This is a genomic window from Paenibacillus sp. FSL H7-0714 (assembly GCF_038003765.1).
GTDB lineage: Bacteria > Bacillota > Bacilli > Paenibacillales > Paenibacillaceae > Paenibacillus_AQ.
In genome coordinates this window covers 576713-634037 of record NZ_JBBOPT010000001.1, presented here as the reverse complement: position 1 = coordinate 634037, position 57325 = coordinate 576713, and the positions used below count along the sequence as shown (strand labels likewise).

General features: G+C 45.3%; 63 protein-coding genes and 2 riboswitches (2 of these 65 cut by a window edge). Of the genes, 12 read left to right on the top strand and 51 right to left on the bottom strand.

From position 1 onward, the window contains the following. The 10 genes from NST34_RS02865 to NST34_RS02820 form a co-directional block, all read right to left on the bottom strand. On the bottom strand, positions 1-765 hold the 5' portion of the coding sequence (locus tag NST34_RS02865; protein WP_341127090.1) for a glycosyltransferase family 2 protein. Its footprint begins 216 nt before the window's first position; only the first 765 of its 981 coding nucleotides appear in the window; the start codon lies at positions 763-765; its stop codon lies beyond the left edge, outside the window. Positions 766-843: 78 nt separating this feature from the next. Then, positions 844-2997: a glycosyltransferase family 39 protein gene (locus NST34_RS02860; protein WP_341127089.1), complete on the bottom strand. Its 2154-nt coding sequence runs from the start codon at positions 2995-2997 to the stop codon at positions 844-846. A gap of 218 nt (positions 2998-3215) precedes the next feature. Then, positions 3216-3761 carry a DUF1697 domain-containing protein gene (locus NST34_RS02855; protein ID WP_076285894.1) on the bottom strand — a complete coding sequence of 182 codons (546 nt, stop codon included), beginning with the start codon at positions 3759-3761 and terminating at the stop codon, positions 3216-3218. A gap of 28 nt (positions 3762-3789) precedes the next feature. Continuing rightward, positions 3790-4608, bottom strand: a complete 819-nt coding sequence (locus NST34_RS02850; protein ID WP_341058899.1) for a phosphotransferase family protein — start codon at positions 4606-4608, stop codon at positions 3790-3792. Positions 4609-4622: 14 nt separating this feature from the next. Beyond that, on the bottom strand, positions 4623-4919 hold the full coding sequence (locus NST34_RS02845) for an antibiotic biosynthesis monooxygenase family protein (protein WP_042184604.1): 297 nt from the start codon (positions 4917-4919) through the stop codon (positions 4623-4625). Between the two features lie 19 nt (positions 4920-4938). Next, a complete protein-coding gene (locus NST34_RS02840) occupies positions 4939-5565 on the bottom strand; it encodes a hypothetical protein (RefSeq protein WP_076285896.1) in 627 nt (208 codons plus the stop codon). A gap of 126 nt (positions 5566-5691) precedes the next feature. After that, a complete protein-coding gene (locus tag NST34_RS02835; protein WP_081382979.1) occupies positions 5692-6801 on the bottom strand; it encodes an endospore germination permease in 1110 nt (369 codons plus the stop codon). 23 nt (positions 6802-6824) lie between these two features. Next, a complete protein-coding gene (locus tag NST34_RS02830) occupies positions 6825-7037 on the bottom strand; it encodes a hypothetical protein (protein ID WP_143759527.1) in 213 nt (70 codons plus the stop codon). Continuing rightward, complete coding sequence (locus NST34_RS02825; protein ID WP_076285899.1) at positions 7030-8193, bottom strand: Ger(x)C family spore germination protein; 1164 nt, start codon at positions 8191-8193, stop codon at positions 7030-7032. Before NST34_RS02825 ends, NST34_RS02830 begins: the two co-directional genes overlap by 8 nt. Next, on the bottom strand, positions 8190-9740 hold the full coding sequence (locus NST34_RS02820) for a spore germination protein (protein WP_143759526.1): 1551 nt from the start codon (positions 9738-9740) through the stop codon (positions 8190-8192). Before NST34_RS02820 ends, NST34_RS02825 begins: the two co-directional genes overlap by 4 nt. A gap of 222 nt (positions 9741-9962) precedes the next feature. Between NST34_RS02820 and NST34_RS02815 the strand changes: the two genes are divergently transcribed. Further along, positions 9963-10280 (top strand): MGMT family protein, encoded by a 318-nt coding sequence (locus NST34_RS02815; protein ID WP_042184593.1) that lies wholly within the window; start codon positions 9963-9965, stop codon positions 10278-10280. Here NST34_RS02815 and NST34_RS02810 read toward each other — a convergent pair. From NST34_RS02810 to NST34_RS02775, 8 genes are all read right to left on the bottom strand, one after another. Continuing rightward, the gene (locus NST34_RS02810) at positions 10277-10978 is read right to left on the bottom strand and encodes a DUF1361 domain-containing protein (RefSeq protein WP_076285900.1); all 702 of its coding nucleotides are present in this window, start codon (positions 10976-10978) and stop codon (positions 10277-10279) included. The genes NST34_RS02815 and NST34_RS02810 overlap by 4 nt on opposite strands. A 231-nt stretch (positions 10979-11209) precedes the next feature. Further along, positions 11210-12988, bottom strand: a complete 1779-nt coding sequence (locus tag NST34_RS02805; protein ID WP_076300154.1) for a SulP family inorganic anion transporter — start codon at positions 12986-12988, stop codon at positions 11210-11212. A 99-nt stretch (positions 12989-13087) separates the two neighbouring features. After that, complete coding sequence (locus NST34_RS02800; RefSeq protein WP_042123860.1) at positions 13088-13414, bottom strand: ArsR/SmtB family transcription factor; 327 nt, start codon at positions 13412-13414, stop codon at positions 13088-13090. Between the two features lie 73 nt (positions 13415-13487). Beyond that, entirely contained in the window at positions 13488-13865 is a 378-nt protein-coding gene (locus NST34_RS02795) for a hypothetical protein (protein ID WP_076285902.1), read from the bottom strand. Between the two features lie 61 nt (positions 13866-13926). Beyond that, positions 13927-15495 (bottom strand): phospholipase D-like domain-containing protein, encoded by a 1569-nt coding sequence (locus tag NST34_RS02790; protein ID WP_341127088.1) that lies wholly within the window; start codon positions 15493-15495, stop codon positions 13927-13929. 172 nt (positions 15496-15667) lie between these two features. Continuing rightward, positions 15668-15961 (bottom strand): putative quinol monooxygenase, encoded by a 294-nt coding sequence (locus NST34_RS02785; RefSeq protein WP_042184585.1) that lies wholly within the window; start codon positions 15959-15961, stop codon positions 15668-15670. 27 nt (positions 15962-15988) lie between these two features. After that, positions 15989-16630, bottom strand: coding sequence for a nitroreductase family protein (locus NST34_RS02780; RefSeq protein WP_341127087.1), 642 nt, complete (start codon positions 16628-16630; stop codon positions 15989-15991). 36 nt (positions 16631-16666) lie between these two features. Continuing rightward, positions 16667-17095, bottom strand: a complete 429-nt coding sequence (locus tag NST34_RS02775; protein ID WP_042184581.1) for a MarR family winged helix-turn-helix transcriptional regulator — start codon at positions 17093-17095, stop codon at positions 16667-16669. Between the two features lie 163 nt (positions 17096-17258). On the opposite strand from NST34_RS02775, the gene NST34_RS02770 reads away from it, so the two are divergent. Continuing rightward, positions 17259-18038 (top strand): carbon-nitrogen family hydrolase, encoded by a 780-nt coding sequence (locus tag NST34_RS02770; protein ID WP_341127086.1) that lies wholly within the window; start codon positions 17259-17261, stop codon positions 18036-18038. A gap of 71 nt (positions 18039-18109) precedes the next feature. Here the strand turns inward: NST34_RS02770 and NST34_RS02765 are convergent, their stop codons facing one another. Next, positions 18110-19039 (bottom strand): lipoate--protein ligase family protein, encoded by a 930-nt coding sequence (locus tag NST34_RS02765; RefSeq protein WP_341127085.1) that lies wholly within the window; start codon positions 19037-19039, stop codon positions 18110-18112. Between the two features lie 177 nt (positions 19040-19216). Between NST34_RS02765 and NST34_RS02760 the strand changes: the two genes are divergently transcribed. Further along, the gene (locus NST34_RS02760) at positions 19217-20101 is read left to right on the top strand and encodes a CHAD domain-containing protein (protein ID WP_341127084.1); all 885 of its coding nucleotides are present in this window, start codon (positions 19217-19219) and stop codon (positions 20099-20101) included. 20 nt (positions 20102-20121) lie between these two features. Here the strand turns inward: NST34_RS02760 and NST34_RS02755 are convergent, their stop codons facing one another. The 9 genes from NST34_RS02755 to NST34_RS02710 form a co-directional block, all read right to left on the bottom strand. Beyond that, positions 20122-21327, bottom strand: coding sequence for a Ger(x)C family spore germination protein (locus NST34_RS02755; protein ID WP_341127083.1), 1206 nt, complete (start codon positions 21325-21327; stop codon positions 20122-20124). Next, entirely contained in the window at positions 21324-22415 is a 1092-nt protein-coding gene (locus NST34_RS02750; RefSeq protein WP_341127082.1) for a GerAB/ArcD/ProY family transporter, read from the bottom strand. The genes NST34_RS02755 and NST34_RS02750 overlap by 4 nt, the downstream gene beginning before the upstream one ends. Positions 22416-22442: 27 nt before the next feature. After that, positions 22443-24185, bottom strand: coding sequence for a spore germination protein (locus NST34_RS02745; protein ID WP_341127081.1), 1743 nt, complete (start codon positions 24183-24185; stop codon positions 22443-22445). A gap of 181 nt (positions 24186-24366) precedes the next feature. After that, positions 24367-24804 carry a carboxymuconolactone decarboxylase family protein gene (locus NST34_RS02740; protein ID WP_341127080.1) on the bottom strand — a complete coding sequence of 146 codons (438 nt, stop codon included), beginning with the start codon at positions 24802-24804 and terminating at the stop codon, positions 24367-24369. Positions 24805-24889: 85 nt separating this feature from the next. After that, a complete protein-coding gene (gene sigJ, locus NST34_RS02735; RefSeq protein WP_076300146.1) occupies positions 24890-25765 on the bottom strand; it encodes an RNA polymerase sigma factor SigJ in 876 nt (291 codons plus the stop codon). Positions 25766-25980: 215 nt separating this feature from the next. Continuing rightward, entirely contained in the window at positions 25981-26307 is a 327-nt protein-coding gene (locus NST34_RS02725; RefSeq protein ID WP_042184566.1) for a thioredoxin family protein, read from the bottom strand. Between the two features lie 38 nt (positions 26308-26345). Continuing rightward, a complete protein-coding gene (locus tag NST34_RS02720; protein ID WP_076285912.1) occupies positions 26346-26738 on the bottom strand; it encodes a MerR family transcriptional regulator in 393 nt (130 codons plus the stop codon). Positions 26739-26885: 147 nt separating this feature from the next. Then, positions 26886-27521 (bottom strand): ThuA domain-containing protein, encoded by a 636-nt coding sequence (locus NST34_RS02715; RefSeq protein ID WP_076300145.1) that lies wholly within the window; start codon positions 27519-27521, stop codon positions 26886-26888. A 42-nt stretch (positions 27522-27563) separates the two neighbouring features. Then, entirely contained in the window at positions 27564-28286 is a 723-nt protein-coding gene (locus NST34_RS02710; RefSeq protein ID WP_341127079.1) for an SDR family NAD(P)-dependent oxidoreductase, read from the bottom strand. 227 nt (positions 28287-28513) lie between these two features. On the opposite strand from NST34_RS02710, the gene ytxJ reads away from it, so the two are divergent. Both ytxJ and NST34_RS02700 read left to right on the top strand, forming a co-directional pair. Continuing rightward, positions 28514-28840: a bacillithiol system redox-active protein YtxJ gene (ytxJ, locus tag NST34_RS02705; protein WP_341127078.1), complete on the top strand. Its 327-nt coding sequence runs from the start codon at positions 28514-28516 to the stop codon at positions 28838-28840. Continuing rightward, complete coding sequence (locus NST34_RS02700) at positions 28837-29076, top strand: glutaredoxin family protein (RefSeq protein WP_341127077.1); 240 nt, start codon at positions 28837-28839, stop codon at positions 29074-29076. The genes ytxJ and NST34_RS02700 overlap by 4 nt, the downstream gene beginning before the upstream one ends. Positions 29077-29278: 202 nt before the next feature. Here NST34_RS02700 and NST34_RS02695 read toward each other — a convergent pair whose 3' ends face one another. The 6 genes from NST34_RS02695 to NST34_RS02675 all read right to left on the bottom strand — a co-directional run bounded on the left by NST34_RS02695 (position 29279) and on the right by NST34_RS02675 (position 36829). Then, positions 29279-31603: a histidine kinase gene (locus NST34_RS02695; protein ID WP_341127076.1), complete on the bottom strand. Its 2325-nt coding sequence runs from the start codon at positions 31601-31603 to the stop codon at positions 29279-29281. Between the two features lie 202 nt (positions 31604-31805). Further along, complete coding sequence (gene kdpC / locus NST34_RS02690) at positions 31806-32414, bottom strand: potassium-transporting ATPase subunit KdpC (protein WP_076285958.1); 609 nt, start codon at positions 32412-32414, stop codon at positions 31806-31808. 55 nt (positions 32415-32469) lie between these two features. Continuing rightward, entirely contained in the window at positions 32470-34503 is a 2034-nt protein-coding gene (gene kdpB, locus NST34_RS02685; protein WP_341127075.1) for a potassium-transporting ATPase subunit KdpB, read from the bottom strand. A 16-nt stretch (positions 34504-34519) separates the two neighbouring features. Further along, positions 34520-36196, bottom strand: coding sequence for a potassium-transporting ATPase subunit KdpA (gene kdpA, locus NST34_RS02680; protein WP_076300140.1), 1677 nt, complete (start codon positions 36194-36196; stop codon positions 34520-34522). A 12-nt stretch (positions 36197-36208) separates the two neighbouring features. Continuing rightward, positions 36209-36286 carry a K(+)-transporting ATPase subunit F gene (gene kdpF / locus NST34_RS32075; RefSeq protein WP_076285959.1) on the bottom strand — a complete coding sequence of 26 codons (78 nt, stop codon included), beginning with the start codon at positions 36284-36286 and terminating at the stop codon, positions 36209-36211. A 126-nt stretch (positions 36287-36412) separates the two neighbouring features. Continuing rightward, complete coding sequence (locus NST34_RS02675; protein WP_076285918.1) at positions 36413-36829, bottom strand: hypothetical protein; 417 nt, start codon at positions 36827-36829, stop codon at positions 36413-36415. A 190-nt stretch (positions 36830-37019) separates the two neighbouring features. Then, positions 37020-37209, bottom strand: a riboswitch (cyclic di-AMP (ydaO/yuaA leader). A 420-nt stretch (positions 37210-37629) separates the two neighbouring features. Then, positions 37630-37795: riboswitch (cyclic di-AMP (ydaO/yuaA leader) on the top strand. Positions 37796-37928: 133 nt separating this feature from the next. On the opposite strand from NST34_RS02675, the gene NST34_RS02670 reads away from it, so the two are divergent. The 3 genes from NST34_RS02670 to NST34_RS02660 all read left to right on the top strand — a co-directional run bounded on the left by NST34_RS02670 (position 37929) and on the right by NST34_RS02660 (position 39438). After that, positions 37929-38420, top strand: coding sequence for a hypothetical protein (locus tag NST34_RS02670; RefSeq protein ID WP_143812423.1), 492 nt, complete (start codon positions 37929-37931; stop codon positions 38418-38420). Between the two features lie 16 nt (positions 38421-38436). Next, positions 38437-38946, top strand: coding sequence for a hypothetical protein (locus tag NST34_RS02665; RefSeq protein ID WP_341127074.1), 510 nt, complete (start codon positions 38437-38439; stop codon positions 38944-38946). A 132-nt stretch (positions 38947-39078) separates the two neighbouring features. Further along, positions 39079-39438, top strand: a complete 360-nt coding sequence (locus tag NST34_RS02660) for a hypothetical protein (RefSeq protein ID WP_341127073.1) — start codon at positions 39079-39081, stop codon at positions 39436-39438. 152 nt (positions 39439-39590) lie between these two features. Here the strand turns inward: NST34_RS02660 and NST34_RS02655 are convergent, their stop codons facing one another. The 13 genes from NST34_RS02655 to NST34_RS02595 all read right to left on the bottom strand — a co-directional run bounded on the left by NST34_RS02655 (position 39591) and on the right by NST34_RS02595 (position 51118). Further along, positions 39591-39782, bottom strand: a complete 192-nt coding sequence (locus NST34_RS02655) for a hypothetical protein (protein WP_341126344.1) — start codon at positions 39780-39782, stop codon at positions 39591-39593. 34 nt (positions 39783-39816) lie between these two features. Further along, the gene (locus tag NST34_RS02650) at positions 39817-41106 is read right to left on the bottom strand and encodes an ABC transporter permease (protein WP_341127072.1); all 1290 of its coding nucleotides are present in this window, start codon (positions 41104-41106) and stop codon (positions 39817-39819) included. Then, positions 41099-42001, bottom strand: a complete 903-nt coding sequence (locus NST34_RS02645) for an ABC transporter ATP-binding protein (protein ID WP_076285924.1) — start codon at positions 41999-42001, stop codon at positions 41099-41101. Before NST34_RS02645 ends, NST34_RS02650 begins: the two co-directional genes overlap by 8 nt. Positions 42002-42005: 4 nt before the next feature. Further along, a complete protein-coding gene (locus NST34_RS02640; RefSeq protein ID WP_410477456.1) occupies positions 42006-42863 on the bottom strand; it encodes an ATP-binding cassette domain-containing protein in 858 nt (285 codons plus the stop codon). A 91-nt stretch (positions 42864-42954) separates the two neighbouring features. After that, positions 42955-43350, bottom strand: coding sequence for a GntR family transcriptional regulator (locus tag NST34_RS02635; protein WP_341050498.1), 396 nt, complete (start codon positions 43348-43350; stop codon positions 42955-42957). A gap of 60 nt (positions 43351-43410) precedes the next feature. After that, positions 43411-44139, bottom strand: a complete 729-nt coding sequence (locus NST34_RS02630) for a hypothetical protein (RefSeq protein WP_042184538.1) — start codon at positions 44137-44139, stop codon at positions 43411-43413. Between the two features lie 921 nt (positions 44140-45060). After that, complete coding sequence (locus tag NST34_RS02625) at positions 45061-45525, bottom strand: DUF420 domain-containing protein (protein ID WP_042123812.1); 465 nt, start codon at positions 45523-45525, stop codon at positions 45061-45063. Positions 45526-45551: 26 nt separating this feature from the next. After that, on the bottom strand, positions 45552-46472 hold the full coding sequence (gene ctaG / locus NST34_RS02620; protein ID WP_341050502.1) for a cytochrome c oxidase assembly factor CtaG: 921 nt from the start codon (positions 46470-46472) through the stop codon (positions 45552-45554). Between the two features lie 82 nt (positions 46473-46554). Further along, a complete protein-coding gene (locus NST34_RS02615) occupies positions 46555-46881 on the bottom strand; it encodes a cytochrome C oxidase subunit IV family protein (RefSeq protein ID WP_042184535.1) in 327 nt (108 codons plus the stop codon). Between the two features lie 5 nt (positions 46882-46886). Beyond that, positions 46887-47513, bottom strand: a complete 627-nt coding sequence (locus NST34_RS02610; protein WP_042184533.1) for a cytochrome (ubi)quinol oxidase subunit III — start codon at positions 47511-47513, stop codon at positions 46887-46889. Further along, a complete protein-coding gene (gene ctaD, locus NST34_RS02605; RefSeq protein WP_076285960.1) occupies positions 47510-49357 on the bottom strand; it encodes a cytochrome c oxidase subunit I in 1848 nt (615 codons plus the stop codon). Before ctaD ends, NST34_RS02610 begins: the two co-directional genes overlap by 4 nt. A gap of 127 nt (positions 49358-49484) precedes the next feature. Beyond that, positions 49485-50531 carry a cytochrome c oxidase subunit II gene (gene coxB, locus NST34_RS02600; RefSeq protein WP_042123804.1) on the bottom strand — a complete coding sequence of 349 codons (1047 nt, stop codon included), beginning with the start codon at positions 50529-50531 and terminating at the stop codon, positions 49485-49487. A 398-nt stretch (positions 50532-50929) separates the two neighbouring features. Further along, positions 50930-51118 (bottom strand): hypothetical protein, encoded by a 189-nt coding sequence (locus tag NST34_RS02595; RefSeq protein WP_042123803.1) that lies wholly within the window; start codon positions 51116-51118, stop codon positions 50930-50932. A 470-nt stretch (positions 51119-51588) separates the two neighbouring features. Between NST34_RS02595 and NST34_RS02590 the strand changes: the two genes are divergently transcribed. The 3 genes from NST34_RS02590 (at position 51589) to NST34_RS02580 (ending at position 54104) form a co-directional block, all read left to right on the top strand. Then, a complete protein-coding gene (locus NST34_RS02590; protein WP_341127071.1) occupies positions 51589-52605 on the top strand; it encodes a serine hydrolase domain-containing protein in 1017 nt (338 codons plus the stop codon). A gap of 92 nt (positions 52606-52697) precedes the next feature. Further along, complete coding sequence (locus tag NST34_RS02585; protein WP_060626766.1) at positions 52698-53036, top strand: DUF4870 domain-containing protein; 339 nt, start codon at positions 52698-52700, stop codon at positions 53034-53036. A gap of 111 nt (positions 53037-53147) precedes the next feature. Beyond that, positions 53148-54104, top strand: a complete 957-nt coding sequence (locus NST34_RS02580) for a diacylglycerol/lipid kinase family protein (RefSeq protein ID WP_339244546.1) — start codon at positions 53148-53150, stop codon at positions 54102-54104. 99 nt (positions 54105-54203) lie between these two features. Here the strand turns inward: NST34_RS02580 and NST34_RS02575 are convergent, their stop codons facing one another. The 4 genes from NST34_RS02575 to NST34_RS02560 are packed head-to-tail and all read right to left on the bottom strand — an operon-like array spanning position 54204 to position 56799. Next, entirely contained in the window at positions 54204-54797 is a 594-nt protein-coding gene (locus NST34_RS02575) for a xanthine phosphoribosyltransferase (RefSeq protein ID WP_042123794.1), read from the bottom strand. A 42-nt stretch (positions 54798-54839) separates the two neighbouring features. Continuing rightward, entirely contained in the window at positions 54840-55142 is a 303-nt protein-coding gene (locus NST34_RS02570; protein WP_076285933.1) for a hypothetical protein, read from the bottom strand. Positions 55143-55164: 22 nt separating this feature from the next. Further along, on the bottom strand, positions 55165-55983 hold the full coding sequence (locus NST34_RS02565; protein WP_042184525.1) for a TrmB family transcriptional regulator: 819 nt from the start codon (positions 55981-55983) through the stop codon (positions 55165-55167). A gap of 33 nt (positions 55984-56016) precedes the next feature. Further along, positions 56017-56799: a zinc ribbon domain-containing protein gene (locus NST34_RS02560; protein WP_341127070.1), complete on the bottom strand. Its 783-nt coding sequence runs from the start codon at positions 56797-56799 to the stop codon at positions 56017-56019. Positions 56800-57103: 304 nt separating this feature from the next. On the opposite strand from NST34_RS02560, the gene NST34_RS02555 reads away from it, so the two are divergent. Continuing rightward, on the top strand, positions 57104-57325 hold the 5' end (the start) of the coding sequence (locus tag NST34_RS02555; protein ID WP_042193221.1) for a GTP pyrophosphokinase. 453 nt of this gene lie beyond the right edge of the window; the window shows 222 of its 675 coding nt (coding positions 1-222); the start codon lies at positions 57104-57106; its stop codon lies off the right edge, out of view.

Below are 57325 nucleotides of genomic sequence, written 5' to 3'. Positions count from 1 at the left end.
CACCAGATATAGCACATACATCAGATATAGAAAGCCGGAAGCCGACAGCAGTGCGCCAAGGTATCCTGCCAGCTTTAGCGGCTTATAAGAGAAGGAAGTAATTCCATCCAGAGAGAGCTTGATCATCCGTTTCAGCGGATATTTAGTTTCTCCTGCCAGACGTTCATCGCGTTCATATTCAATGGCTTTTTGCCGAAAACCGACCCAGCTGACTAGCCCGCGTACGAACCGATTTTTCTCCGGCAGGCGTTTGAGCTCCTCACAGACTTTACGATCGATGAGGCGAAAATCTCCTGTATCGACAGGGATAGATATATCGGTTGAATAACGAAGTACTCTATAAAAGAGACTGGCCGTCCACTTTTTGAATAAGGATTCTCCGTTTCGCTTTATCCTTTTGGCATATACAACTTCATACCCCTGCTTCCATTCCGCAATCATGTCCAGAATCAGTTCCGGCGGATCTTGCAAATCGGCATCAATAATGACAACTGCATCCCCTAGGGCGTAATCCATTCCGGCAGTAATAGCGATCTGATGTCCAAAGTTACGAGACAAGTCGATCAGCTTCACACTTTCATCCCAGTAGCTATATTCCTCAATCATCTGTGCGCAATTATCTGTGCTGCCGTCATTCACAAAGATCAGCTCATACACTTCATTAGTTAAACCCATTACTTTTTTGATACGTCGATACGTCTCTTGAATGACCGCCTCTTCGTTAAACATCGGTATAATAATGGAATAGCGCACGTTGGTACTCATGAGCAGCTCCTCCTTAAATTTGAATAATGAAGCGTGCCTGATCTATCTCATAACACGCCTCATAGGATTAACATTCACCTAGTTTACAGTAACTTTGTATAATGTCCCGCTGTTTCCTCCATCGCTTCCTGCCCAATCGGCTGCTGGAACTTCTGTACCATTCTCTGTGATCCAAGTCGTCAACTCGGAGCTTCCCCCGCGTCCACCACCCATACCACCGCTATTGATCAGGAAGTACTTCACCTTTCCACTCTCTACAAACGCCTTTAGGGTATCTGGGGTATACACGGTGTCTGAGTTAGAAAATCCGTTCAAAATAACAACCGATGCACCCTTGTCAACGATATAAGGAGCTGCTGTGCCATAATCCAATGTAGCAAAAAGATAAGGCTCCCCAGTATTGTTCTCCTCCAAATAGGACAACAGACTCTCATTCGCACTTGCGGCGCTATTACGTCCAAAATTGCTTGGACTGCCTCCCATTTCCCCTCTACCCTCACTACTAGTCGGGCCCGCCTCAGGGGTTTGACTGTTCAAGCCATAAGTAATGGGAGTCGCTGCCCAGTAGAGCGGCCCAATTAACAATACTAATACGGCTGCAATGCCTGTCGTATAAATAAAGGATTTCTTCTTGCCTTTAAGAACTACCAGTACCAGCGAAACCACTATGCCTGCAGCTAAAATCCCAATGGACCAGCCACTGCCAATCGTATCGTTATAAGGATGAACAATGTACCACTGGAAACCTGCTGTAACCAGCGTTGCGGCTGGCAATAGCCAAGACAGCCAACCAGAGTGCTCGCGATATAGCGTCCACAGCTTTGACCATCCTGCACCGACTAACGCTGCAACTGGCGGAGCCATCATCACCAGATAATATTGATGGAAGAACCCTGCGATACTGAAAAACCCCATAACGGGCACCAGCCACGCTAACCAGAAGAGAGCTTCTTTATGAGCCTGAGTAAAGTTCTTTCTCCGCAGATTGGCGAATAATCCAATGATGCCTAGCAATACAAAAGGCAGCATCCAGCTAGCTTGACCTGACAGCTCTGATTGGAACAGGCGCAGTGGGCCTGCTGTTCCTGTATTGAACATTCCGCCTCCACTTCCACCGCCATTCATGCCGCCGCGATTTCCTCGCCCGCCGTCGTCGCCACCAAATTGCCGAACTTGACTGTCTGTTCCACTAGGAGGCTGACCTGGTGCACCTCCATCATCGTCACCAGTCTGGCTATTCGAGGTCGAATTTGTGCCTTGCCGGCCCGAAAATGCTGCACGTCCACCATCAGTGCCACTATTACTGCCTGACCCATTCATAGCTGGCATCTCGCCGTTCATGTTCGGCATCTCACCATTCATAGCGGGCATTTCACCGTTCATGTTTGGCATCACACCGCCATTCATTCCTGGCATTCCACCGCCACCACCACCTGCCCCACGATCCCCCGTTAATCGGGCAACGCCATTGTACCCAAAAGCAAGATTCAGCACTGAATTGGTACCACTGCTGCCGATATAAGGCCGTTTGCTGGCGGGAATCGAATCCACGATCACTGCCCAGGATAAGGAGACTACAAGCAATATTGCTGTGGAGGCGGCCAATACTCCCGTCTTCCGCTTCCAGTTCACTTTGGCAGCTAAGACATAAAAGAGATAAAAAGCCGGTAGAACCATGTACGCCTGCAGCATCTTCTCGTTAAACCCAACACCGATTAACGCAAATGCGGTAAGAAGGCTACCCATCTTGTTGCTCTTCGTCCCTTTAAATAGAAACCATGCCGCGAGCAGAAGGGTGAATACAAGCAGCGCATCAATATTGTTCGTCCGGCTGACTGCCGCTGCTACCGGAGTAGTCGCCATGACTAGAGCTGCTATACGTGCTGCCGCTCTGCCAAAGGTAGGCTTCACCAGCAGGTATACAAGTAACACGGAGCCCACGCCGCCGAGTGCCTGTGGCAAAATCACACTCCAACCATGCAGCCCGAAGATAAGCGCGCTAAGTGTCTGAATCCAAAAGGTAACTGGTGGTTTATCCACCGTTACTGAACCCGCGGAATCCAGTGAAGCGAAGAAGAAATTATGAAAGTTCTGCAGCATACTTCCCACCGCGGTGGTGTAGTATGTATTCACATAGTGGTCATTCCAAACTCCATAACCATACAAAAAAGCGGCAAGTAATAAAATGAGCCAAAGTATAAGATCCGAGCTTATTTTTTTGAACCTACTCATCTCCATCCACTCCTATCCTTTGATCGTCTATATTCCGGCAGTTCTGTGCCCCCGGTTCAATCTTTCTGTAGGTGTATTATTTCACCCTTACCTTAACTCTCAATGAGTCCAAGCTGAATGTTTGCTGAATATACAAGGCCGCCAGAACGCAAAAAAAGCCCCACAACTGTGGAGGCTTTCTGTTCAAATCCCAACCCAAGCAAATATTTTAAAATAGACTATTCCATCCTGCCCATAGTAACGAGCTTATTCACCGTATTCCAATTACGTGCTGTAATCGTCATACCCAATATTCTGTCAAAAGGAACCTTGAAAAGCGGCGACTGGCTCACACTGACCTCATATAATATATACATCTCTCTGCCGACAAAACGCACTTTATCCGGTCCATTCTCATAAGTGCGCAGTTTATCCAATGCTTCCGCTGAAGGCTCGGCTGGTAAAAAAGTAACATACCATCTTTTGAATTCCTCTGGCTCGGAGAGCTGAAAGGGATCGTTAGCGATCACGTTCTCCATTTCTGCTAAGGTACGGATAATAACAGAGACCTCGAATCCAAAAACCTCATGAATCTTACGTTCAATGACTCCAGTAAGCAGACTCTTCGAACCTTCATCACTCTCAAACACAACATTTCCGCTCTGAATATACGTTCGTACATTTTCAAATCCAAGAGTCTGAAACATCGCCTTCAGGTCCAACATTTTAATAATTTTGTTCCCGCCGACGTTAATTCCACGCAGCAGCGCAATATAGGTAGTCATAGAATACGCCTCCGTTTTTGTGCCATGATCAGCTTACCTCTGCGGCTAAGATTTGTAGACGTTTACGAACTTCTTTTACCAGCAGCTCCTTCTCTGGAGGCGAAAGCCCCTCCACCAGACGCGCGGCAGCGATCGGCAAAATCCAGCGGTCTACGTCCTCATAAGTATGTCCTGATAATCTGAGATACTCTTGAATATATCCCTTAGTTAATTTTTTTCGGATAAAACCAAGCATTAATTTGGAGAATGCAGAAGCTCCCGGAGGCATAGCCCCCAAACTGAACATCACTACGGAACGCGCAGCATCTCCAGCAGGTTCTCCCACTACACCTGTCATCCAGTCGATCACCCAGAGCTGTTCATCCATAAGCACATTGTCGGGATGAAAATCCCCATGACATAAACGAGTGCCTTCCGGCAGCTTCTCCAGATACTTCAGAATGACGGATTTCTCCTCTTCGCTCAGCATAGGCGCTTCCAATATCTGACTTTTCAACATATCCTTTTGCTGGCCGATTTCCTCTGTAGTTTCAAGCTTATGCAAATCACAATGAAGCCCCGCCATCAGCCTGGCATATTGGGTAACTTTCCAAGGCTTCTCACCCATCACCTTTAGCAGGGAGGGACCTTTAATTTGTTGAAATACAATACCTTGTCTTGATTGTTCAAAAATAAGCTCAAAAGGCTGAGGGGTGCGAACACCCCGAGCATGTACAAACTGGCTGATTTTATATTCCCTGCTGACGTGTTGCTCTGCTATATCCTCCCGGTACAATTTAAGAATCCTCTGATCGTCATGCTGCCAGATCTCCGCAGTTCTGCCTTCCCCAACAAGCTTCGCCTTCATTCGCCAGCCTCCATTTAGTCCAGATTAATGCGGGTAAAATGCTCAACAACCGGAAATGGATCGTAGTAATGGTGAAGTAGCGCCTTCCATTCCTGATACTGGCTGGATTCTCTGAATCCTATGGTGTGATCTTCAAGCGTTCTCCACTTCACAAGCAGCAGATACTTATGATCATCCTCCAAGCAATGTTGCAATTCATGCCCTATGTAGCCTTCGATCGAAGAAATTAAGCTTGATGCCTCCTTGAAGCTTTTTTCAAATTCAGTAGTTAAACCAGGCTTCACTTGCAGCATCGCAGCTTCCAAAATCATAATCAGCATCCTCCAAAGGTTATGTATTTAAAGCATCACGGAAAAATTCATGATAAAAATTAATAATAACAAGCAGAATGGCTAGTGACTCGTTGACCAGCTCTACCTCAAGGCTATGATTAGCATCATCGATTCTATACACTTTTAAATGATGAAGCCCACTAATTTCACCAGAAAGCTGTTCGCTAAATAAAGGGTCGCTTCCGCCATAAATTACAGTCCCACGACTCTGCTGTATCAAAGGGATCGCCTCAGGTAATGGTGTTATATATAGATGAGACGTCTTTTTCTGTATTTCTAGCTCTTCTGCAATTCTCCCTGCTATGACCGAACCCACGCTTTTGCTAATGAATAGAATCTTTTTGTATTCAGGAAGAGATGCAATGGCCGCCTTACATTCCTGAATGAGAATAATCATTTCATCACGCTTAAAACCTACTCTAGCACTCTGGTAGCCATATTCAAGCAGCAGGACATCGCAATTATGTTCCCGAGCTGCTTTGGCCGCATAATCTAGCAGAGGGCGTTCAGCCGAGTAATTTTTACCTGGAAAAATAACAGCCAATGCCTTAGATCCTTGAGTAATATATTTATGTCTAACCTCTCTACCCCAATAAGAGGACATAATGATGTTGCTGACGTTCATACCTGTTTCCCTCTTTTCTAAAACAAACATTCTATATATATCTATCATTATAGCTAACTTATGTTTAGTTTTAAAATCAAAGAATTCCTAATCTTTACTAGAGATCAGGAATGTTCGAAAGTAGGTCTATTGCTGTGATGCCACCTGCTTATTTTTACTTTTACTAACCTTAATTTCAGCACAAATCCACAATACCAACGGAATAATTACCTGAAAAGGAAAGGCGTAGATTTTATAAATATGGTAAGAAAAATACTGCATCTCCATGATATCCTTGTACACAAAATCCGCAAGATAAATCATTAACAGTCCTATTTGGAGTACAACAGATCGATAACTCTTTAACTTGAATACTTTAGCTAATCCTATGCTTGCTACGTACAGACATACACTCGCTTTTATGAATGTTGTGATTACAAATGCAACCGCCGATGAAGCTTCAATTCGCGTCAGAAAATCGCCTACATTAATACGCCCTGCAGACACATAAGAGGGAAAATATTGACCGGACAGTACTTCAGGACCAAGCATTAGCAGATTGCGCAGTGTAACTATAAGAATAACCACCCCAGAAATCAACACATTTCCTAATAAAATTTTCTTCGCTGAGCTCTTGCCCGATAAACTACTGAATGCTCCTAGAAATATTACAATCTCTGCAAATGGAAAAGAAAACAGACCCAGCGTATCGCTAACTACCGGATGCCAACCTTTATCGAACAAAGGAAGAAAGTGATGATATTCCAGTTTGGAAATGGCTAGTGTAAGAATTACTATCTCCACAGCGACGGTAAACAGAAGCAGAAGTTTGGCACTTCTCCCCAGCACCTCAATCCCCGACTTAACCACCCAAACGCCCAGTAGGCCAAGACATAACATAGGAGCAAGCATTGGAGTTTCGGTCAAGGCAACCGTCTTACTGAATTCTCCAAAGACATTGAGAACTAGCGCCCCCAGATGAAAAGCATACCAAATGTAGAGACAGGAGATGAATCGCCCGATGACTTTGCCAAACACAGCGATTAGCATATCAAATAAATCCTTACCTGGAAAAATAAGATGAAGTCTGGCATAGATCAATAGAAGAGGAACAACTAGCACCATGGCAAGAAGGACGGAAATCCAATTGCTGTTACCGGATTCCTCCGGAACTCCCATAAATATCGAAGTACCCACAGTAAACAGGACAGCAATACTGATAGCATGGCCTGTAGGTATCATCTCTTTGTTCATCATCTATCTCCTTTTAGTCTTTTCCTCTAAAATAGCTTTTTGATCCAGAATTCCAGCAACGGTGAAGGACTAGGGATCGACCACTTCATTGCCAAAGCAAAAGCAATGCAAAATGAAATTAGACATAATGCGGAACAGACATAAAAATCCCGTTTCATTCCCTGTTTTAACAGTCCGTAAGGATCAATCAATACGATAACCGCATAAATAAACACCACCACAACAACCAATTTAATCACCTTTTTGATGGATCTTGATAGATCTTGACGTCTGCGCACTACTGTCAATAATCACTTCGGAATTCACAACGACTTCCACTTCAGAGAATTCCTTTCCCCAGTCTTTCTCAATCTTCTTCCAGGTCTGTGGCATTTGCTCATGGAGAAGCTCACCAAACCCAAAAATATCAGCATGATAATCTTTCTGTACTCTATGGATAACAGAAAGGATAGCCTTCTGCAATTCCTCCCCAGCCCGCTTCTCTATAACTTTCTTGCTATCACGGTTAGTGAATTCCTCCGGAACCTTCACCTCATCCAGTCCGGTATGCGTTAGCGTATTTATTTGCATTTGGAGCTTACCCTCTACCCAAACCGGCTTTACTTTTGTTCTATTGGACAGAATTTCAAGGGAAAAGGCGGGCTTCCCGTTTTTGTCATTTACGGCTAAAACCCCTCCCTTGATTTGATTATTGGCAAACAGCATGTATTTCGTTTCTTCACCGCTGATCGTGCCGATCATTTTATCCATGGAGAATATCGCTGCTCCACTTACCCGAGCATTTTTTATCTTGTTTGTTTCATGAATATAAATAAGTGGTGCTATAGCATATTCGCCAGAGGCCTCTAACTTATCAATGAAATCCCAAATTTCCACGACGGGAGCAGTACTAACACTATTCTCAAATCTCATCTGTTGTGCAAGTGCATAGGCCATAATACTTTCCGTTAAACTACTTAGATTGATGATTTCCTGGGCCGTCTTCTCTTTGGAGACAAATATATATACATCCGATCTAGTTTCTGTATCTCTGTTATACCAATCAATAATATTGATAACCCCTTCTCGGGCGATCTCCTCACTGAGGATAATCGCCTTAGAATGGCTCCAAAATAATTTTTTCCCTGTGATAGAGATCATTCCTCGCACAATATCAAACATCGTCTCCCCCGTGAGAGAAAGCATCTTAAAGCCAGCCTGACTTGATTTGGAGCCTTCCTTCGTGTCCACAATTTCAGCAGTTACTAACAGCTTTCCATCTGATGCCCCTTTATCAATCGCCACCCCGGCTACAATTGACATGTCTTCAATTTCAATGTAGTTCCAACAACCCACAGTACTCATAAGCACGATCAAAGATACAATGGCAAGAACCATCCTTTTCCACTTGTTCATGGTCGTCTCCCTATTTTGTTGGACCCTTTTCTCTTCATATTTCGTGCCCCGATCATTGCCGGTCGTAGATACATATGCCACCACGGCGCTCTGATAGCTGTATCCTTAATGTCCTGCGGACGGATGGAACCTATCCCTAGCATATAAGGAACCCCAAAGGAGCGAAGGCTCATCAAATGAACCACTAAACCGAGCATTCCAAGAAAATATCCATAAATCCCTAGAAAAAAAACTGCAAATAACAGAACTGCTCTTACTATGATTAACGGACCCGTCAGCCTTGGATTGAGCAGCGTCATGATCCCTGTTAAACCGACTACAATAATCATTGGGGCACTCACTAATCTTGCCTCCACAGCCGCCTGCCCCAACACAAGCGCCCCCACGATACTGATCGCCTGCCCAATATAGGTAGGAATCCGTTCGCCCGCCTCTCTTAGGATTTCAAATATGGTTAGCATGAATATGGCCTCCACTACTGTAGGAAAGGGGACTGCTACTCTCGCAGTAGAAATGCTGAGCAATAACTGGGTGGGTATCATCTCCTGACTATAAGTTACCAAGGCCACATATAGAGCCGGAATACTAACAGACAGCAAAGCTCCAACCATTCTTAGCATTCGGTTGAATGAACCAAAATAAAAGTTAATATAATAGTCCGAACTCGCTTGAAAATTCTCCACAAATACATAGGGTACAGTCATCGCATACGGGCTACCTTCCATAAGTAAGGCGACTCTGCCCTCCATTATTTTACTGACTACGGAATCCGGGCGTTCTGTACTTCCTGTCATCTCAAAAGGTGAATATGGCTCGTCTCTTATTAATTCCGAAAGAAATGACGTATCGAGAACAACATCTATATCTACCTGCCCAAGCCGATCCTGCAATTCTTTAACAATATTTGGTGATACTAGGCTTTCCATATAGCAAATGCATATCTGTGTGTTAGAACGTGATCCGATCTTGCTAAAAATAAACTTCAAGTCGGAATCTTGTACTCTTCGGCGGATTTGGGTCAGGTTAACTATCAGCGATTCTGTAAATCCTTCCCGCGGGCCATAAACACTTTTCTCGGTCACTGGCTCCGTAATAGCCTTTTTATCCCAGCCTTGTGCATTAATATTGAGAACACCCGCATAGCCATCCAGCAGTAATAAGGTCTTGCCAGCTATAATCGCACTGATCATTTCATTTAAATCTGTAGAGGCAACTACATCCGAAATGTTAATGACCTGCGTCCTAATTTTCTCCATTAGCTCCGCTGGGTTGCCATAATCCATTCTGGTGAAGTCAAAAGCCATCAATGGCTTAATAACACCCTCCTGAATCATATGCTTATCAACCATCCCGTCAACGTTAACTAACCCAAAACGAAGAGTTTCACTGCCCTCATTATTTATCACCCTTATTCTAAGTGTCCCATCATCCTTGAATATTTGCCGAAATAGGTTCATCATTTCATCTAGTGACGTACTCGGAGTCTGCCCAGACGTCGTATTTTGTTGAGAATCTTTGCGGTTACCTCCTGCTGTCTGTTCCTCCACAGTAGTCACTCCTGTCACAATAGTTTCCTAGAAATTATCCCCCATCTCACTAAATACTATCCGCCAAAATTATACTGTAAAGGGATCAACTTCTTCGCAAAGGAGAGTAAACTCCATACGTTTAAAATAAAAAAAAGCCGCTTTAGCAGCGGCATGTTGAATGTTTATGATTGTAGTGATCATCTGGTATAATTTGATAAAAATAAGAGACAGGAGCTCCCTATGACACCATTTACAGAACAAGTGATTCGTATCATACAATCTATACCTGAAGGAAAAGTGATGACTTACGGAGGCGTTGCTCGTGCGGCAGGAAGCCCAAGAGGCGCAAGGCAGGTAGTTCGTATCCTTCACTCCATGAGTAGAAAATATAAACTTCCCTGGCATCGGGTTATCAACGCCAAAGGAATGATCGCCTTGACTGAAGATGAATCCAACTCCCTCCAGAAGCTTTATTTGCAGGAGGAAGGGATTATTTTTAATGAAAAAGGTGTGGTAGATCTGAAGCAATACCAATTTGATCCCGAATTTATGGATTAACCACGTATGCGCTTAGCGCCCCTTCCTCTTTCACTGGTTCCAAGACCATTCAGCAAACAGTACATCGTAGCGTAGATAACCAGCAATACAAACGCTATGAACAAGCTAAAAAATACCGACTGTCGATTCAAGCTGTCCATAACCAGTTGGTACAACTGATGCCGGTCCGTCAGTACGTCCCAGCTATTCAGCCTGTAGACTCGGCCAAGCAGGACACCATACCCCCCAAGTACACATGCTGCGAATACGAATATCCAAGAGAACAGCAGGCTGCTTTTACGATAAACAACCGTCTGGAACTGGTATAAAGAGAAGAACCCGGTCAACCAGCCGCTCCAAGTGAACAATAAGAGGGTAACCAGATCATACCAATACCGATTCTGAATGGTGCCATCCACGATATATCTGCTTTTTCTTATCGTCAGATGCACCAGATCCGTCATGAGATAAGGCGCGTTCGGAAAGAACAGCAGCCAAGCGACGCCTAGCGGAACAAGCAGCAATCCACCTATCTTCCTTTTATCCAGTTCATAAGCAGCCATAGAGAACAGGAACGGAATCCAAGCCAGGAATAAATTCCAGAGTAAAAATGCATAAAACGAATCCGTCTGTAGTGACACTACACGATATACGGCCAATGTCGCCACAGACAGACCTGCCAAGAGCATAAACACCTTCGGATAATGCAATTCCTTCATGAGCTTATATTCTCCTTATCGAGATAGTTTTCATTTAACTTATACCCAATTGTACAAATTTGGCATTCCCAAGTCCAATCTCAAGCATAAACGCCTTTGTCGTCCTTATTAGGACGATAAGAGTTTAAGCGAGAAATATAAGGATAATATATGATGTGAAACTTAAATTCTTATATTTGAACAGAAAAACCCGGACGCAGAAACGTCCGGGCTGACTCTTATCTATTTCACTCAAAGACCACTATTTAGTTCAGGTGCAATTACAGGTTTCTTACGCCCTTTCAGACCGCGCACACTTCCCGCCTCTTCCAGACAGGAGAACGCTGTACACTCCCTAAAAGCGGCATGGCTACATCCAATACACTTGTTGTAATCGATGCTGTTAAGTGCGTCATTAATGGCTTCCCCGGTGTGCGGATAAAACTGAGCCTCACCTATGGTACTATACAGTCCAGTTCTCTTGAGTAGCTCAAGCGGCTGTGGCTGAATACCTGAGATCATAAGTTTCCCTCCAACAGCTTGTAAATGCCGCACCAGCTCTGCTAAATTGGATTCTCCAGTGGTATCCATGAAGGGTACTTTCCCCATCCGCATTAATATAATTCTAGGTTGATCTGAACCATAGCTTGGCATAGTGTCATCGAATCGATAAGCAGCGCCAAAAAACAGCGGACCTTCCACCGTGTAAATTCCAATTTGCGGACAGTCATGACTCTCCGTAACCATATGTGCCTCTACCTTAACGGACTTCGGATCAGGCAGCACTTTGGCTACCAAATGAACCTCTCCCATTCGTTTCACAAACAGAATAACCGCAAGAATTAATCCCACCTCTACAGCCAGCGTTAAATCTGCAAATATCGTTAACAAGAAGGTGATGAATAACACCAAGGAATCGCCGGTCTTGATCTTAAGCAGATGAAGGAACTCTTTGCGCTCACTCATATTCCAAGCTACTACCATTAAGATCGGTGCCATCGCAGCTAAAGGAATACTGGAAGCATAGGGTGCGAGCAACAGGAGAATTAGAAACACCACAACACCGTGAACGATCCCCGAGATCGGAGAAACAGCGCCACTCTTGATGTTCGTCGCTGTTCTAGCAATTGCTCCTGTCGCTGGTATGCCCCCGAACAATGGAGCAGCAATATTTGCGATCCCCTGACCGATCAGCTCTCGGTTACTATTATGGCGGCTGCCTGTCATTCCATCCGCTACAACAGCGGATAACAATGACTCTATAGCACCTAGCATTGCAATGATAAATGCCGGACGAATTAGCAGGGTAATTCGTTCCCAAGTAATGTCCGGAAATCGAAAGCTCGGTAAGGTATTAGGGATTTCTCCGTAAGCAGAGCCAATCGTAGTCACTTTGCCGCTAAAGAATAACGCAGCAATCACAGTCGCGCACAGAAGACCTACCAATGATCCAGGCACCTTCGGAGCGAATCGAATCGCTAGGATAACGACGGCAAGACAAATCACGGCGGTCAGAATACTGTATCCATTCATCGTCGATATATGAAGCCCTATTTCTTTCATGTTATTTACAAAGCTCTCATGCCGTTCTATATTCCTTAATCCAAGGAAATTAGCAATCTGCCCGGTGAAGATAATGACCGCTATCCCTGCTGTGAAACCAATCGTTACTGGCCTCGGAATAAACTTAATCAATACACCCAGCTTTAATAATCCCATGAGAACTAGAATAACCCCTGCCATCATCCCAGCGATAAGTAAGTTCTCATAACCATACTCCATCGCAATGGCAAACAAGATAGGAATAAAAGCACCTGTTGGCCCACCAATTTGAAATTTTGATCCTCCGAACAATGAAATACATATTCCGGCAACGATTGTCGTGTAAATGCCATACTCCGGTTTTACACCGGATGCAATAGCAAATGCCATCCCCAAAGGAATGGCAATAACACCAACGATTGTTCCCGAAATCAAATCCTTGCGAAATGCATTCATGTTGTAGCCTTTATATCGGCCCCACCCTGTCATGATCAAACCTTCTTTTCTTTAAATATCTGATTATTTGAATATAAGAAGAACATTACTCTAGGACGCAACTGTTGTCAACGCCAAAATAATGTTATTCCTTTATTCTCCGCGCATACCTTCGAGCAATGAAATGGTATTCACCAGATGGTTATCAAATATTTGTTTGGCTACGACCAGAAGATCTTTAATTAGAGGATCACGTAACGAATAGATCACAGTGGTACCTTCTTTTACACTGGCTACTACATTCTTAGCGCGTAAAACAGCTAACTGCTGGGATACAGCAGAACCTTCTGATCCTAGAATGGCTTGTAGCTCATTCACATTCTTCTCACCTTCGCTGAGCAGTTCCAGTATACGAATTCGCATTGGATGAGCCAGCGCCTTGAAGAATTCGGTCTTAAATTGCTGAATTTCGGTGTTCATAGACTTCTACTCCTCATAGCTTACTTCTGATTCTAATGTCATCTTTGTATGTTATCTTAGTCCCTGATAAGCGTCAAATACTCAAGGGGTAGATGCTCACATTACGAACCTGTACTTCTACAAACACACCAAGCGCCATAGGCTCACCGAGACACTCGAACATCACTAAACTTTCACCTATTCGCAAAAATCCTGTTCCGTCCTCTTCAATATTCTCCAGCACACCGGTAAAAACAACCTTATCTCCCTCTAACCTTGTATTGAACTCACTAGCAGGTGCAGGCAGAATATCCACCCATCTCATCAGCAGCTCCGAAAGCTCGAATTCCACATCTGTTTCCGTATCTGGCTCCACAGGAGCTCCGCACCAGATCCCCCGACCCTCGCCAAACTCTGTGCGAAAGAATACCTCATCCTTTTTCATGCCACTCTTTGTAATTTTGATTTTCATAGCTATTATTCCACCTTGATAATTTATAACGATCATTATACATGACAATGAACCGATATTATCAAGTGTAATTCTGAGTAACTTTATTCAGATACATACTAGGATGCAGCCAAGGATGCTTAAAGAACTCACTTTTCTTCGTAATTCTCCGTGAGACACCCAGATCATAATCGATCATAGACTTTATCCGCGCTGCGAAGGCCTCCCCTTTCACCAGTATTCCCAGCTCGAAATCGTGGCAGGCGCTTCTCTCATTGATGTTGTAGGAGCCATGAAATACCGCCCGTGATCTATGGTCATAGGTTATTTTCCAATGTGAAAAACGACCTGTGAAGCTGTAATCATAAAAGGAAACCCCATTGATAAACGGCTTATACATATTGCCTCGTACCGCCGCAGTATTGGTAGGATGATCATTAACCTTCAGCGGATTGCAGATGCTCAGATGACAGGAACAGTCTGGCCCCAGCTCCCCCAGCCGATCCCAAAACTCTTGATCAATCAAATAAGGATTTACAATCACCGTCTCCTCAGTCGCATAGGTAATTAAATTCAAATAGTATTGCTGAATTAAGTTAACTGGATTACCCGGAAAGCTTGCAAACAGTGTACATTCTTCCTCCCCAAAATGATAATTTACATTCGGATGGTAGAAGGCATCATCCACGTCAAAATGATCACCTCCCAGAAGTAACCAACGGGAATGAAACTTAGCATTTAAAGGCTGCGCCGCCGCGCCACGGATCCGGAAGCAGCCATCATGCCACTCCTCTTTTTTACTAGGAATCCCCTGTAGATGTCCTTCTATACTGATCGAGGAAGATGCCTGAACAGGCGTCACGTACGTGTATTGATCTCCAATATTCAGGCTGCCAATAATAGAGGTTACCCCATCAATGACCATAAACTTCCGATGATCAATGACATTCAGCCCAGTGATTTCAACGTCCTCTTGTACTTTATCCTGTAAGAACAGGATACTTTCAGGTACGCCTTGTTGCTTCAGCGCCTTCCGCTTCACACGCCATTCTACGGCTGTATAATAAGAATTGAAGGTATTCAACAGCTTAGCTCCTGCATTCTCGAGCCTTTCAGAAATCTTGGAAAATTGACCAAACGCCAGATTGTTCTCATACCCTAAAGCTGTCAGCGTGTAATTGACCATGATCCGTACCTTCACCCCCCGTTTAAGGGCGTGAAATAATTCATCTGCAACCAAATTGCCTGAACGGTCATTAAAGAAGAGCATCACGGACAGGTGAATATAATGCTGTGCCTTCTTTATTTCTTCTAGTATCATCCCTAGGCACTCGGGTCCATTCACGTAAGGATCTACTTGGTTATTCCATGTGGTATGCGGGGCTAGAACTTTTAGCTTGTCTGAATCTAATCTGCCTAATACTTCAGTAAGTTGCCCCAGCAATCTTGGGCTAAAGCCAGGAACCTGAAATAGCTGCTGACCCTCCGTAATGACTCCGCCAATGGACTGTCGGTATGCTCTAGCCGCCTCCAGATCGATCCCCATTAGTCTGCGCTCCGCCTCTTCTCCTGCTTCGCCCATAATGCAGACAAGTGAGCCGCCTGATAAATAATAGTTCACGATATCGATCATATTTTTCTGTATTTCCATATGTAAGATCCCCTATCTTTATTGTGAGTGCACATGTATCAAGGTAAGGATAGATACCCTTGAACTCCTCCTTATAAACGGGGAACATAAAAACAGGAATGCCCCGCAGCCACTATGGCTATGGAACATCCCTGTTTAAGATCAACCAGGATTCACTAAGAATCGAGATAATTTATTTCACTTGCTCTGCGCTAAATACTTTTACGTCTAGTGGCGCAGCCAAGAATTCACCAGCTTTAGCTGAGAACGCGGTAAAGTGAGCGCTCGTATTGTGGCTGGATACGGCTTCAGCATCGCGCCAAGTCTCCACCATAATAAATGAGTTCGCTTCTCCAGCATTCTCATACAGCTCGTAAGAGAGATTTCCTTCTTCAGCGTGAGTAGCTGTGAGAAGTGTTTTGGACTCCGCCAAAAACTGCTCGCGACGTTCCGGATTCACTTTAAGTACTGCATGGATAATGATCATTGTATTTTCCTCCTAAGGTATAAAGTATTATTTCCACTCAGCAATCTTATCGATAGGCAAACGGACAGAAGGGTAACCTGCATCAACAGCCTTACCGATGGAAAGCAACATTACAGGAACATAACGATTTTTTTCCATGCCAAATGCTTCTGCAATTTGATCTTTTTCATAACCGCCAATTGGGTTTGTATCGTATCCATGTGCACGGGCAACCAGCATCAATTGCATTGCAACAAGAGCACCATCAATAAGCACAGTATCTTTGTTAACTTCACGTGGCAAGGTAGCAAAGTGAGCAGATAATCTAGTTAATTGGTTTTCTTTTACTTCAGCAGGCATTAGTCCACGTTCAACAGCTGTACCATAAATCTCCTCAGCGTAGTCGAAATTGTTCAAATCACCAAAGATGGCAATCATAGCTGCAGAGGTTTCAACTTGTACGCCATTAAAGCGAGCAAGAGGAGCTAAAGTAGCTTTTGCTTCGTCACTTTCAATGACAAGAAACCGCCAAGGCTGCATATTTACAGAAGAAGGTGCAAGAGTCGCTTCCGTAAGAATCTGAGTCATCTCTTCTTTACTGATCTTAACGGATGGATCATATTTGCGGATAGAGCGGCGACCCGTAATAATTTCTTTAAAATCATTGGTTTGTGTTTGTGTAGCGTTCATATGTGTATTTCTCCTTTGAGTGTGTGATTTTGGTTGTTACAACAGATTGATATTAGATTGCAGACGATTAAGCATATCTATGAGCACTTTTCGCTCCTGATCGTTAAATCCAGTAAGCAGAGTAGCGACAAATCGTCTCTTCTCTTCGCCATATTGAATCATTCTTTCCCGCCCTTGATCCGTTAATGAGACCAATGTAACCCTGTTATCTGCTGGGTTGTTGCGGCGAGTGATCGTACCACTCTCTTCCATCCCTTTCAAGTGCCGAGTGACGGCGGCCGCATCTATATCCATGCCCTTTTGCAGCGTAATTTGGCTGACTTCATCCACCTGGAATAGTTCATGCAGGAGGCGAAGCCGTGTGGGACTAATGCCAGCACATCGTTCGAATTTCGGACAGATTCCCTTGTTTAATGCCTGCAGCAGTTCAAATATGCGGTCTTCCTCAGGATAGTGCTCCGTCAAAATATACCTCCTTTATAAATTTAATTGTATGCAATTGTTTTGTATAAAATTATACTAACTGATAATCATTGACCCGTCAACTAATATATCAAATCATTTTTTAAAAATCAACATTGCTTATCCTCTTATGGTGCTATAGTCTTGAACAAAAAGGAGGAATCCTATGAGAATCTCCCTGATTCAGCTGGATATAGCATTTGGCAAACCCGATATGAATTATGCTGCTGTAGCAAATAAAATTAGTGTAGCGGCCGCCACAGCCCCCGACTGTCTTATTCTCCCTGAGCTTTGGACCACTGGCTATGATCTGACCCGACTAGAAGATATTGGCGATCCAGAAGGAGAAATTACCAAGGAATTCATCTCCAGCTTAGCCAGACAATACAACATCAATATCGTCGCTGGTTCAGTCGCTAGCAAGAACGCCTCCGGTGTAACTAATCGTATGTTTGTATTTAATCGAACTGGCGAACTCGTTGGCGAATACAGTAAGCTACATTTGTTTCAGCTAATGGATGAACATCTATATTTGCAGCCTGGAGAAGACAAAGGCCTCTTCACATTGGAGGGCACGTTATGTGCCGGATTAATCTGTTATGATATCCGATTTCCAGAATGGGTTCGTGCCCATACCGCACAAGGCGCAGAAATCTTGTTTGTCAGTGCAGAATGGCCATTATCCAGGCTATCACATTGGCGTGCACTACTGATCAGCCGAGCGATCGAGAACCAATGTTATGTAGTAGCCTGCAACCGTGCAGGAAGCGATCCTAACAATACCTTTGCTGGGCATTCTATGATAATTGATCCTTGGGGAGATATTTTATGTGAAGCTTCTGAAGGGGAAGAAATCCTAACGGGGGATATCGATTTACATATGGTGCGTGAAATTCGAGCACAAATCCCGATTTTTGCAGACAGACGTCCGGACTTATATGATTAAAAAGAACGTAACAGATGCTGGCCTCTCGCCAGATTTCTGTTACGCCCTTCTTAACGATGCTCAATATCCATTTATCCTTGGGCATAACGTTCATGCAGAACTCGCGCAGCATCCAGAACACGCGGATCTTCATAGTCTAGGAAATATCCGGACTCCTGCTGTAGCCTGTCAGAGGATTTAAGCACCACTCCACGGTGGGCTAATGCTTGTCTAATACCTTCGACAAATACTTCAGTCGCATTCGGTCCACCTAGTTCGCCAAGCCCAGCGATCGTCTCTGGACGAACCCGTGGATAAGATAATGCTGAGTCTCCTCCAGAGGCTTGCTCATAGAATTTATGGATGAGTTCACCACGTTCCTGTCCCGAACCCGAAACCACTACAAATGCATGTACGAAATAGGCATTATTTTGTCTGCGCTGAGCAATGCCGCAAAATTTCCGCCCACCGATCGCCAAATCGAAGTCCCCCGGGCAGTAAGAACCAACAATTTCACCAGCCTCAATTTGAGCCGCAGCCTGTGGATGACTCATAGCAACTGCCTCAGTGATCAGAGAAGCCAGAAGCCTAAAGTCATCATGAAAGTCCAGCTTTCCGCGTCCTTTGGGGAGAACTAGCGAAACATTAACAATTCCATCATCCAGAGGCACCGCAGCACCACCGGAATGTCTCACCGCTGTACGAATGCCTCGCTGCTCCAACTTAGCCATCGCTTGGGCCGCGTTCGGAAGCTTGCTGTCCCGTAGGCCGAGCACAACACCCCCAGAATGACTCCATAGGTGCAGACTAGGAGGAACAAGTCCCGCTCCGACATCCCTACAAAGGGTCTCTTCAAAGGCGAACGGGATCAACATCTCCCCAATGCCCCCTGTTTCCTCATCTATCCTGTCATCCTTTAAGATTAGATGCTGGAAAAGTCCCATTTCTGCAGGAAGTCCGATGACTTCTTTACTTCTATCAACAGATCCATTGATCATTGCATCGTACTCCCGAGTATCCACCGATTCCCCTCTTTCCCGTATTATCCGTGATATTGTAATCGTTCTGCCTCGCTAGTCGAAATCAGAATTGAAATGAGGTTATGATAACGCTATCCTTATAGTATACGAACATGCCCCAGCTCGAATAGGGGGTAGCCTTAGGTTCATGCTATACACAACGTTAAGGAGTGATGCCGCATGACAGTGGAAGTGATGAAGGAACGACAGTTAACCAAGACAAGACAATGGGAACAGGCACTTAACCTGCTGTATATTGATTTCTGGGATTACTGCCATGATGCAATTAGCAAATTCGATGACGAGGACATTCACCAAGCAAGAGTGAACTGCCGTAAGCTGTTAACACTGCTTTCCATTCTCGACCCTGGTCATACTCTAGGGCTATACCCCCTATTTGAAAAAGCCCAAAAGAGATTAGGCAAGGTCAGAGATGCAGACGTTCTGATTGAATCGTTCAAGACTAAACGTAAACACGCCAAGGAAAACGGCGATACAAAGACAGCAGAACTGTTGAAGGCTGTGATCGACCACCAAAAGGACAAGCGCAAAGCTTATCGTAAAAAGCTGGCCGATGAGCTACCTAAGCTAATCAATGAGGATCTGGATGAGAAGTGGAAAGCTTTCCTAAGTGAACAGCTAGAGGCCCTGGTAGCGAAAAAAGATGCCAACGTTGTCATGCGCGAACTTGAGGTAGCTTACGAGCAGAAGAAAAAAGCTTGCAAGGCTATATTTCGTGGACAAGATGCCGAATCAGAAGCAGCCTTCGACTCACTGCATGAGCTGAGGATGGCTGCTAAGGAACTGCGATATACCGCTAGTGCAGCCTCTTTTGCGTTAAATCAAAAATTTCATGCCCATGAGGAAATATATAAGCAGATCCAAGATCAGCTCGGGCTGATAAACGATAAACGCCTTTGGCTGGAAACACTAAATGCTATTGGGCGAGAAGAGCTGAATGTCGGCAAAAAAACATGGAATACCTTTACCGAACAATTAAAAACCGAAGTACTCGATGCGCTGCACCAAAATGATGTCATACCGCTCACACATCAAATGAAGTAACTCTGAATCTTTTACAATCTCTATTCAGCCGTTGTATCTGATGCGCCGTATTCTTCTATATTCACATTTACTTCATAGGTAATCGGAATTTGGCTGAAGGTTTCGTCCCAGTTATCCTTGACGCTCCGCCATACGGCTGGATGCTGATTATGTAGACTGGTGCCGAAACCGGCAGCTTCGGTATGCAGTTCCTTCTGCATCTTTGTTACAGTAGTTTGCACTATTTCTAGGACACGCTTCTGCAGCAAGGCTTTATCCTTCTTTACAATTCCGTCGTGTAATTTCTTCGCTTTCTCGGCAAAGACCTCAGCATATCTACCTGTAGATGTTATTTTCACGTTAAAAGAGATCTGACCATTATTCACATTGGCTTTGATCTTGCTATGCATGGTTTTAACCTCATAGGTTAAGAGGTCATTGTTATCCGGATTATACGTCTTAAGCACTCCTCCTTGCCCCTTCCCGGTCAGCCAGGCCATCCCCTCCAACTCCGACTCATCCAAAAAGCCAACAAGCTTTCCCGTTTCCCCGTTGATTACACCTGCTCCTGATAGCTTTGTCTCATGATCTATAGGAATAACATTTTGCAATAAGAAGCTTTTCTTTGCTTGCAGCGGACCAACTACTTTGGCCAAAGTTACCGGCTCCCATATCCCCATATTACGGTCTCTGTTATTGAATATCCCTTCAAGTACAAATGCAGGAGTCTGACCCGGCAGTGCATTTTCCAATACATCCTTGGCCATTCCATTACTGACAAATAACATAACACTCGGACGGATATCATTATCCCGAGTAAAGAAATCTATGAGTTTAGTAAGATTATTGGAACGCGCGAGTTTTTCACTAATCACAATGACCTTTAGGTGATGGCCTATCGGAGTGCGTCTAGTACGCAGTGAAAGCTGCCGTAGCGCTTCAAAGATAGAATCGCTAGTTTCACTCATATTATAGTAATTCTTGATGGAGGATGAATTCGAAGCAGACTTCATGACGGCCCCTCCCGACCCCTGTGGAATCGTAAATTGATAGGTGCTTATTATTTTTGTAGGCTTCGCATGATTCCCACCTTCCGGAATAGCTACTTCCTCGCCTCCTGACTCCTCCGCACTGTCCAGTGCAACACCAATCTGCATGTTTAATTCCTCGATCGGTGTGCTGCTCCAGCAGCCTGATAACAGAGAACATAGTACAGTGAGTACAATCCACAACCTCCATTTTTTCATGAAGCAGCCCTCCGGAAGTATGTGATAATTAACAATGGCAACGGAAGCAATCCGAATAGAATAAGCATAGAATCACCGATACCTGTTCCTAAAGCAAACAGAGCATTCACATTTGGTGGAATTCTAGAAATTACATAGACAACCGGAAGAATAGCTAACAAACAACTTTTGAAGTTTTTATGGATCACTTGGGACAATCCTAAAGCCGCTGCATAAATTGCAATACAAAAGGTACAAAAAATCTGCATAATCCATATCACTAACAACAACGACTCAAATCTTTCAAAGATGAGATAGTTCACCTCAAAACTTCGTACAAGATCAAGAAACGGCCATGTTCTTGTGAGAACTCCATCTATAGAAAAGGCACCTATGGTCGCTACAACTGCCAGGATATAAAATATCGTCGATATACAGGTTCCAGCTATGATTACCTTTACTGCTTTTTGAGGCTTATCCATAAAAGCAACAACGAACAACATTGCTTCTCCAGCTGTAAAGGTTAGGATGGTTGGTCTGATCCCTTTCCACACGGGTTCCAAACCATCTCCAAGTACTGGAAGTAGATTATTGACGTCGAAAACTTCGAAACTAAGCAGACAAACCCCTAGAAACACTGTCCAGGTAATCGGAACAATGAGTCTGCACATGCTAGCGATCGCATTAATTCCTCCTCTGCATAAATAGAAGGCGATCCATATAAAAGCAGCCATAATAGCCCACGGAGGTGTACCTTCCAGTAGAAAAAAAGAGGTCACCTCCTGCACCGAACGTATCTCAAAGCCGGCGATACTGAGAAAATACCCAATAACTCCTATTGACAGAACCATTCCGAGTGGCATGCCGATGATCTTCCCGATATACTGAAAAAAAGTTTGGCCTGGGAACCTTTGACTAAGTTTCACGATGATCAATCCGAACAGAAAAGAGATTGCTCCCCCTAAAAAAATACTTATCCATACATCTGGACTACCACTGGCCTCTACAATGGTCCGAGGAAGCGTAAGTACCCCTGCCGCAATCGTATAATTGGCTAGAATGATCGTCGCTTGAACTGCAGTAATTCGGTCCTTTACCTCGGCGCTCATGTTCTCTTCCTCCTTTACCTAGACTTCTCACCCTTTACGCAAGGGGTCCTTTGGTTTCAAAAACGTAGGTCGCCCTGTTAGAAATTGAAAAGGCATACGGAATATAAAATCCTTCCAATTCACCATCTTATTTGGGACTGCCAGACCTAGATAAGGAATACCAAAACTCTTCAGCTTAATTAAATGACTACTAAGCAAGAGAAAAAACAGTACAACTCCGTATAATCCAAAAATGGCTGCAAAAAACATGGCTGCAAAACGGAGCATACGAAGCGTCATCCCAGCACTATACATGGGCATAGAGAAGGAAGAAACAGCCGTAACTGATACTACAATCACTAAAATCGGACTCACAATTCCAGCCTCTACCGCGGCTTGACCGATGATCAGACCGCCCACAATTCCCATCGCCGGACCGATAGGTTTAGGCAAGCGAAGCCCAGCCTCTCGTAAGATTTCAATCGAGACCTCCATAATCAAGGCTTCTATTAACACAGTGAAGGGAACGCCTTGCCGGGAGGCGATAATAGAAATGGCTAGCTTCGTTGGAATTAAGCCTGGCTGGAACGAAAGGAAGGAAATATATAGTGCCGGAGCAAAAAGTGATATCAATGCCGCAAAAAAACGCAAAAGACGTAGCATCGATCCTACCATCCAGCGATCGTTATAATCCTCTGGCGATTGCAGTAACATCCCGAAGGTTACCGGCATAATCAATGCAAAGGGTGTACCGTCAAGTAAAATAGCTACTCTTCCTTCCAAAAGTGCTGCCATTACACGGTCCGGCCTTTCCGTATTCTGAATCTGTTGGAAAGGACTATAGCCATTATCTTCGATCAATTGCTCAACATAACCAGATTCTTGAACATCATCTAAATCTATCGTTCTAATTCTTCGTTTGACCTCTTCTACAAGTTCATCATTCGCAATATCCTTGATATAGGCTAGGATCAATTCCTTCTGCATTCTCTTTCCTACAGTAAAAGAAATCATAGCTAGTTCTGTACTCTGTCCGTGTCTACGCAGCATCGCTGTGTTATCGCTTAATGTCTCGTTAAATCCGCTTCGCGAGCCCCGCAAGACTCCTTCAGATTCTGGCTCCTGAATCCCTCTTGTATTCCCCTTAGGACTACTGAGTACAAAAGCCTTAGATATCCCCTCCACGAGCAGCACGGCAGATCCAAATAACACCTTCTGAAGGGAGAGGTATGCATTATCCGTAAGCTCAACTTCCGAGATAAGCAGGATCTCGTGGATGAGAATATCTTGTAGATCTTTCGCAGCCGGTACGGAATTCATATCCTTAAAAGGCTGATACGCATTCATTAACGGCTTCAATATATTCTGATCCATTTTGTCTTTGTCCGTTAGCCCGTCTACGTAAAAAAGTGCTGCTCTTGTCTTTATGCTTCCGATTCGCAACTCCCTTACATTCACATCATGCATATCGGCGCTGATCTCTCTGAATTTCTGCAAATCATCCTCAAAATGGCCACTATAAGTTATTCTTTTCCCCTTATCCTTAGTTACTACATTCGAGCTAGACTGCTTCACCGGCCCTTCTAAAATGCTTGTTTCTCCAGAGTTTTCTACGGAAGAAACACCTCCACCTTTGCTGCCAGTAGCTTTTTCCGCTCTAGTCGTTATCCTGTCTTCTTTAGCTTTAGCCCAGCTTATTGTACGAAGCAGGAAGAAAGGGACACAGAAAATCATAATCCCTTGGAAAACCACACCCCAACTTGGAATTAATTCTATTACCTCATTCCACACCCCTAACACCTCCTTTATAGCTGTGACCGTATTTTTTACCGAAGATGGATAATTCATGCATACAAAAAAGACCCCACAGTATGGGGTCTCCCTAAGTTAAACTTCATATGTTCTTATACCTCTATTGTATCTGTAAAGTGTCGGATGCTAGCTTTGGACGTTCGGCTGACGTAATTAAAGTTTATTGCGGCATCATGCGAGTGGTGATCGCGATGCGATTCCATGCATTGATTGTAACAATTGCCATGATGATCTCGCCAAGTCGCTTAGTATCGAAATGGCGCTCCGCTTCCGAATAGACATCGTCCGGTACATGTCCTTGCGTCACGAGTGTAACTGATTCGGTCAGCGCAAGCACTGCACGCTCCTCGTCGCTGTAGAACGGCGCTTCACGCCATGCGTTCAGCATGTAGATGCGCTGTTCCGACTCGCCTGCCTTGCGGGCATCCTTCGTATGCATATCGATGCAGAAGGCGCAGCCATTAATTTGTGATGCTCTGATTTTGATTAACTCCAATAACGACTTCTCCATGCCTGTCGATTGTACGAACGCTTCAAGACCCATCATCGCTTTGTATGCGACTGGAATTTCACCGGCCAGATCCATTCTTTGTTCCATGGGGATAGCTCCTCTCCGGCTGTAGACCGGTTATCTTTTGATTGTTTCACTAATAAGACAATGCAAAAGCTCCGTTTGTGACAGGTTACCCCATTCGTTGTAATTTATCGGGATTGAGTACGATATAAATATGCTCGATCCGCTCCCCGGCCGCATCAAGCTGGAAGCTGATTGTCTTAAGCGGCCGGCCATCCCGATAGATGACGATGCCCAGCTGGCCGTTAAGTAGCACCATCCTTTGCGAATCTCCGAGGAATCCCTTCGTAATGACGCCTCCAATGAAAGCTTGAACACGATCTCTGCCCGTAATAGTGAAGATCGCTGCGCGAACTTTACCGCCGCCGTCCGACGTAAGCAGCGCGTCCTCGGTCAGCAGGCTGACAAGCGCATCGACGTTGCCGCCTCGAGCAGCTGCGAGGAATGCTGTCGCAAGAGGTGTTGCCTGAGCCGTGTTGTTTGGCAGAACTGGCGATTGTTGATGCAGCTTATCATTAGCGCGGCTAAATATTTTTCGACAGTTGGCTTCTGATTTTCCTAATACATCGGCAATTTCGCTATATTCGAAAGCGAAGGATTGGCGCAAGATGAAGACGGCTCTCTCGACAGCCGATAAATGTTCCAGCATGACGAGCAGGGCGTAGGATACATTTTCATCGTGATCGAAAAGATCAGCAGGATTATCGCCGCCTCCATTCGTAAAGCTGACGAGCGGCTCCGGCAGCCATGTGCCGACATATTGCTCTCTCCTTATACGAGCGGATTGCATATAGTTGATGCAACGATTTGTTGTCATACGGATTAAGTAAGCTTTCGGATGGGTGATATCTATTGTTTGTAGCTTGCTGTACTCGATGAATACGTCTTGAACGAGGTCCTCTGCATCTGCTATAGAGCCGGTCATACGGTAAGCGATTGCTTTCAGCAGAGAGTGATAGTTGGTATATGCGACCTGAAAATCCATACGTGCTAGACTCCTTCCAAAGCTGTGCCTTTCATACCGTCACGGCTCACCGCGGCGTCTACATCGTTCAGCGGATGATCAACAATGTAGACGCTCTCCTAGGGCTTCATGTCTAGCCTATTTAGTGCACGCAGGAAAATATCCGGATGAGGCTTCTTAATGCCTTCTCAGCTTGAGATTAATATAGCATCAAAATACAACTAAATTCCAATTCCCTATGCTAGAATAACCTTGTTCAATATCCCTTGGTAGGCTGCTATCGGACGTAAGCCAACCAACTTTTCCATTGGCTGCCCATCTTTATATACAATGACTGTAGGCATCCCCATAACACCAGCTTCCCCAGCCAGATCCGGCAATTCGTCACAATTCACCTTCACAATAGAGACATCGTCTCCATATTCCTGATGAAGATCTTCCAAAAGAGGCAACAGCACCTTGCAAGGGGGACACCATGGCGCACCGTAATCTACCAAAACCGTTCCACCACCGCGAATCTCTGCTCGTACCCAATCAGCGCTATCTGCATTTGTAATAGCCATTTGTCATTCCTCCTCAAAGTTTTCAACTCCAGCAGTACCTACTCCAAACTCTCCAGTGTACATGCCTCTAAACTACTCTCGTTCTGCTCTTGCAAGATAGAGGCCATTCTTTCTTCCAAATTGCGTTTGATCTGATTCAGTTCTACAAGCTGACGTTCAATATCCTCAAGCTTGCTACGGTATAGTGGCATCACTTCTGCGCAGAAAGCTTCTTTGTTCTTCAAAACACAATGTAGAAAGCCCGCGATCTGCTCTGTGGACAGACCCAGGTTCAAATATAATTTTATCGTTTCTACCGTCTCCACAGCGAGCGGAGAGTACTCCCGATATCCGTTGGCCTGACGGATCGGTGAAATTAATCCCTGACTCTCATAATAACGAATTGAACGGACGCTTACGCCCGTCAGTTTAGCAAGCTCACCTATTTTCATAGCAATCTCCCCGGGGTTCATGAGAATTGTTCTACACCAGTATAAACCCTTACATCAATGTAAGAGTCAACAAAAAAATCCAACCGTAATTATCCCACAGTTGGACTCATTTATAATCTTACAACAAGTATATCCGCCGCTTTTATTCTACAATAATCCTGCTGCCCAAAGCCCACCTCTACGAATCATTTCGCGGAATGGTTCTACTGAGAATGAAGGTAAATGATGCCCTGGCATTAAATAAACAACCCGGCCCAAGCCAAATTCGTGACACCAAGCCGCTTGGCGCATAGCTCCCTCATGAGAATATTCAGCGAGCACCGTCGTTTCGAAATAAGGATGCATCTCAAAATAATACGGCTCATCCTCAATTACAAATTCTTCAATTCCCTGCATAATGGGATGCTCTCGTGCGGGTATGGACATCTGCAGCGAAGTATACTCTGGATGATGGGTGAAATGTGCGCCCAGCATAGCACCAAGCTCCTGATTGCGCTGTAAGGAAATTCCGTTATGTACCACTAGTAGTCCGCCCCCGCCAGCCACATAAGATAGCAAAGCACCACTTTGTTCCGCGGGGATTTTGTCATCAGAAAATTCAGTGTAGGAGATTACCAGCTTGTAGTCAGACATCGTTTCTTTATTGAGAAGTGCATAATCCTCTGAAGAAAAAACCTGTAAGTCATTCGCAAGGATTTGTTCGATCTCCCGGTCCACGCCAGCAAAGGGGTGATATTTAACCTCCGAGTAGCTTCCTAGTGCGAGTGCTTTTAGTGTAGACATGTTATCAGCGCCTTTCTTCTTATCTATTTTGAAATATCCGTTCTACCACGGCCATGAGCTGCCATCCGTATCCAGATAGGCCGGTTCCTCGCCCATATATTTTTTATAATCCAGAACAAGGTCGATAATCTGCTCCGCGGACTGTTCAGGAGTCATTTGCGCTTGCTCATCCTTCTTACCATGCATATAAGTCTGCAGCCAGCCAGGATGGAACACCATTACTTGACCGCCAAGCGTTTTCAGATGATTATGCATCAAGGAGGACTGCATATTCAGTGCTGCCTTCGACATACAATAGCCATACATGTTGATACGCTTATTTCGGGTAATACTGCCTGCCTCCGATGAAATATTGACGATTAATTTATCCTCACTTTGTAGTAATAGTCCCATCAGTGCATTGCTGACTCTTAACGCGCCAAGCGTATTTACATTATATATTTCTGCCATGCCTTCATCATCCAGCTCCACCAGCACAGTAGCATTATCAGCAGAACGAATAATACCTGCATTATTAATAATCATATCGACATATCCAGTTTTACTGGCTATTACTCTTGCAGCCTGCTTTACACTATCTTTATTGCTGATATCTAGGGGGATAAGCTCCAACTGTTCAGGATATCGCTCTTTAAGCGCTTTCAAATCTTCTGATTCTTTCAAAAACTGTCCTGCAAATACTGAGAACTGGTTGGCCAGCAACGAACGTACAAGCGACAGTCCAAGCCCCCGATCAGCTCCAGTTACACATGCAACTCTCTTCATTCTTCTGAACACTCCTATCTCGTAGCGATATAGTTAGGCATGTTGCTTCTTTTCACCTTAGCATGCTGTACTCTTTTTTTCAACGCGATTGGTTTCAGGTATATCGCCTCTTGTGCAAGCCTTTCAGAATCCTTTTTATTTTAATTTTGATATATGTTACAATCATGATTACAGGTTGTTAACAACACAATTGTTAGCAAAATAACGATCCCAGGAGGGTGATATCTATGTCTATTCAACAACTCCATACGCTGGAGGATCTTGAGCAATATGTAGCTAAGCCTGGCAAGAAGCTGCTGTTCAAACACAGCACGACCTGCCCGATTAGTGCTAAAGCTAATGAAGAGTTTCAGGCTTATCTGAAGGATGCGGATACTGCCGCTGCAGTGGTCTTAGTCATCGAGGATCGTTCCGTTTCCAATCAAATTGCTGAGGATTTTGGCATCAAACATGAATCTCCACAACTCTTCCTGCTTGAGGACAATGAGGTTCGCTGGAACACTTCCCACTGGAAAATTACAAGAGATGCTATCAAAGAGGCTGTGAACCAATGAGTGAGCCAGTGATTGTCTATTCAACCGCAGGGTGCAGTGACTGTAATTTGGTTAAAAATTATCTTACGGAGCAGGGTGTCCCTTTTGAAGTAAGAGATGTTATGACCAGCACAGTCTATCAAGAGGAAGTTGAGAAGTTTGGATTCATGGGTGTTCCTGTCACTGTAGCAGGGGATCAAGCGATCAAGGGATTTAATCTTCCTGCGCTCAAAGCACTCATCGAAGCTGCCCAATAATTAAGCCATTAAACTATTCAGTACATGATGTAATTCATAGCTGTAAAAAAAGGGTATCCTCATAGCCAATCGGCTTGAAGGTACCCTTTTTCAAAATATAAGAATCTATAATTTTCACGCTATACATTATTCTTATATTTCTCGCATAAACGCTTACCGTCCTTTAGGGACGCCGAAGGCGTTTTTACTTGTTAGTCATAGTCTATGCTTCCTCACGTATGAGATCTGCCACGACCAGCACATCCACGTTTCTGGCAGAACGCAGAATCTGCTTGGTAACATCGCCGCGAATACTTTTTCGAAGCCATGAGCGTTGTGATTGACCGATAATAATCTGAGTACTCTGCAAAGCTTGAGATCTTTCAAGCAACAAGAACGCCACTCGTGCAGGAAGTACGTTAGGAATCATCTTGAACGTTCCACCCAGTCGTTCCGTCAACTCCTTTAAATCATTTATACGTTTATCATATACGGATCCATTTTGTTTAAATTCCTGCACATACGTAACATACCAGCAAGCTTTTAGACGATATGCAATCCGAAAACCACGCCGAATTAAACGCTCCGCATGATCCCCCAAGGTGATACACACATATATAACTTCCTGACGCCGCCAAGGTCCCCGTAACGAACCAACACGTTCCCAAGATTCTAGCCTTTCATCAACATCATCAGCAATTTCCCGCAACGCCAGCTCCCGAAGGGCGATCAAATTCCCGATTTTGAAAAAAGCCCCCAGCGCCTGATCCACCTTGGCCATGGCATATATTTTTCCATCCTTCATTCGCTCTTGAAGTGTTTTGGGGGATACATCGATAAGTTCTACCTCATTAGCCCGCTGTAGAATGCTGTCCGGAAAAGTCTCTCTTACTCTAACGCCTGTAATTTGCTCTACTGCGTCATTCAGACTTTCTAAATGCTGCACATTCACGGTAGAGATCACAGATATTCCTGCATCCAGCAGCTCCATAACATCCATATACCGCTTCTTATGTTTGCTGCCTGGCATATTGGTATGAGCGAGTTCATCCACTAGCACGACTTCTGGATTACGCTTAATAATTGCTGCCGTATCCATCTCCTCAAGGATAGTCCCGCGGTACTCCATACGTAGACGCGGAAGGGTCTCCAAATCGCCGATTTGTTCAAGGGTTTCTTTGCGGCCATGTGTCTCCAGGAGCCCTATCACGACATCGATCCCTCTCTTCAAGAGATCGTTCCCTTCACGCAGCATCTTGTAAGTCTTGCCCACACCGGGAGCAGCCCCAATGTATACCTTAAAGGTTCCTCCGCGAATCGCATCGATTTTATCCTTTACTTCCTGACTGCTTAACCTGTGATAGGCATCCGCTTTCCGTTCATTACGAGTCTGCCGGGTTGGAAGTACACGTTCTCCCTCACGATCTGCGCGATCCGCCACGAAGAACACATCCACACCTCGGATTTGCTTCAGTAACGAATTGGCGATCGAGCCTTTCCATAATTCCTGCCAAGCGGTCTGCTTGGAGTGTCCCATAACGATTCGGGTAATATTATGCCGGGTTGCGTATTCTACCAACAGTCGAGGGATCTCCCGCTTCGTGCGAAAGGTAATCTCCTCCATAGAGGCACCAATCTTCTCGGTCAGCTTCCAGAGGGAACGCTTAAAGGTAGCTGCTTCCTTAGAAAGGGTGAGACCCTGCTTCCAGAATGACACCACTGACAGATCCCCATTTAACCGCTTGGCAATCTGCTGTCCACGTCGGATATGGATCGAGCCGTTCCAATAATACTGCGCAGATACCAACACCTTTTCTGCGATCCCCGAAGCTCCCTGCAACCCTTGTTCTTCCCGGTGTTTCTCCAGCGAATCATTAACATCCTCAGCAACCATCCGAAGTGCCAGCTCCCGCAGCTTGCTTAAATTACCCTTGTTAAAAAGCGATCTCTGCTGGTGCTTCCCTAAATGTCCATCGGACAAGCGCTGAAGTATCTTTTCTGGAGTCACATCAATTAGAACGATATCATCGGCAAGGGTAAGCACCTCTGCAGGAAGGGAATGCTCTACCTCAATCCCGGTCCACTTCCGCACTAAATCCGCAGCACCCTCCAGTTCGTATACATTTACAGTTGTAATGACACTAATCCCATTGCTCAATAAATATTTGATATCTTCCAGTCTTCCAGACCTCTCCGCACCCTCGCGATTCTGGTGAGCCAAGCCATCGGTTAGCACAACTTCTGGATTACGTGCCACAATAGCAGCTACATCAAGATCCTTCTTCTCTATATCTTTCTGAAACCAATGAATACTTGGTATCCGTTCCAAATCGCCCAGCTGATCCTTAGTTTCTGGACTCTGATTCGTCGAAACCGCACAGATCACAACATCGATTCCCTGCGCTTTTAGTGCCTGGCCCTCACGCAGCATCTGATACGTTTTGCCCGACCCACTGACCGGACCGATATAGATCTTCAGACGTCCCCGATGCAGCTCATAGATAGAGAGCAGCAGCTCCTCCGGCGTCTTCCTCCGGTATGTTCCCATCAAGACCACTCCTTAATAACCCCGATCATGCATGTACCCTTCTGTTCCAAGAAGAAACGACGTTGTCGTCCTTCAAAGATGACAGCCGTTTCTCGTAGAAATATAAGGATGATGTATAATGTGAAACTTATACTTTCTTATATTTTAGAAAGCAAGATATCCCTGCCCGATTCTAGTAATCTGGCAGGGACATTTACTATATTTATTTGTTCGCTAGTTTCAGTAGATCCATGTTCAGCTTCAACACATTGACCCGTTCTTCACCAAACAACCCTAAGTCACGACCCTCGGTATGCTTATTTACGAGCTCTTCCAGCTGCGATGCAGGAATACCGGTTAAATTGCTAATCCGAGGAATCTGCACCATAGCTGAAGCTGGTGTGATATGCGGATCAAGCCCCGAACCCGAGTTGGTGACCAAATCAACTGGCAATTTGTTCACGGGCACATCCGGATTATCGAGCTTCCACTGCGTAATGAAATCCTTTGTCCGCTGCAGCATATCCGGATTGGATGGAGCGTAGTTATTGGAACCTGAAGCTTCTGCTTTATACTCAATACTAGACACACGACCATGAAATAAAGCTGGATTCGTAAAGTTCTGCCCGATGAGTTCCGAGCCTACAACTACTCCAGCATCATTCTTAAGCAAGCTGCCGTTCGCCTGTGACGGCATTAGAACCTGGGCAAGCGCTGTAGTTGTCAGAGGATAGATCACTCCGCAGAGAACAATAAATACTAAACTTAGTCGCACAATAATAAAGAAATAAGCACCTTTCGATGATGATAACTGCTCTTCAGTGTCCTCCATGGAGTTTCCGTTATTCACGATGCTCTCACCCTTTCAATGATTAGTCAACACGTCGTTAAATCCATACACTTACGATCATATCAATGAGCTTGATGCCAGCAAATGGAACAACCACTCCGCCTAGCCCATAGATAAATATATTACGTCCAAGCAGCTTCGTAGAGCTCATAGCTTTATACGACACACCCTTCATAGCCAGTGGGATGAGCAGCGGAATAATAATCGCATTAAATATTAAGGCGGATATTATAGCCGAGCTTGGCGAGCCTAGTCCCATTACATTCAGGGCTTCCATTTCAGGAATGGCGAGCATGAACATCGCCGGAATAATAGCGAAATACTTCGCGATATCATTCGCGATACTAAAGGTTGTTAACGCGCCCCGCGTCATCAGCAGCTGTTTACCAATCGCTACGACCTCTATAATCTTCGAAGGGTCAGAGTCCAAATCGACCATATTTGCTGCTTCCTTAGCAGCTGTAGTGCCGCTATTCATGGCTAAGCCCACATCAGCTTGTGCTAGGGCAGGGGCATCATTTGTACCATCCCCAGTCATGGCAACCAGCTTACCCTCGTTCTGTTCGCGGCGAATGACTGCTATTTTATCCTCAGGTGTACTTTCAGCGATGAAATCATCTACCCCCGCTTCACGGGCAATCGTAGCTGCGGTCAGCGGATTGTCACCCGTACACATGATGGTCTTGATCCCCATTTTCCGCAGCTCATCAAACCGCTCTTTCATGCCTGGCTTTACGGTATCCTTCAAGTAAATAAGTCCATAGATCCGATTGTCTACCGCAACTGCTAACGGGGTCCCCCCCATCCGGGCGATGGCATCAGAATTACTGTCGAGGTTCGCGGGAATGACACCGCCTTTCGACTGTATCCATTTCTTCACGGAGTCTACCGCACCTTTGCGTACGCAGCGTCCATCTTGCAGGTCAATACCACTCATCCGAGTTTCGGCCTTAAACTCTACGAATTCGCCACCTTCAGCAAGCTTGCTGTCATAGCTGCGTTCCAGCTTTTTGGCCAGCTCAATTACAGAACGTCCCTCAGGCGTCTCATCCTTTAGGGAACTGATGGCCGCCCATGCCGTAAGCTCCGCTTCGGATTCATTTCCGACTGGTACAAATTCACTCGCCATCCGGTTCCCAAAGGTAATCGTACCGGTCTTATCTAGGATCATCGTATTAATATCGCCGGCAGCCTCAACTGCCTTACCTGACATGGCGAGTACATTAAACTGGGTCACCCGGTCCATACCCGCTATTCCGATTGCGGAGAGTAGCCCCCCGATTGTTGTCGGAATCAGACAGACCAACAAGGCGATCATGACGGGAATATCAAGATCAACACCTAGATAAGTTGCAATCGGCCGCAAGGTCACTACTACAATCAAGAAAATCAGCGTCAGACTGATCAAAAGCGTATTTAGCGCGATTTCATTAGGTGTCTTCTGACGTTTCGCCCCTTCAACGAGGGAAATCATCCGATCTAGAAACGACTCACCAGGATCACTAGTAATTCTGACTTTGATCTCATCACTGACGACCCGCGTGCCGCCTGTAACGGAACCAAAGTCCCCACCAGCTTCCTTGATTACAGGTGCAGATTCACCTGTAATCGCTGATTCATCTACGGAAGCCAGCCCTTCAATCACTTCACCGTCACCAGGGATGAGTTCACCCTGACTGACGATGACGATATCCCCTTTACGCAGTTCGGAGGAGGATACTGTTTTCACCGACCCTCCAACCAGTTTGTTAGCTGTGATATCTTGTTTTGTTTTTTTGAGCGAATCGGCTTGGGCTTTACCCCGGCCTTCCGCCAGTGCTTCAGCGAAGTTCGCAAACAGCACTGTAAATAGCAGAATGAACAACACTGTGATATTGAAGCCTTTCGATTGCTCTGCATTAAAATATCCAGGAGCCAGCACCATGAGGAGGACAATGATCGTACCGACCTCTACCACGAACATGACTGGATTTTTGATTAGCGTTACTGGGTTAAGCTTTATAAAACTATCCTTTACAGCGCTAAGGAGTATGGGTCCCGTCAGCAGCTTTTTTCTTTTTACAGTACTCATCTTATTCTCCCTCTTCCTACCGTAAGGTTAGATATTCTGCAATGGGGCCGAGTACAATGACCGGCAGGAACGTCAACGCACCGATAATCACTACTGTACCAATCAGAATTCCCGTAAACAGTCCATTGTCTGTGCGGAACGTGCCAATCGTCTCAGGAACCGGCTTCTTCTTAAGCAGAGAACCTGCTACCGCCAGCATTGCAATGATAGAGACATAACGACCTAGCAGCATGACAATCCCAGTTGTGACATTCCAAAAAGTTGTATTGTCTGCAAGCCCTTCAAATCCTGAACCATTGTTCGCGGCAGAAGAGACATATTCATATAACACTTGGCTGAGTCCATGGAATCCAGTGTTCGTAATTGCCCCTTGCCCCAAATCGGTCAGGAACGCAGCTGCGGTTGGCACAAGGATAATGAACGGATGCACAAGGATCGCAATGGCAATCAGCTTCATCTCCTTGGCCTCTATCTTCCGTCCGAGGAACTCCGGTGTCCTGCCGACCATCAGACCGCACAGGAAGACACCCAGAATCGCATACATCAGCATATTGATCAGTCCGACACCTTTACCACCGAAGACATTGTTGAGCATCATCAGTGCAAGAGGCGTAATACCTCCCAGCGGCGTCAGCGTATCATGCATATTGTTAACACTACCTGTCGTAGCTGCGGTTGTTACTGAAGTAAACAAGGAAGACTGCGGTATGCCGAAGCGTACCTCTTTACCTTCCATGCTACCTTGTGAAGATTCGATTCCTAGTGCATTGATCGCCGGATTACCTTTTGATTCAGCATAGAAGTTTAGGCTTAATAGCAGAACAAATAAGGTCATCATTGCGGTAAAAATTACCCAGCCCTGACGTTTGTTCTTGGCAAACAATCCGTACATATAAGGGAGCGAAGCTGGCAGCATCCACATAGAGAGAATCTCCAGAACGTTCGTAAGTGGATTAGGGTTCTCAAAAGGATGTGATGAATTGGCTCCGAAGAAGCCGCCACCATTGGTACCCAAATGCTTGATCGATTCCAGAGAAGCTACTGGACCGATAGCGATTTGTTGCGTTTGTCCCTCTAGTGTAGTGACTTCAAGTGATGGCTTGAGCGTTTGTGGCACATGTAGTCCTACGAGTACCAATGAAACCAGCAGAGCTAGAGGAATGAATACACGAATATGTGCTTTAACGAAATCCTCGAAGAAGTTCCCGACTGATTTCCGTCCTGTGATTCCTCTGACAAAGGCAACCGCAACAGAAAATCCGCTCGCTGCAGACGTGAACATCATCATCGTGATGACAGCCATTTGTGAAAAATACGAAAGTCCCGTCTCCCCGCTGTAATGCTGCAGGTTTGTATTAGTCATAAAGCTGATCACCGTATTGAACGAAAGCGTCTGTTCCATATCCGCAATTCCATTCGGATTTAGCGGTAATCCCCGCTGCAATCGAAGAAAGATATAACTGAAAGTAACCAGTACGATATTCGTTAAAACAAAGCTAAGCGCATACTTTTTCCAGGACATACCGTCCCGTTTTTTCAGGCCGATCAGCTTATAAATTCCTTTTTCCATGCCTCCAAACCATCGATCCGTACGGTTCGGTTCATTAGAAAATACATAATATAAATACGTGCCCATCGGCTTAACCAGCAAGATAAGAATTACGATTACAGCAACTATTTGCAAAATGCCCATGAATGCCCCTCCTTAAAATTTCTCCGGATGAATCAATGCGTAAACCAGATATACAAACAACAGTAGGGTAACAGCGATTACTAGAATCACAACTTATCCCTCCCTGTATCCTCAACTACACCTGCGCACCAGCGCATAAATCCATAAAACAACCCGTAAATTACAGCTAACGAAGCTACCATATACAGATCCATCATATCTCCCGCACTCCTTCTTTTATCCTTGATGAGGTGATTTATCGATTAGAAAATCAGCATCACCACTGTGGGAATAGATTACATAACTTGCACCAAGTCTTTTATAGACCAATCTAGGATTTATTGAGCTTGTGATTACAAAAATCGGCTGCGTCGTCCAAGTGCGGCACATCTGAATGTAGCGGCAGCATAACGTAAAGCTGCTCTCGAACAGATATACCCGTCCTACCGGGAACGGCGGGCGAAACCAAGTATTCTGATGGCGGGTATCAACTAGAACGACTTGTTCAATCCCCATCTCTTCGAGTAGGGCCTTCTCAGGCAAGTTGTTGGTCAATCCGGCCATCTTAATGCCTCTGAATTTTAGAAGCTTAATAAAATGTTCGCCTGCCTTCGTTGGCGCACATACCAGTACATATTCATTCTGATCTGTCATCTCTTATTCTCCTCAAATGCTTTGCTTGTAAGATCAGAGCTTGATCACCCTGATCTTGAAAGAAAAGCTACCGCTAATGATGAATATAACGACCTCTTCGTGAGGTTTTCCATAAATGCTTTGCTTAAAAAAGCACAGCAAAAAGCCACAAAGGATTCTCCTCTGTGGCTCGCTAGCGGTCACATTGCACTCATCCTCTCTCCATACGCTTACGAGGTTAGCTGTCGGATTCGGGCGGTGAGAGTCGCCCTACCTGTATAGATGCGAGCTCACTCGCATCTTCTACAGGATTCACCCCATAACCGGCTTCCGACTCTCACATCGTCTGCCGATTGTTGGTTCCCCCGCTTTCCTTATCGGAAATTAAGCGGATCAAATATTCGATTGTTGTTGAAACAGGAGTAATCATACCCTTATGCAGGAAGAATTGTAAAACCTGATTGATGCCAAAATAATGCAAATTAAAAACTATTTTCGCGTTGGATAGCGCTTACTTGATATCCAATCTCTCTATATCTCTTGTTTACTCGAGTTTTAATCCATTAGCGAAAAGCGGGCATACCATGTGATTTTATTCACCACAAATGTAGAAATCTCAAAAAATCGCCTTTATAGGTAAGAAAACAAGAAGTCGAGATTAAGCGAGGAAGAAGCCCGATAACTCGCAATAAATACCTATTTGGTTCCCTTTTCCGTCGTAGTAGGCAGGATTTGGTTTAAATCGCGCTCAAAAGAACACTTTCTGTTTTTACAGAAACACCTTGAAAAGAGTATGATTCGGGTTGAATCTATTTCACAAAATACATTCAACGCTGAGTTCCTGTATTTGCAGGGAACGGGGGAACCATCAGGCCACATGGCCTACTTGGGGTGAATCCGAAGGAGACTGTTCAAGTCTCACATAGGTAGGGCGACTCTCACCGTCCGAATCCGACAGCTAACCTCGTAAGCGTAAAGAGAGAGACCCTTGATCCGCCACGCTTTGGCACAGGTATGTGTATACCTGTATTCCAAAACCGCAGCAGAGGTCCTCCTCTTGCTGCGGTTTTTGCGTTACCTGAATCTATAGGGTGATAGCATGCTGGACGGGGTGAAAGGAATGAAACACTATTATTGGGGAACTCAGCAAGGGCTACTTGAGCCGATAAGTCTAAATTATGTTTGCTTTGGAGCGTTGTGGTTCGAAGAGGATCATCACAGAACTATTGTCGGCTATGCTTTTGGTCAGAAGCAGATTGAATCACTTCGCCATTTCAGCAGCCCATCTACCTGTGAATACTGTATGGACCGAACAATTATATACGAAATATATAAAAATATCCGAGAAAAGCAACAGCTGCAGGATTGGTCAGCACACCAACGTTTTCCGTGGCTCACCGCTTTTAAGGAACCGTGGAAAGACGTTGCAGTCGGTTGGTACGTAATGAGATCTCGCAACACCTTCCCCTTACATTTATCCGTTATACGCAAACAGAAATTCCGACTATGGCTGGAGCATGCCGCAGTCTGTGAGAATGAAGCTGAAATGCTCGCCTGTATAGAGAAGGCTAACGACATTCACCATGTAGATCTTAAGCTTTTGGAAACCTAAGGAGGAGAAACCTGTCATGGACCAGCGAAGACTATCTCGCATAGAAGTATTCGTCTTTGATTCACCTGAGCCTATTCACTATGGAATGGAGGCTGATCAAGGTAGCCGTTATGGCATCCTGAAACTTACCTGTAAAGGAGGTAGCAGCTGGGGGGCATGTCTTATCTCTGCCAATACCAAAACTTTCGACCTTATTAAATGGAGTTCTTTTCTCAGAATGATATATCATTGCCGGCTAGAGGAAGCGATAGATAAAGTACGTACCCATGGTTCAGAGTGGGATCAGACTCAGTTTGAGCTAGTGCAAGGTGCTTTACAGGATTTAAGAGCCAAGCTGCAGGGTAAATCCTTGGCAGGGCACATTGAGCAAGGTCGTCTGTACAGAGCTGTCGCTGGTGGGAGAGATTCCAAAGGAGGGCGGCTATATTATAAACCATCCAGTGTTGCGCTTCAAAAACATAGTTATCCAGAACCTGATACCGCCGAGCTTATCAACAAATCCATTTCTTACTTTTCTATACTATAGGTTCATCCCATAACCCATTCTGAAAGGATCGTGTTTATCATGCCTGACCCCTTACCTGCCGAATCCCCCCGTAGAACTATATTTGCAGAGTGTGTTCAAAAGTGTACGAATGATATCTATACGCTCAGTTCCATGTTGTTACAACAATCAGCAGAAGCCGAGAAGGTTACTATCCGTACTTTTAAAGAGCTTCATAAAATATTCCGTCAAAAAAGCTTTGACAGCCAGCTATTCTCTATCGAAGCTTACCGCTCTTGTATCCGACAATGCGCCGATTATTACGCATGCCGGTCTCTCCTGTCTGCCAAGGCATTGCCTTGGGAGGAACAGCTTATAAAAACGATGTGGTATGGCCTAAAGCTATCTTTACCTCAAATAAGCATCATCCTGCAAAAGAGTGTTCCTGTACTAAAAGCGCAGCTTAGGCGTGTGCGGGAGCAACTGACTGCTCCAGAGGATTTGCTGCCTAGTGGTAATCTATCCGTTGTCTAATCCCTCAAAAGGAAACGACATTTGAGTGTACGGAGGATATATTGGACTCAGGAGCCCTGGAGTCCGCAACTATCTTCCAAATAACTTTTACGATACGTACTCAAAAAAGAAAAAAGCCACGGCATCTGCCGCGGCTTCCTTATTTCCTACTATTACGCTTTACTCTTACGCGCCTTACCGTACATCCACAATCCCGCAATCATCCCTACCATGGCAATACCAGTCAATACACCTTGAGTGAAATCCATAACAGCGGATCCATCTGAATGGAGCATTCTACTAACCGTAGCCAGAGATACCGAACTCATTAAAAGCATCATATTGTATTGTTCACTTTTAGTCATGATTACCACTCCTTAAAAGTTTATATGAAGCCACTTAGATCTTGTAAGCCTTCATCGCTTTTCTGATCTCTTTAATACTTGGACGTTTGCCGTACATCAATACGCCTGTGCGATAGATCTTGGCAGCCAACCATCCAAAGATGAACGTGGTAACAAGCAGGATGGCTAATGATACAATAACTTGCCAGATCGCTACTTCACCAACACCAATTCGGAGCAGCATGGTCAATGGAGAGGTGAACGGTACATAACTCGCTACCTTAACCAGCAGAGTATCCGCATTGGAGATACTGAACAGTGGAACATAGAATGCTACGAAGCCTAACATCATAATCGGCATAACTGCTTGGCCAAGATCCTCTGTACGGCTGACAATCGAACCTACAGCTGCATACATCAAGGCATAGAGGAAATAACCCAGTACATATAGAACAATTCCATAAAGCAACAAGTTAATATTAAGCTGGCCTAAATCCAGGTCTAAATCTTTCAAAATCGTTGCATTATGCGGAAGCTTAAGATTGACAACTACCGCTGCGATAATGACGCCAATTTGTAATAATCCTACTAAGAAGACACCGATAACTTTACCGAACATTTGCGCTAAAGGTGAGGCACTTGTAATCAGAATCTCCATGATCCGTGAGCTCTTCTCTGAAGTAATCTCAGCTGCGATCATATTACCGGTCATCATGATAGACATGAAGAACAGCATAAGCATGGCGTATACAATGACGTAATTAATAGGTGGAGCGGATTCCTGCGACGCATCCTTATCTCCCGCAGTCCCATCAGGGTTGAGCTGCTGAGTAGCTATCTGTACCGGTGTTGACATAGCAGCAATCTGCTCCTGCGTCAGCTTGTCGCCAACGATGAACTGGGTGTTGGCCTGCTGAAGAGCATTTTGGAGATAGATTTGCACATCGCCCTTCAATTCACCATTTTCACTATGATAAGTAACGGGTGGAAGTCCTTCGCCAGCAGGTTCTGCAAAAGTAACGTACCCCTCTACAGTCCCTTCATCTAAAGCTTTCTTTAGCTCCGCATCGTCGGCAGAAGTATATTGCACAACTTTTGCCTGCGGCATTCCTTCAGGTGAAGTATATGCCTTCAACAACTCTGCAGCCTGATTTCCCTCTTCCGCGATCACAGCAATTTGAGTCTCTGCGTTTGTTTTAGAATCACCCTTAAACTGATCGATGATGTACGGAAGATTCATCCCAATGCTGAGCAGCAACACTAGAATTAATGTAGTAATCATGAATGATTTCGTTCTTACTTTATTTTTAAAGGTAAAGCCAATAATTGTCCCCATCTTATTCATGAGATTCACCCACCGCTCTGATAAAGATTTGATTTAACGTTGGTTCCTTAATTTCAAAATGCTCCACTTCACCCTGTGCCATCGCCTGCTGTAGGATACGTTGTGCTGCGCCGATCTCACTGATGGACAACAGATAACCTCGCTCCTGTCGCTGTACTGCTGTTACACCTGCAATTGATTCTAGACCGGTCACTTCGTTATCCGTACGCAACAATACTTGTTCACGAGGATACCCACTCTTAATCGTACGAATATCGCCCTGCACGACAGTATTGGAACGATCCAAAATCGTAATATTACGGCAAAGCTCTTCAACATGCTCCATCCGGTGAGTAGAGAATAAGATACTCGTTCCTTGATCACGTAATTCTTTTACCGTATCTTTCAGTAGTTCCACGTTAACAGGGTCCAAGCCACTGAAGGCTTCATCAAGGATGAGAATTTGCGGCTTATGAACGACTGCGGCGATAAAGCCCATTTTCTGCTGATTCCCTTTGGAGAGCTCTTCAATCTTCTTATTGTAATAATCCGGAACCTCAAACCGATCGAGCCAGTAGCGAAGGCTCTTATCTGCATCACTAGCCGACATCCCGCGCAGACGTGCCAAGTAGACGATTTGATCGCTTACCTTTACCTTTGGATATAATCCTCTTTCTTCGGGCAGATAGCCCATGGTTTGCTGAAGTTCGCTGTTATACGGCTTTCCATTATACAAAATATTCCCGCCATCAGGGTATATTAGGCCAAGCACCATGCGCATGGTGGTTGTTTTTCCTGCACCATTTGCCCCAAGTAATCCGTAAATTTCCCCCTTGCCTACCGTTAGGTTAATTCCGTTTACAGCGGTTTTTTCTCCATATTGCTTCATTACACTTTCCAGCTTTAAGGCTTCCATTTCTCTAGTCCCCTCTCTTGTGATCAATCAGGATAGGACGGTGTCCCTGTGTCCATAAACCCAGTATTTCGTCCAATTCTAAACTGCGACTCTTGATAACCTTTACGCCCAAGTCCTGAATGCGTTTCTCGTTCTTAGAAAATTGTTCTATGATAAAAGAAGCTACACCCGGTGTATCCATGGTAAAGTTTATACCTCCCGGTAATTCCGCTGATAACTCAGCAAGCTCCTCTTCACCTGCAACCTGTACCCATACCTCGGTCCAAGTACCGAATAAACTGTCTTTCTCGGCCATACCCAGCAGTTCACCTCTATGCATAAGCACGATATAATCTGCCAACCGCCGTACCTCTTCCACAATGTGTGTCGAGATGATGATCGTAGCGTTGTTCTCATCCATATATTTAAGAAGCGTCTCGATCATAATCTTCCAGGCAAAGGGATCAAGACCTGATGAAGGTTCATCCAATAGCAGCAGACTTGGGCGTGACGCAAGTGCTGCGGCAATTTCGAATTTCCGACGCTCACCCTTTGACATCTTAGAAAGCCTCATATGATATGGAACCTCAAAGCGATCCATTAGATCCTGAAAATACGACTCATCCCAGTTCGGATACCAATGCTGTCGAAATTGAGCTGCCTCTTCTGCATTCCAGTGGTTCTCCTCAGTAATCGACGTCTCAGGAACATAGGCAATGGTCTGCCGCAGCTCCAGAGGCAACCCGCTATTATACCTGTTCTCAAACCAATATATCTCGCCTTCCTCTGGATTGGTCAGCTGCATTAGTAGATTCAGTAGCGTGCTTTTGCCAGATCCATTCTGACCTACCAGGGCTGTAATATATCCTTTAGGCAGATTCATGGTCAGCGGTCCTATCGTCTTGTTTCGCCGTTGTTTAAGTACATTCCGCAATTCTATAGCCATCTGTACCATATGAGTATGCGCCCCCCTTTCATTCCTGTGCTCTATACTTGCGTTCTACAATCTCCATAAAAATCTGCTCAAGTTCATCCTTGCTGCAATGTATCGATCGGCCGATATCCACAGCACTTTCAAGTGCTTTGCCTACCGTGTCCCGTTTGTATTCTTCCATTGCTCCGTCGCCTACATGGGATACAAAGGTACCTGTTCCTTGTCTCGTTCGCAGCAAACCTTCATTCTCCAGATCCTGATATACGCGCCGCACTGTAATTACACTGCATTTCAGATCTCCTGCGAACTCACGAATCGAGGGCAGTAGCGTACCTTCTGTAATGACTCCGCTAATGATTAAGGATCTAAGCTGAGTCTCTATCTGATGATAGAGGGGCTCTGCACTATTTTCGTTGATTTGTACCGGTATCCACATTATTTACACCTCGCCTTCCACTCTAGCGTGCTAGAGCGCAGTCCTTGCCATTCCGATTTTTTATACGAGATTGCGACTCTTCAGTCGATGTATAGTCCATTTAGAGAATAACTGCACAGATATTGTCCCCAGCAGAAGTGACCCCCACATGATCGGAGATAACAGCCCCCACTCCTTGGAATAGGAGATACTGTATAAAAACAAATTGCCTCCCCCAAGTGTAACTAGGAATGATATTCCCCACGATAACACTACGATAAGCAATGTTAGCCATAGATAAGCTTTGCCGCTAAAAAGATACTCAATAAAAATATATAGACCTGAGACCATGAATCCGAAGCCGAGCCATGTAATGGCAAAAGCTATATACGAGGGAACCGCCAGCTCTGTCCGGAAATTTTCCCCTAACAAGTAAACAATACCGAAGAATAACGTACCATTTAGAATAAAGGAGCAAACTCCCTGAAGTTTTCTCCGCGATAATATTACTGCAGCTGGAATTGGTAAGGTTCTTAAGTAAACCAACATTTTTGTGTAAGAGTCTTCACTCCAATATTTCATGGAACGGCGAGAGAATGTTAATCCCAATAAGGGTATAAAGGAAAGAAATAAGAAATCCGTTATCATCGTCCGATCCTGCTCACCTAGTACGTCATTTGCTACCAGGCTAGTCATTCCACCAAGATAACACATAAAAATAACTGTTATTACGAGGGTCCCTAATATCTTTAATTTGTCTCCGCGAAAATCAGAGCGCAACATAAACCATGAATCTTTTAATGTTCTCATTAAAACTAACCTCGCTTTACAATGTCTTCAGCGTCTAGCAGAAGCAGGTGTTCATATCCCTGTGCTTACTGTATATATCTATATACACAGTATATGTCCTTATTTTTCCATTGTCAATCCTGTAAGTGGAAAACATTCAAGTTGATTAGGAGGTATGCGCTTCCCACCCTCTGGAGAAGGCTTTGCACGTATGGGAAACTGATCATTATCGGGATTAACTAATCAGAGGATTAAACATAACTTATGGAGAGGTTGAATGTGAGCGAGGGACGCGGAGTGAGGTCAGCCTCATTGTTGCTTCGCCAACGGGTTGTAGGTGTAGGGCCAGTTGTTGCGGCTCGGTGGGGTGATTGAAGGGCGGGAGCGACTCCTCGGTGGTTGTGACCACTAATGGATGCGACCGCTCAATCGATACGAAGGCTCGACGGACGCTACCGCTGAGTGCATGTGACCGCTCGATGGGTGTAACTGCTAGTAAAATCAACAATTAGGGAAAATCTCCCTCTAATTACTTGGATTTAGCCTGAAATCAACGTTTTTAGGGAATTCCTCCCTATAAATTCAGCCATTTCTACGTTTTAGAGCTTAAACGGTTAAAATACAGGGAGAAATTGCCTAATTATCGTTTTTCGAGCTCAAAACTTATCTTTTTCAGGGAGGTTTTCCCTAAAAATAAGTAAATAGAATGCTTCACATCACGCACTGTTCAGATCACAAGTGATTTCACAGTACAATTTCACGATTTCAGCATTCCCCCAACTCCATAAACTAAAATAAGCCCGCCATCCATCATCCCTATTTAGGAACGAGCAGATGCACAGGCTTATTTCATTACTATTCACACAAATTCACGTACGATTCGCACGCATATTCACATGCTCTTTTCACATGCCAATCACAAGCTCTTTTCACGCAACTATCTTACGCGCCCAAAATAACTTCCCACACTGGCTTGGTGTGTCCACCTGGATACAGAACATAAAGCAGCACATACACCATAACGCCAGTAATCGCAGTAATGAACCAGATTATAGATGTCACTCTGCCCCACTTACGGTGCTTGGAGTACTTCGCCTTAAATCCAAGAGTTAACGTAGTAAGTCCGAATACCGCAGCTACCGTTGCCAGCACAATATGGAAGATCAGAAACACTTGATAAATCGTCTGAAGTTCATCCGGTCCGCCCCATGAGGTGTTTCCCACGAACAACGTTCTAGATACATAAACAATAAAAAACAGGAGCGCAGCGATTGCGGCAGCAATCATCGTCTTCTTGTGCGCCTCGCGTTTGCCCTTAATGATGAGCCACCAGCCAATAGCTACGAGCACCGCACTGAGCACGATGAACGATGTGCTAATAGTTGGAAACACCGTAAAAATATCCATGATTCTCCTCCTTGGCAGTCTACCAGTTATGCACGGGTCAAGGTGCTCTCCTCGAGTGCTGAGGAAGGCGTCGATAATTCATCGCCCTCTTGTCCGTTCTCTTTTTTATACCAATGATAGAACACATAAGCAAGCATAGAGGCAAAAATAAATTCCTGAATGAACTTCATCGCGATACCTCCCACCTGCTGATCCACTTTTGGTGACAACAATGAAAAGAACGCAGGACCCCCAAAATTTTGAAGTAAGGCAGAAGGATCACCCGATATACAATAGCCCATGGCAAGTGCCCAAGTCTCCGGATCACTGTAAGTAGCATAGAGCGGTTGATCTGCAAAAATAATCAGTCCGCATGCTGGTGTCAGTAATACCATGTTTAGAAAAATAAACCCAATCTTGCCCAGTCCACTCGCCATTCGGCGCTCCGGTAGCGGATTGATCAATGTCCACCACATTAAGGCAGCTGTTAGGAATAAAACAATATAGTAGATTCGGTGAACGGTAAAATGAAGCATCACATAATCATGGATAACAGGAATATGGTACAAGGAAAATAGTCCATTAAACAGTAGCGCAGCTACCACCGGTCGAGCTAAAAAAGACAACCGGCGAAATGGATTTACTCTCAATATGCTGCGCCAGATAAAATCTGGAATCCCCAGCATAATCAGCGGCACCGCCACTAGGTATGACAAGGCCATACTAACCATGTGGAAGGAAAACATCATATGTCCTAATAGACTAACAGGACCGCCTTGTGCCAGATAAAGCGCAAGCATTCCGCACACAAATAGTGCTCTTCGCCAGATCGGAACCGTAACTGAATCGGCATGACGTCCAGCAATCGGACCAATCCAAACGAAATAACCCGCCGTCAGCAGCAGCATGACCGCCAGAAAAAGCGGGCTCCATAGTTCTGCAAAGCTAAAATATTGTAATCCGAGCATAACGCTAACCCCTCCTAGCGCAGGATCTAGTTAAACACCAAAAAGAGGGGGCATCTCAGCCCGCCTCTTTCTTTATAGTCCGTTAATTCCACCAAACCCAATACAGCGACATAATAATACAGGTACCGGCGGTAAAAAAACCACCCAGCATGAAGATAATCGGTATTAGATGTCCTTTATCTTTCAGGTGCATCCAGAAGCCCATCTGTACAATGACCTGAATGACTGCCATCACCAGGAGTAGAATAACCGCAAAGGTGGCATTCACGCCTCCAGCAGCAACAGCGGCGAAAGCAATTAAGGTCAAGACAATGGACAGTATAAAGACAACAATATGCCTCTGTGGCCCTTCATGCCGATGACGATGCTTATACCCGTCATTCTCTGGCACATGCTGATCTGTCGTCATAGTGTCTAGCCCACCTTTCCAAGTAGGTATACAACCGTAAAGATGAAGACCCATACCACATCAATAAAATGCCAGTACATGGCTGACACATACACTTTTGGTGCAGTAACTACGGTTAATCCTTTACGCATGAGTTGCCCAATCAGGATGGCGATCCATGCAATCCCGAAAGCTACGTGCGCACCGTGGAATCCTACTAATGTATAGAATGCCGAACTAAATGCACTTGTAGTCATTCCGAAGTCTTCGTGTCTCACATATTGAGTAAACTCATAGATCTCCAGAATCAGGAAGCCAAGCCCTAAGGCTACAGTTACCAAAAGCCAGTTACGAAGCACTGCCGGACGGTTTCTATGCATCGCTTGGATAGCAAACACACTCGTCAAACTGCTTACCAAAAGAATGAATGTCGCAGCAGCTACAAGCGGTAAGTGAAACAATTCATTCGCCGATGGCCCCTCATTCGTCTGATTCCGCAATGCGAGGAACGTAGCGAACAACGTACCGAACAATACCGCTTCCCCACCTAGAAACAACCAAAAGGCAAGAACCTTGTTTCGTCCTTCGAGCGTAGCTTTTTCCGGCTCGTGAGGAAATTCTTCCTTAGAAGCTTCTGCATGTGCCGTTGTCATGTCCGCTCACTTCCTTCCAGCTCTTCAGGTTCAATATGCCATCCATGATCATCATACAGCGAACGCAACAGCATAGATCCAAACGTGATGATAAGACCGATAGCTGTAACGATATAATTATTAAACATAAAGCTCATAAAGGCGTTGCCGAAGTCATCCCGACTGAACATGAAGCCAAGTCCAGCGATGAAAATCCCAACAGACATAGTAAACGGCAATATAGTTGCAGACGGCATATGGATCGAGCCGACCGGTTCCGCCGGAGTCATGCCTTTATTTCCTGCCATCTTTTCTTTCCAGAATGCATCAATACCACGGATAAGCGGGGTTTGCTTGAAGTTATATTCTGGCGGTGGCGAAGAAATCGTCCATTCTAGTGTACGTCCATCCTCCCACGGATCATCAGCTGCATCCATTGGCTTTCTTGAAGTTAGGAAGACATTGACTAAGAAAATAATCGTACCGACAGCCATCAGCCCAGCACCAATTGTACTGACTAAATTCAGCAAATCGAATTGCTGATTCGGCAAATACGTGAATACCCGGCGTTGCATCCCCATGAGTCCAAGGAAATGCTGTACAAAGAATGTCAGATGGAATCCGATGATAAACGTCCAGAAGGTCCATTTGCCCAGCTTCTCACTTAGCATCCGACCAAACATCTTCGGCCACCAGTAATGCAGACCTGCAAACAGGCCAAGCACCAAGCCGCCCACAATAACGTAGTGAAAATGCGCTACAACAAAATACGTATCATGGAACTGAAAGTCAGCGGGCGCAGAAGCCAGCATGACGCCAGTGACGCCACCCATCGTAAAGGTAGGAATGAATCCTGCCGCGAACAGGTTTGGTGTCGTGAAACGCACTTGCCCGCCCCACATCGTGAACAACCAGTTAAAAATCTTGATTCCTGTCGGAACCGCAATCAACATCGTTGATACAGAGAACAATGCGTTAGCTACCGGCCCAAGTCCGGTAGTGAACATATGGTGAGCCCAAACCATGAAGCCCAGGAAGGCAATCAGGATGGTAGCGAACACCATTGAGCTATACCCGAACAGTCGCTTCCGTGAAAAAGTCGGGATAACCTCCGATATAATTCCGAAGGCAGGCAGAATGAGGATATATACTTCTGGATGACCAAATATCCAGAAGATATGTTGCCAGAGCACCGGATTACCCCCAGCCCCAACCTCGAAGAAATTGGCTCCAAGTATCCGGTCGAATGTCAGCAGTACTAAACCTACTGTAACTGCTGGAAATGCAAACAAAATAATTGCGGAAGTAATAAATGTAGTCCAAGCAAACATCGGCATCCGCATGTAGGTCATTCCCGGCGCGCGCATCGTAATGATCGTGGCTAGAAAGTTAATCCCCCCGATGAGGGTACCTAATCCGGCAATTTGAAGACCAATCGTATAAAAGTCTACACCGTGTGTAGTGCTGTATGTACTCGTAGATAGTGGGGTGTAGGAGGTCCATCCGGCATCAGGAGCGCCACCCATTATCCAGCTGAGATTCAGTAGAATTCCGCCGAACAGGAAGGTCCAGAAGCCAAGTGCATTTAGAAAAGGAAAGGCTACGTCACGTGCACCGATTTGTAGCGGTATGACGGCATTCATTAAGGCGAAGATGATTGGCATGACGCCGAGGAATATCATCGTCGTACCATGCATGGTAATAAGTTCATTAAACGTTTGGGCATCCAAAAAATTATTCATTGGCTTGATGAGTTGCCAGCGAATCAGAAGTGCTTCAATTCCGCCGATACCAAAAAATAATCCTCCGGCCCATAGGTACAAAATTGCGATTTTTTTATGATCGACGGTTGTTAGCCAATCCATAAGTCCTGTATGGCGCTTCACACTGTGGCCATGCCCCAGAGGCTTGGATGAATTCAAGGTATGCGCTGCTTGAGCCAAAGTTCGTACCCCCTTTTTCGAAAGTTCCGCCCGCCTTTAGGCTAAGGCATTAGTCCAGCTTATAGTTGGCCAGATACTCAGCAATGCCATCAATCTCCGCATCACTTAGGCCTAGATCTTTGGGGTTAGGCATCAGATTGCCCGGTTTTACGGATTGTGGATCATGCAGCCATGTTTTGAGATTCTCCTCAATTGGTGCACCATCCTCCCTCGTGTCGTCGTTGAGCAGGATCCCTGCAATCGACTCCCGAGAACCAATTCCGGTCAAGTTCGGCGCATTATTAATCCCTTGATCACCTACAGCGTGGCAAGTCAGACACGCCGCTTTGAACTTCTCAGCTAAAGCAGGATCCTCTGGCAGCACAGCTACGGGTGCTTTCATCGAATCTATCCACTTCTGAAAATCTTGTTCACTAACCGATTTCACCTTAAATTCCATGAATCCATGAGACGGCCCGCATAGTTCCGCACATTTGCCACGGTAAACGCCTTCATTAGGTGCACTGAAGCTGAAGCGGTTAATTGTCCCGGCTGGGTTGGTGTCGATTTTACCGGAAAGGGAAGGGACCCAGAAGGAGTGCAGCACGTCTTTAGTCTCCAGTTCAAAAGCAATATCTTTGCCCACTGGAATAATCAGATCCTGCGCTGTAGTCACCTTGTAATCGGTATACTCAAACTCCCACCAATATTGGTGGCCGGTTACTTTAACCTTAATCGCGTCCTTGTCATTGGCATGATCATCTCCTGCGGCGAACACTGCTTTCACCGTTGGAACTGCCAGTACCACTACGAGGATAAGCGGAATGACCGTCCAGAGAATCTCAAGCTTGATGCTACCCTCAACCTGCTCAGGGATTTCATTCTGACCCGGCTTTCGTCGGAAACGGATCAGTACATAAGCTGCAATCGTAAAGACAATCAGCAACACGACGATCATAATACTGATCGACAGCTCCATTAATCCATAAGACATTTCCGCCTGAGGCCCCTGTGGTCTGAGCACCGACAAGTCCTCACGGCCGCACCCGGCAAGAAAGAGACCAAACATAGCGGTCATGGGAAGGAGTCGCTTTACAGCCTGCCACGTTTTCATCATTGATCTACCCCGCTTTTCCCGATTTCGTAGGTTCCTGTTTTTTTCTGTCAATTATAACAATCACTATTAATATAAGTTTAAGGGAAAGTTTTGTCAATCGTTCACAACTAGTTCACATTGTAATTTTCGACATAATAATTCCTTGTCCCACCTGCATTTATGCGCATTTTTTGAAAACGCAATCAAATAAAAAATGATCGTTAAAGCGCATTCATTGTGAAATGTGTCTATTAATTCATTTGACTATTTTATGAGAGACAATATTTCTTATTCATAAATGTACAAACAAAAAAAACCGATTCCTGCAACAAACGCTGCTCGGGCACGGTTTATAAGAATCCTCGTGGATGTTATTACTCAAAATGATGTCAAAAGTAAGTGACACTCGTATCTGTTAGCTAGGAGACGGATGAATTCATCTTTACCAGCTCATGCTCCACGACCATGGTCAGTTCTTCTTCATAGCCTCCGGTAATCCGATATTTTCGGACGTACTCCTTTACGAATTTCTTGGGATCTTTGGGCCGGAAAATACGTGTCATTTCCCGTAAACTTTCCTTGACTTCGTTATGACCTTTACTTGCCATGATCAGTTCCCTCCCAAAACATTGAAAATGAATGCTCCGTTGTAGAGAATGCATGATGAAAAGTACGCCGTAACCTCGAATGCAAGTGAAGTAACCATTACACATACGTGGCTTGCATTATCCGCCAAAACGTAAAATTCAAAGCTTCAAAGCCTTGAGATACTGGTTCGCCGGTGAAGCAGGTTCGTCGTGATTTGGGCTGAGAGTAAGGACGCCTGTTGAACGAAAGCTCCTTGACACTTTTATTACCCGAAGAGCCACTTACTGAATCACCCCTTTCGGGCCTTATCGTTATATTGTATCATATTCCGGTCCAACTTCCACCTTTCCTTGTAAAATGTGCTAATTGGAAAATTTTTATTTTTTTACAATGTTCTTCGTAAGTCATATTGCTCGTGTCGGGTTAAAATACAATATGCACTATAGCAGGCCTCACCTAGCACGTACCACAGCAAGAAAAGGAGATCATTATGGGCCAACCTACACCATTACTAACTTCATCTTATAACGTAGTTCCCGCGATGACTACCGCGCTACCCGAGGAAACTGCAACGCGCCGTGAGGGTCTTGAACAAGCTGATTATGCTATTCAGAAAGAATATCCAAAGATGCATAGTATGCTTATTGCTCGCCATGGCAAGCTCATCTTTGAACGTTATTACGGCAACCATCATGCCGGGGCATTAAATGATCTTCGATCTGCGACTAAAAGCTTTATCAGCGCAATTACCGGAATCGCTATCGATCGGGGAGATATCCCTGATATCGATGTCTCGGTTTCCAAGGTACTTCGTAAACATGTTCCATACCTGCACTCCCCTCATTTATCAAAAATCACTCTCCGTCATCTGCTTACCATGACTTCTGGATTTAGCTGGATCACGGGCAAGAAGCTGGGGGAGCCTTTCGTCCGGAATCTCCATCGTAGTCGCCGCTGGGGTTCCTTTGCTCTTAGTATGAACATAATTCCGGAACATATCGGTCAATTTCAATACCGTAGTATCGACACCCATCTGATTTCGATGATCCTTAGTGAATCTACAGGTCTCGATGCATTCACCTATGCTGCTGAGCATTTATTTAGCCCTCTCCGAATGACTCACACGGCTTGGTTACCGAGTCCCGAAGGACATAGTATGGGACATATTGGTCTGTACTTAAACTCAAGAGATATGGCTAAATTCGGTATGTGTCTGCTTAATAACGGCGTATTTGCGAAGCAGCAGATCATTCCGAAGCATTGGCTGCAAGAAGCACTAACTGCACAGACTACGGGATACCCGGCTTTTGGAGATTACGGATTTCAGTTCTGGGTGGGTACGATGAGCGGCCAACCCTACAAGCTTGCCCACGGTCATGGCGGACAGCAAATCCTTATCCTACCCAATTTAGATGCGGTTGTGGTCTTTACAGCAGAGAGTAAGACAAACAATTGGAAGAGCCCCCGCAAGCTGTTGGAAAAGTATATTATACCCACAATGAGCTAAACATACTTTTTCCTGACAAGTCATAGGCTTTTAAGGAAGAAGGAGTAGCGAACTAACCCCCTTCTTCTCCAAGTAGAAGGAGAGTGAGCCCTTTGTCCCCTTTCAAATCATCCACCGGATTGCCCGATAATATTGCGGGCGCGCTGTGCTATTTTTTCCCTTTTATCGGCGGCGTTGTCTTTCTCGCTCTGGAGAAACGCAACCGCTTCGTGCTGTTCCACGCGTTGCAATCACTGCTTACGTTCGGCGTGCTGATGATTCTCCATGTCTTAACCGGATTTATCCCTTTTCTCGGTTCCCTGTTGAGTGCAATCCTTTCTCTTTGCAGCTTTGCTATATGGCTGCTTATGATCTATCAAGCTTTAAGCAGCAGATGGTATAAGCTCCCTTGGGTTGGGGATATCGCAGAAAGTCAGATTCGGCATCTATAAACACCGCTGAACTAACACCTCTTATCGCTGAAAAGTATTCCCTTTTGCCCATCCACTCCTTACAATGGAAAGACGGGCATCAACGGAATTCTACAGGCTGGAGGAATTTAAATGTATCTATTCATCATAAACCCGCGTTCCGGCGGGGGCGCAGGCGGGCGGACCTGGCATACTGTAGAGGCGCTCATGAAAGAGCGGATGCTGCCATATATGACCTTGTTTACGCATAGCGCAGAGGGTGCAGAAGCCCTCGTTCTAAATACAATTAAACACCGTGAGGACTGGAAAGCCGCGATCGTAATCGGCGGCGATGGCACGCTGCACAGCATTTTGGGTGCCCTTCGTGGCAAAGATATTCCTATGGCAATCATCCCTGCCGGCTCCGGTAACGACTCCGCACGCGGCTTCGGCATTCCGCTTTCGACTGAAGCCGCGCTGGAAGCTGCACTTAGCGAACGGTATATCGAAGCCGATCTGATCTCAGGCGCAAACGGACTGACTTTAACAGCCGTTGCCAACGGCTTTGATGCTCAGGTGGCCGAGAATGTGAATGCCAGCCGTTACAAACGGCTGTGCAATGCCATTGGCGCAGGCCAACTGGCTTATATCATCGGCATATTGCATACGCTGATGACGTTTAAGCCATGCCGGGTGAGTGTTGCGTGCGACGGGACGGAGCACGTCTTTGAGAAGGCATGGCTGGTCTCGGTCTGCAACCTGCCCAGCTACGGCGGCGGGCTCTTGATCTGCCCGCAGGCGAAGGCCGATGACGGCCAGCTCGACGTCTGCGTCGTGCACGGGTGCAGCCGCGGGCAGCTGCTGCGGCTGTTCCCAACGGTACTGAAGGGCAAGCATGTAGCGTTGCCCTTCGTGTCGATGCTGCGTGGACGTAGCGTAGCCGTCAACTTCGCAGAGGCCCGGCCGGCGATCGGCGATGGCGAGAGCTTCGGCAAAGGGCCGCTTGCCGTGCGCTGCGAGCCTGGATCGCTGCGGGTGCTCTCGCCGCTGGCGGCGGTTAGCGCGCAGCGCCACGCCGATCCTGCAGCGGCATGCGGTAGCAACGGGTAATCCATACCCGTGCATCACAAAAAAACAGCAAGAGACAGGCTTATAAACCTGTCTCTTGCTGTTTTGTGTTAACTTCATCCGAATCTACACCAAAGAGTCTTAGCTAAGTAGCCCTTCCTCTTCTTCCACGAAAGAGATTCTTCCGTCCTCCAGTGAAGCGATCCGCACGAGTGATTCTACCCGGTAACCAGCTTCCTGCAGTAACCGATTTCCTGGCTGGAACGCTTTTTCGATCACGATACCAATCCCAACCACACTTCCTCCTGCCTGCTCAACAATACGAGCAAGTCCGAAGGCGGCTTCGCCATTCGCCAAAAAATCATCGACAATCAGAACTCGCTCACCCGGAGCAATGAACTTCTTGGAAACGGTAATTTCATTCGTTTCTTTCTTCGTAAAGGAGTAAACCTTTTCTACATAAATATCCTCTGTCAGCGTCAACGATTTCTGCTTACGGGCAAAAATCAGCGGAACCTCCAGCTCTAATGCCGTCATAATCCCCGGAGCAATTCCCGAAGATTCAATCGTCAGTACCTTCGTAATCTCTTCGCCGGAAAAACGGCGGGTAAACTCACGGCCAACCTCACGCATTAGAAAGGGGTCCATCTGATGATTCAGAAAAGAATCTACCTTGAGCACGCCTTGCCCGAGTACAATACCTTCTTTTAACACCTTTTGTCTCAACAGCTCCATTGTGCTCCTCCTTCTCCCATCAATGAATCCTTTCTCCCCACTTTATAGACCTGTCGGTTTCTGTGGTAATAAATTTCCAACGATAGATTTTAAGTTATGATCATCTTTGCTCTTTTCTTGCCCATTATCATAACCCGTAATTCGGATCTCCAAGAAATCGCCCGGATTTACCGGCTTAAAGATCAATTTCTCGCGGTCTTCCAGTCTCACGTTAAATTTCATGTCCTTGAACATTTCAACTAGCTCTGCTTCTCCGGGACTTGCTCCTTTATCCAGAAACAGCAGTCCACGCAATTTTTTAGGACCATCCTCATGCACCACTTCAAAATGTACGATACATTCCATGCTTTTCACCTCCCTGTAATAGCTACTGCGCCTGTTCTTCCCCATCATCGCCTGGATCATGCATCACATATTTGCTGTGAATTTTGCTGTAACGCTCACCATAACGTTCTTCTAATTCTGCGCCCATATCCTGCTCCAGCTCGAACAGCACCATTTCCTGTGCAAAATGATTCAATAGCAGATCTACTAACACCGGGTGCTCGGTTACAACCGCTTGCGCCGATCCATCTTCATAGCGCATCCCGAGCATACACCAGCTCCGATCGATCACGAATGAGAACTTCCGTCCATCTGTTCGCTGAGAATCTCTTCCGAGAGGCGGCCATACCGGATAGGCGGCAGGAGCAGCATTGCCACCATCAAACGCCCACAAGAGTCTAACGCCACGCAACTCCGCCTGTTCAAGTTCACTCCGTAGAAGTGACGCTTCCTCACGCCACATATCCACTACGATCTCTTGCTCAGCCATATTAAGTTGGCGAATAAGAGCGCCTAATACATTGCGGTCACCTTCCACATTATAAAACGAAGGGCTAACAGGTCCACCGCGAGGCATCTCACTTTCCATATAAGCCAGTGAAGCTTGAACCCGTCCCGAGATCATGGTCGCAAGCTCCTCTGGATTGAGAACACTGTACCGCGCAGGTTCTCCTTCGCCACATCGTACATATCCCTGCTGCGTAAGGCGTTGTAACGCCGCATACACATTCGATCTTGAAACTCCGAGCTGTTTGGCAACCTCATAGCCAGAAGCCTGACCTTTTGTCGCAAGCTCTACCATAATTTTGGACTCCATCTCTGTGAAGCCCAGATTGCGCAGATGCAGCAGCAGCTGTTCCATCTTGTTGTCCCCCTAAGCTGACTGAAATCCGTTCTATATTTGCTCTGACCCACATCGCGGGCACCATAAGGAGCCCTTAGGTAATTCGTTCCGACAGATTTGGCACTGGATCATATCTCGTACACTATGGTCCTCAGTGACCGCAGATTCCTCCTGGTGCTCATTCTTGTGCCATTCGCCGAAGCGACGGTCTAATTCAAGTTGTCTTTTTCTTTCCCGTTCCAGCTGCTCGGCTTGTTTACGTTCCCGCTCAATATCTTGCTCGCTCGCCTTATATTCTTCAAGTGGCAGCTCATCATCCGGATGCTGAACTTCAGCATATACAACACTCTGCGGGTGCAGCTTCATTGCAATTTCCTTCTCTTCATCCGTAAGCTCATCTGCGCCATAATATTGATCTTCATCATCTTCATTCACAGATTGAACAAATACCGGTGTAGAAGGCACCCTTCTCGAAGCGGACAATGGCTCCAGCTTACTTCCGCATTTCGGACAAAAGTTTGCATCAAGCGCCACAATATGACCACATGAACATAACCGCTCATTTTTCAGCTCAGCAATTCGTGTCCGCAGGACTTCGATTTTTTCCTGAAGTTTGGAACAGTTACGGGACAGCTCCACCATTTTACCTTCAGCTACCGACATATCCTTTGAACGATATCCTTCATAAAAAAGTCTGCCCATTTTCGTAAATTCAACTTCCATCTCTTGTTCAACATCGGAAATAAGTCCGTTCAGCTTGCCGATCTCTACTGAGTTTTGGGCTTTTTCGGTAACCCGGCTCGCGCTATCTTTAATTTTTTTGATAAAACTCATTACAGTTCCTCCCTCTCCAGCGATACGTGTTTCTATCATACCAAATGTATCGAGTAGATTCATTAATGTGCTTTAATACGCGATTTAGAGGAGAATGTTCCTATAAAATCCATACTAATTGATTTAGCCACTTCCCCCTTACACTTATGGGTTATATTTCCTAATTTTGAATGTAATTTTGCGTCAGGGGTTCTACATCGGTTAAAATAGAATTATCACAAATAACGAAATCGGGAGAGTTTCAGTGGAAGAACATGAGAGCACACAGCTTACGCTTAGTCAGCTACAGGTACACGTAAAGGATCTGCAACAGTGGCAAGGTAACAGCAACGAGGATTTCGCCAAACTGGTTAACGAATTCGAAGCCTTACCGGCACTCTATCGCCACGCGTTAAATGATCTTCAGAATAAAATTGATGTAATCAAGACGGAATGGCAATCCCGCGACGGCTTCAGTCCCATCGAACATGTCAAATGCCGGATCAAAGAACCAAAGAGCATTCTTCAAAAGATGGAGCGCAAAGGC

Bases quoted from the DNA above. Each gene is read 5' to 3' on its own strand.
- NST34_RS02860 (WP_341127089.1), bottom strand. From the start codon at position 2,997: ATGAGTAGGTTCAAAAAAATAAGCTCGGATCTTATACTTTGGCTCATT.
- NST34_RS02780 (WP_341127087.1), bottom strand. From the start codon at position 16,630: ATGAACGCTACACAAACACAAACCAATGATTTTAAAGAAATTATTACG.
- NST34_RS02640 (WP_410477456.1), bottom strand. From the start codon at position 42,863: ATGAATCTGCCTAAAGGATATATTACAGCCCTGGTAGGTCAGAATGGA.
- NST34_RS02740 (WP_341127080.1), bottom strand. From the start codon at position 24,804: ATGGAACAAAGAATGGATCTGGCCGGTGAAATTCCAGTCGCATACAAA.
- NST34_RS02675 (WP_076285918.1), bottom strand. From the start codon at position 36,829: ATGACAGATCAGAATGAATATGTACTGGTATGTGCGCCAACGAAGGCA.
- NST34_RS02650 (WP_341127072.1), bottom strand. From the start codon at position 41,106: ATGAATAAGATGGGGACAATTATTGGCTTTACCTTTAAAAATAAAGTA.
- NST34_RS02700 (WP_341127077.1), top strand. From the start codon at position 28,837: ATGAGTGAGCCAGTGATTGTCTATTCAACCGCAGGGTGCAGTGACTGT.
- coxB (WP_042123804.1), bottom strand. From the start codon at position 50,531: ATGATGAAAACGTGGCAGGCTGTAAAGCGACTCCTTCCCATGACCGCT.
- NST34_RS02785 (WP_042184585.1), bottom strand. From the start codon at position 15,961: ATGATCATTATCCATGCAGTACTTAAAGTGAATCCGGAACGTCGCGAG.
- NST34_RS02855 (WP_076285894.1), bottom strand. From the start codon at position 3,761: ATGACTACCTATATTGCGCTGCTGCGTGGAATTAACGTCGGCGGGAAC.
- NST34_RS02810 (WP_076285900.1), bottom strand. From the start codon at position 10,978: ATGAAGGAATTGCATTATCCGAAGGTGTTTATGCTCTTGGCAGGTCTG.
- ctaD (WP_076285960.1), bottom strand. From the start codon at position 49,357: ATGGATTGGCTAACAACCGTCGATCATAAAAAAATCGCAATTTTGTAC.
- ctaG (WP_341050502.1), bottom strand. From the start codon at position 46,472: ATGCTCGGATTACAATATTTTAGCTTTGCAGAACTATGGAGCCCGCTT.
- NST34_RS02570 (WP_076285933.1), bottom strand. From the start codon at position 55,142: ATGGAATGTATCGTACATTTTGAAGTGGTGCATGAGGATGGTCCTAAA.
- NST34_RS02760 (WP_341127084.1), top strand. From the start codon at position 19,217: ATGACAGTGGAAGTGATGAAGGAACGACAGTTAACCAAGACAAGACAA.
- kdpA (WP_076300140.1), bottom strand. From the start codon at position 36,196: ATGGGCATTTTGCAAATAGTTGCTGTAATCGTAATTCTTATCTTGCTG.
- NST34_RS02695 (WP_341127076.1), bottom strand. From the start codon at position 31,603: ATGGGAACATACCGGAGGAAGACGCCGGAGGAGCTGCTGCTCTCTATC.
- NST34_RS02805 (WP_076300154.1), bottom strand. From the start codon at position 12,988: ATGACAGGGTGGGGCCGATATAAAGGCTACAACATGAATGCATTTCGC.
- NST34_RS02560 (WP_341127070.1), bottom strand. From the start codon at position 56,799: ATGAGTTTTATCAAAAAAATTAAAGATAGCGCGAGCCGGGTTACCGAA.
- NST34_RS02610 (WP_042184533.1), bottom strand. From the start codon at position 47,513: ATGACAACGGCACATGCAGAAGCTTCTAAGGAAGAATTTCCTCACGAG.
- NST34_RS02595 (WP_042123803.1), bottom strand. From the start codon at position 51,118: ATGGCAAGTAAAGGTCATAACGAAGTCAAGGAAAGTTTACGGGAAATG.
- NST34_RS02625 (WP_042123812.1), bottom strand. From the start codon at position 45,525: ATGGATATTTTTACGGTGTTTCCAACTATTAGCACATCGTTCATCGTG.
- NST34_RS02835 (WP_081382979.1), bottom strand. From the start codon at position 6,801: ATGATGAACAAAGAGATGATACCTACAGGCCATGCTATCAGTATTGCT.
- NST34_RS02615 (WP_042184535.1), bottom strand. From the start codon at position 46,881: ATGACGACAGATCAGCATGTGCCAGAGAATGACGGGTATAAGCATCGT.
- NST34_RS02590 (WP_341127071.1), top strand. From the start codon at position 51,589: ATGGGCCAACCTACACCATTACTAACTTCATCTTATAACGTAGTTCCC.
- ytxJ (WP_341127078.1), top strand. From the start codon at position 28,514: ATGTCTATTCAACAACTCCATACGCTGGAGGATCTTGAGCAATATGTA.
- NST34_RS02710 (WP_341127079.1), bottom strand. From the start codon at position 28,286: ATGAAGAGAGTTGCATGTGTAACTGGAGCTGATCGGGGGCTTGGACTG.
- NST34_RS02755 (WP_341127083.1), bottom strand. From the start codon at position 21,327: ATGAAAAAATGGAGGTTGTGGATTGTACTCACTGTACTATGTTCTCTG.
- NST34_RS02645 (WP_076285924.1), bottom strand. From the start codon at position 42,001: ATGGAAGCCTTAAAGCTGGAAAGTGTAATGAAGCAATATGGAGAAAAA.
- NST34_RS02795 (WP_076285902.1), bottom strand. From the start codon at position 13,865: ATGAAAATCAAAATTACAAAGAGTGGCATGAAAAAGGATGAGGTATTC.
- NST34_RS02770 (WP_341127086.1), top strand. From the start codon at position 17,259: ATGAGAATCTCCCTGATTCAGCTGGATATAGCATTTGGCAAACCCGAT.
- NST34_RS02580 (WP_339244546.1), top strand. From the start codon at position 53,148: ATGTATCTATTCATCATAAACCCGCGTTCCGGCGGGGGCGCAGGCGGG.
- NST34_RS02665 (WP_341127074.1), top strand. From the start codon at position 38,437: ATGGACCAGCGAAGACTATCTCGCATAGAAGTATTCGTCTTTGATTCA.
- NST34_RS02845 (WP_042184604.1), bottom strand. From the start codon at position 4,919: ATGATTTTGGAAGCTGCGATGCTGCAAGTGAAGCCTGGTTTAACTACT.
- kdpC (WP_076285958.1), bottom strand. From the start codon at position 32,414: ATGGAGGACACTGAAGAGCAGTTATCATCATCGAAAGGTGCTTATTTC.
- NST34_RS02670 (WP_143812423.1), top strand. From the start codon at position 37,929: ATGAAACACTATTATTGGGGAACTCAGCAAGGGCTACTTGAGCCGATA.
- NST34_RS02565 (WP_042184525.1), bottom strand. From the start codon at position 55,983: ATGGAACAGCTGCTGCTGCATCTGCGCAATCTGGGCTTCACAGAGATG.
- sigJ (WP_076300146.1), bottom strand. From the start codon at position 25,765: ATGGATTTTCAGGTCGCATATACCAACTATCACTCTCTGCTGAAAGCA.
- kdpB (WP_341127075.1), bottom strand. From the start codon at position 34,503: ATGAGTACTGTAAAAAGAAAAAAGCTGCTGACGGGACCCATACTCCTT.
- NST34_RS02725 (WP_042184566.1), bottom strand. From the start codon at position 26,307: ATGGCTATTACAAATGCAGATAGCGCTGATTGGGTACGAGCAGAGATT.
- NST34_RS02715 (WP_076300145.1), bottom strand. From the start codon at position 27,521: ATGTCTACACTAAAAGCACTCGCACTAGGAAGCTACTCGGAGGTTAAA.
- NST34_RS02635 (WP_341050498.1), bottom strand. From the start codon at position 43,350: ATGTGGATACCGGTACAAATCAACGAAAATAGTGCAGAGCCCCTCTAT.
- NST34_RS02800 (WP_042123860.1), bottom strand. From the start codon at position 13,414: ATGAACACCGAAATTCAGCAATTTAAGACCGAATTCTTCAAGGCGCTG.
- NST34_RS02850 (WP_341058899.1), bottom strand. From the start codon at position 4,608: ATGAAGGCGAAGCTTGTTGGGGAAGGCAGAACTGCGGAGATCTGGCAG.
- NST34_RS02815 (WP_042184593.1), top strand. From the start codon at position 9,963: ATGACACCATTTACAGAACAAGTGATTCGTATCATACAATCTATACCT.
- NST34_RS02575 (WP_042123794.1), bottom strand. From the start codon at position 54,797: ATGGAGCTGTTGAGACAAAAGGTGTTAAAAGAAGGTATTGTACTCGGG.
- NST34_RS02630 (WP_042184538.1), bottom strand. From the start codon at position 44,139: ATGAGAACATTAAAAGATTCATGGTTTATGTTGCGCTCTGATTTTCGC.
- NST34_RS02750 (WP_341127082.1), bottom strand. From the start codon at position 22,415: ATGAGCGCCGAGGTAAAGGACCGAATTACTGCAGTTCAAGCGACGATC.
- NST34_RS02840 (WP_076285896.1), bottom strand. From the start codon at position 5,565: ATGAACGTCAGCAACATCATTATGTCCTCTTATTGGGGTAGAGAGGTT.
- NST34_RS02660 (WP_341127073.1), top strand. From the start codon at position 39,079: ATGTTGTTACAACAATCAGCAGAAGCCGAGAAGGTTACTATCCGTACT.
- NST34_RS02655 (WP_341126344.1), bottom strand. From the start codon at position 39,782: ATGACTAAAAGTGAACAATACAATATGATGCTTTTAATGAGTTCGGTA.
- NST34_RS02825 (WP_076285899.1), bottom strand. From the start codon at position 8,193: ATGAACAAGTGGAAAAGGATGGTTCTTGCCATTGTATCTTTGATCGTG.
- NST34_RS02790 (WP_341127088.1), bottom strand. From the start codon at position 15,495: ATGGAAATACAGAAAAATATGATCGATATCGTGAACTATTATTTATCA.
- NST34_RS02720 (WP_076285912.1), bottom strand. From the start codon at position 26,738: ATGAAAATAGGTGAGCTTGCTAAACTGACGGGCGTAAGCGTCCGTTCA.